At 23.3% G+C, this 57,671-nt stretch carries 84 protein-coding genes, 1 other RNA gene and 3 pseudogenes (2 of these 88 only partly in view); 49 read left to right on the forward strand and 39 right to left on the reverse strand.

Going from position 1 to position 57,671, the window contains the following annotated elements:
- The 6 genes from ACQH26_RS03435 to ACQH26_RS03460 all read right to left on the reverse strand — a co-directional run.
- A protein-coding gene (locus ACQH26_RS03435; RefSeq protein ID WP_425382855.1) for a hypothetical protein crosses the window boundary here: on the reverse strand, positions 1-116 show its beginning. 1,246 nt of this gene lie to the left of the window's left edge; only the first 116 of its 1,362 coding nucleotides appear in the window; it begins with the start codon at positions 114-116; the stop codon falls past the left edge of the window.
- An 11-nt stretch (positions 117-127) separates the two neighbouring features.
- A complete protein-coding gene (locus tag ACQH26_RS03440; protein WP_425382856.1) occupies positions 128-1,030 on the reverse strand; it encodes a hypothetical protein in 903 nt (300 codons plus the stop codon).
- A 49-nt stretch (positions 1,031-1,079) separates the two neighbouring features.
- Positions 1,080-1,589, reverse strand: a complete 510-nt coding sequence (locus tag ACQH26_RS03445) for a hypothetical protein (protein ID WP_425382857.1) — start codon at positions 1,587-1,589, stop codon at positions 1,080-1,082.
- A 4-nt stretch (positions 1,590-1,593) separates the two neighbouring features.
- On the reverse strand, positions 1,594-2,058 hold the full coding sequence (locus ACQH26_RS03450) for a hypothetical protein (protein WP_425382858.1): 465 nt from the start codon (positions 2,056-2,058) through the stop codon (positions 1,594-1,596).
- Positions 2,021-2,509, reverse strand: a complete 489-nt coding sequence (locus ACQH26_RS03455; RefSeq protein WP_425381862.1) for an IS630 family transposase — start codon at positions 2,507-2,509, stop codon at positions 2,021-2,023. Before ACQH26_RS03455 ends, ACQH26_RS03450 begins: the two co-directional genes overlap by 38 nt.
- Positions 2,510-2,694: 185 nt before the next feature.
- A complete protein-coding gene (locus ACQH26_RS03460; protein ID WP_425382859.1) occupies positions 2,695-3,309 on the reverse strand; it encodes a hypothetical protein in 615 nt (204 codons plus the stop codon).
- A 330-nt stretch (positions 3,310-3,639) separates the two neighbouring features.
- On the opposite strand from ACQH26_RS03460, the gene ACQH26_RS03465 reads away from it, so the two are divergent.
- From ACQH26_RS03465 to ACQH26_RS03480, 4 genes are all read left to right on the forward strand, one after another.
- Positions 3,640-3,849, forward strand: a complete 210-nt coding sequence (locus tag ACQH26_RS03465; RefSeq protein ID WP_425381870.1) for a hypothetical protein — start codon at positions 3,640-3,642, stop codon at positions 3,847-3,849.
- A gap of 113 nt (positions 3,850-3,962) precedes the next feature.
- On the forward strand, positions 3,963-4,322 hold the full coding sequence (locus tag ACQH26_RS03470; protein WP_425381863.1) for a helix-turn-helix domain-containing protein: 360 nt from the start codon (positions 3,963-3,965) through the stop codon (positions 4,320-4,322).
- Between the two features lie 40 nt (positions 4,323-4,362).
- The gene (locus tag ACQH26_RS03475) at positions 4,363-4,851 is read left to right on the forward strand and encodes an IS630 family transposase (protein WP_425382860.1); all 489 of its coding nucleotides are present in this window, start codon (positions 4,363-4,365) and stop codon (positions 4,849-4,851) included.
- Positions 4,852-5,005: 154 nt separating this feature from the next.
- The gene (locus ACQH26_RS03480; protein WP_425381872.1) at positions 5,006-5,500 is read left to right on the forward strand and encodes a transposase family protein; all 495 of its coding nucleotides are present in this window, start codon (positions 5,006-5,008) and stop codon (positions 5,498-5,500) included.
- Between the two features lie 99 nt (positions 5,501-5,599).
- Here ACQH26_RS03480 and ACQH26_RS03485 read toward each other — a convergent pair whose 3' ends face one another.
- The 7 genes from ACQH26_RS03485 to ACQH26_RS03515 form a co-directional block, all read right to left on the reverse strand.
- Positions 5,600-5,950, reverse strand: a complete 351-nt coding sequence (locus ACQH26_RS03485) for a hypothetical protein (protein WP_425381913.1) — start codon at positions 5,948-5,950, stop codon at positions 5,600-5,602.
- 2 nt (positions 5,951-5,952) lie between these two features.
- Positions 5,953-6,435 (reverse strand): hypothetical protein, encoded by a 483-nt coding sequence (locus tag ACQH26_RS03490; protein WP_425381914.1) that lies wholly within the window; start codon positions 6,433-6,435, stop codon positions 5,953-5,955.
- Between the two features lie 8 nt (positions 6,436-6,443).
- On the reverse strand, positions 6,444-7,169 hold the full coding sequence (locus tag ACQH26_RS03495) for a hypothetical protein (RefSeq protein ID WP_425382861.1): 726 nt from the start codon (positions 7,167-7,169) through the stop codon (positions 6,444-6,446).
- Positions 7,138-7,626: an IS630 family transposase gene (locus ACQH26_RS03500; RefSeq protein ID WP_425382862.1), complete on the reverse strand. Its 489-nt coding sequence runs from the start codon at positions 7,624-7,626 to the stop codon at positions 7,138-7,140. The genes ACQH26_RS03495 and ACQH26_RS03500 overlap by 32 nt, the downstream gene beginning before the upstream one ends.
- Positions 7,627-7,666: 40 nt before the next feature.
- A complete protein-coding gene (locus ACQH26_RS03505; protein WP_425381863.1) occupies positions 7,667-8,026 on the reverse strand; it encodes a helix-turn-helix domain-containing protein in 360 nt (119 codons plus the stop codon).
- Positions 8,027-8,135: 109 nt separating this feature from the next.
- Entirely contained in the window at positions 8,136-8,369 is a 234-nt protein-coding gene (locus ACQH26_RS03510; protein WP_425382863.1) for a hypothetical protein, read from the reverse strand.
- Positions 8,369-8,689 carry a hypothetical protein gene (locus tag ACQH26_RS03515; protein ID WP_425381916.1) on the reverse strand — a complete coding sequence of 107 codons (321 nt, stop codon included), beginning with the start codon at positions 8,687-8,689 and terminating at the stop codon, positions 8,369-8,371. The genes ACQH26_RS03510 and ACQH26_RS03515 overlap by 1 nt, the downstream gene beginning before the upstream one ends.
- A gap of 216 nt (positions 8,690-8,905) precedes the next feature.
- Here ACQH26_RS03515 and ACQH26_RS03520 point away from each other — a divergent pair, with 216 nt between their 5' ends.
- From ACQH26_RS03520 to ACQH26_RS03535, 4 genes are all read left to right on the forward strand, one after another.
- Complete coding sequence (locus ACQH26_RS03520; protein ID WP_425382087.1) at positions 8,906-9,265, forward strand: helix-turn-helix domain-containing protein; 360 nt, start codon at positions 8,906-8,908, stop codon at positions 9,263-9,265.
- A gap of 40 nt (positions 9,266-9,305) precedes the next feature.
- Complete coding sequence (locus ACQH26_RS03525) at positions 9,306-9,794, forward strand: IS630 family transposase (protein WP_425381862.1); 489 nt, start codon at positions 9,306-9,308, stop codon at positions 9,792-9,794.
- An 84-nt stretch (positions 9,795-9,878) separates the two neighbouring features.
- A complete protein-coding gene (locus ACQH26_RS03530) occupies positions 9,879-10,157 on the forward strand; it encodes a transposase (protein ID WP_425382864.1) in 279 nt (92 codons plus the stop codon).
- Between the two features lie 99 nt (positions 10,158-10,256).
- Positions 10,257-11,477: an IS256 family transposase gene (locus ACQH26_RS03535; protein WP_425383071.1), complete on the forward strand. Its 1,221-nt coding sequence runs from the start codon at positions 10,257-10,259 to the stop codon at positions 11,475-11,477.
- A gap of 42 nt (positions 11,478-11,519) precedes the next feature.
- Here ACQH26_RS03535 and ACQH26_RS03540 read toward each other — a convergent pair.
- The 10 genes and pseudogenes from ACQH26_RS03540 to ACQH26_RS03585 form a co-directional block, all read right to left on the reverse strand.
- A pseudogene (locus ACQH26_RS03540) lies at positions 11,520-11,852 on the reverse strand (transposase); the annotation flags it as partial.
- 363 nt (positions 11,853-12,215) lie between these two features.
- Positions 12,216-12,710: a transposase family protein gene (locus ACQH26_RS03545; protein WP_425381872.1), complete on the reverse strand. Its 495-nt coding sequence runs from the start codon at positions 12,708-12,710 to the stop codon at positions 12,216-12,218.
- Positions 12,711-12,714: 4 nt separating this feature from the next.
- The gene (locus ACQH26_RS03550) at positions 12,715-13,062 is read right to left on the reverse strand and encodes a transposase family protein (protein ID WP_425381897.1); all 348 of its coding nucleotides are present in this window, start codon (positions 13,060-13,062) and stop codon (positions 12,715-12,717) included.
- Between the two features lie 60 nt (positions 13,063-13,122).
- On the reverse strand, positions 13,123-13,380 hold the full coding sequence (locus ACQH26_RS03555) for a hypothetical protein (RefSeq protein ID WP_425382865.1): 258 nt from the start codon (positions 13,378-13,380) through the stop codon (positions 13,123-13,125).
- Positions 13,381-13,406: 26 nt separating this feature from the next.
- Positions 13,407-13,538: a hypothetical protein gene (locus ACQH26_RS03560; protein WP_425382866.1), complete on the reverse strand. Its 132-nt coding sequence runs from the start codon at positions 13,536-13,538 to the stop codon at positions 13,407-13,409.
- Between the two features lies 1 nt (position 13,539).
- Positions 13,540-13,911 (reverse strand): hypothetical protein, encoded by a 372-nt coding sequence (locus tag ACQH26_RS03565; protein WP_425382867.1) that lies wholly within the window; start codon positions 13,909-13,911, stop codon positions 13,540-13,542.
- 15 nt (positions 13,912-13,926) lie between these two features.
- Complete coding sequence (locus ACQH26_RS03570; protein WP_425382868.1) at positions 13,927-14,172, reverse strand: S1 RNA-binding domain-containing protein; 246 nt, start codon at positions 14,170-14,172, stop codon at positions 13,927-13,929.
- A 5-nt stretch (positions 14,173-14,177) separates the two neighbouring features.
- Entirely contained in the window at positions 14,178-14,459 is a 282-nt protein-coding gene (gene rpoE, locus ACQH26_RS03575; RefSeq protein WP_425382869.1) for a DNA-directed RNA polymerase subunit delta, read from the reverse strand.
- Between the two features lie 685 nt (positions 14,460-15,144).
- Complete coding sequence (locus ACQH26_RS03580; RefSeq protein ID WP_425383072.1) at positions 15,145-15,597, reverse strand: IS630 family transposase; 453 nt, start codon at positions 15,595-15,597, stop codon at positions 15,145-15,147.
- Positions 15,598-15,735: 138 nt separating this feature from the next.
- A complete protein-coding gene (locus tag ACQH26_RS03585; RefSeq protein WP_425383073.1) occupies positions 15,736-16,215 on the reverse strand; it encodes an IS630 family transposase in 480 nt (159 codons plus the stop codon).
- Positions 16,216-16,328: 113 nt separating this feature from the next.
- Between ACQH26_RS03585 and ACQH26_RS03590 the strand changes: the two genes are divergently transcribed.
- Both ACQH26_RS03590 and ACQH26_RS03595 read left to right on the forward strand, forming a co-directional pair.
- Complete coding sequence (locus ACQH26_RS03590; RefSeq protein ID WP_425382870.1) at positions 16,329-16,607, forward strand: IS630 transposase-related protein; 279 nt, start codon at positions 16,329-16,331, stop codon at positions 16,605-16,607.
- Between the two features lie 343 nt (positions 16,608-16,950).
- Positions 16,951-17,439, forward strand: a complete 489-nt coding sequence (locus tag ACQH26_RS03595) for an IS630 family transposase (RefSeq protein WP_425381862.1) — start codon at positions 16,951-16,953, stop codon at positions 17,437-17,439.
- A gap of 185 nt (positions 17,440-17,624) precedes the next feature.
- On the opposite strand, the gene ACQH26_RS03600 is transcribed toward ACQH26_RS03595, so the two are convergent.
- The 3 genes from ACQH26_RS03600 to ACQH26_RS03610 form a co-directional block, all read right to left on the reverse strand.
- Entirely contained in the window at positions 17,625-17,861 is a 237-nt protein-coding gene (locus ACQH26_RS03600; RefSeq protein WP_425382715.1) for an IS630 transposase-related protein, read from the reverse strand.
- Positions 17,862-18,212: 351 nt separating this feature from the next.
- The gene (locus ACQH26_RS03605) at positions 18,213-18,572 is read right to left on the reverse strand and encodes a helix-turn-helix domain-containing protein (RefSeq protein ID WP_425381863.1); all 360 of its coding nucleotides are present in this window, start codon (positions 18,570-18,572) and stop codon (positions 18,213-18,215) included.
- Positions 18,573-18,923: 351 nt separating this feature from the next.
- The gene (locus tag ACQH26_RS03610; RefSeq protein WP_425383052.1) at positions 18,924-19,298 is read right to left on the reverse strand and encodes a helix-turn-helix domain-containing protein; all 375 of its coding nucleotides are present in this window, start codon (positions 19,296-19,298) and stop codon (positions 18,924-18,926) included.
- A 717-nt stretch (positions 19,299-20,015) separates the two neighbouring features.
- Here ACQH26_RS03610 and ACQH26_RS03615 point away from each other — a divergent pair.
- From ACQH26_RS03615 to ACQH26_RS03625, 3 genes are all read left to right on the forward strand, one after another.
- Positions 20,016-20,267 carry a hypothetical protein gene (locus ACQH26_RS03615; protein ID WP_342265833.1) on the forward strand — a complete coding sequence of 84 codons (252 nt, stop codon included), beginning with the start codon at positions 20,016-20,018 and terminating at the stop codon, positions 20,265-20,267.
- 2 nt (positions 20,268-20,269) lie between these two features.
- Positions 20,270-20,710 carry a hypothetical protein gene (locus ACQH26_RS03620; RefSeq protein WP_425382871.1) on the forward strand — a complete coding sequence of 147 codons (441 nt, stop codon included), beginning with the start codon at positions 20,270-20,272 and terminating at the stop codon, positions 20,708-20,710.
- A 150-nt stretch (positions 20,711-20,860) separates the two neighbouring features.
- The gene (locus ACQH26_RS03625; RefSeq protein ID WP_425383069.1) at positions 20,861-22,099 is read left to right on the forward strand and encodes an IS256 family transposase; all 1,239 of its coding nucleotides are present in this window, start codon (positions 20,861-20,863) and stop codon (positions 22,097-22,099) included.
- Here ACQH26_RS03625 and ACQH26_RS03630 read toward each other — a convergent pair.
- The 4 genes from ACQH26_RS03630 to ACQH26_RS03645 all read right to left on the reverse strand — a co-directional run bounded on the left by ACQH26_RS03630 (position 22,096) and on the right by ACQH26_RS03645 (position 23,863).
- Positions 22,096-22,449, reverse strand: a complete 354-nt coding sequence (locus ACQH26_RS03630; RefSeq protein WP_425382872.1) for a transposase — start codon at positions 22,447-22,449, stop codon at positions 22,096-22,098. The two genes, ACQH26_RS03625 and ACQH26_RS03630, sit on opposite strands and share 4 nt — an antisense overlap.
- A gap of 79 nt (positions 22,450-22,528) precedes the next feature.
- Positions 22,529-23,017, reverse strand: coding sequence for an IS630 family transposase (locus tag ACQH26_RS03635; RefSeq protein ID WP_425381862.1), 489 nt, complete (start codon positions 23,015-23,017; stop codon positions 22,529-22,531).
- Positions 23,018-23,057: 40 nt separating this feature from the next.
- A complete protein-coding gene (locus tag ACQH26_RS03640; RefSeq protein WP_425381863.1) occupies positions 23,058-23,417 on the reverse strand; it encodes a helix-turn-helix domain-containing protein in 360 nt (119 codons plus the stop codon).
- Positions 23,418-23,530: 113 nt separating this feature from the next.
- The gene (locus ACQH26_RS03645) at positions 23,531-23,863 is read right to left on the reverse strand and encodes a helix-turn-helix domain-containing protein (RefSeq protein ID WP_425382873.1); all 333 of its coding nucleotides are present in this window, start codon (positions 23,861-23,863) and stop codon (positions 23,531-23,533) included.
- A 427-nt stretch (positions 23,864-24,290) separates the two neighbouring features.
- On the opposite strand from ACQH26_RS03645, the gene ACQH26_RS03650 reads away from it, so the two are divergent.
- From ACQH26_RS03650 to ACQH26_RS03690, 9 genes are all read left to right on the forward strand, one after another.
- Positions 24,291-24,584, forward strand: a complete 294-nt coding sequence (locus ACQH26_RS03650; protein ID WP_425382874.1) for a hypothetical protein — start codon at positions 24,291-24,293, stop codon at positions 24,582-24,584.
- A gap of 3 nt (positions 24,585-24,587) precedes the next feature.
- Positions 24,588-24,869 carry a hypothetical protein gene (locus ACQH26_RS03655; RefSeq protein WP_425382875.1) on the forward strand — a complete coding sequence of 94 codons (282 nt, stop codon included), beginning with the start codon at positions 24,588-24,590 and terminating at the stop codon, positions 24,867-24,869.
- Between the two features lie 101 nt (positions 24,870-24,970).
- On the forward strand, positions 24,971-25,225 hold the full coding sequence (locus tag ACQH26_RS03660) for a hypothetical protein (RefSeq protein ID WP_425382876.1): 255 nt from the start codon (positions 24,971-24,973) through the stop codon (positions 25,223-25,225).
- Positions 25,225-25,470, forward strand: a complete 246-nt coding sequence (locus tag ACQH26_RS03665; protein ID WP_338987609.1) for a hypothetical protein — start codon at positions 25,225-25,227, stop codon at positions 25,468-25,470. The genes ACQH26_RS03660 and ACQH26_RS03665 overlap by 1 nt, the downstream gene beginning before the upstream one ends.
- A 2-nt stretch (positions 25,471-25,472) precedes the next feature.
- Positions 25,473-25,670, forward strand: coding sequence for a hypothetical protein (locus tag ACQH26_RS03670; RefSeq protein WP_425382877.1), 198 nt, complete (start codon positions 25,473-25,475; stop codon positions 25,668-25,670).
- Between the two features lie 119 nt (positions 25,671-25,789).
- Positions 25,790-26,233, forward strand: a complete 444-nt coding sequence (locus ACQH26_RS03675) for a hypothetical protein (RefSeq protein WP_425382878.1) — start codon at positions 25,790-25,792, stop codon at positions 26,231-26,233.
- Positions 26,234-26,342: 109 nt separating this feature from the next.
- The gene (locus ACQH26_RS03680; protein ID WP_425381863.1) at positions 26,343-26,702 is read left to right on the forward strand and encodes a helix-turn-helix domain-containing protein; all 360 of its coding nucleotides are present in this window, start codon (positions 26,343-26,345) and stop codon (positions 26,700-26,702) included.
- Positions 26,703-26,742: 40 nt separating this feature from the next.
- On the forward strand, positions 26,743-27,231 hold the full coding sequence (locus ACQH26_RS03685; protein ID WP_425381862.1) for an IS630 family transposase: 489 nt from the start codon (positions 26,743-26,745) through the stop codon (positions 27,229-27,231).
- Between the two features lie 75 nt (positions 27,232-27,306).
- Positions 27,307-28,096, forward strand: a protein-coding gene (locus ACQH26_RS03690; protein WP_425382012.1) for an IS5 family transposase whose coding sequence is annotated in 2 segments (ribosomal slippage) — positions 27,307-27,567 and positions 27,569-28,096 — 789 coding nt in all. Because the reading frame shifts where the segments join, the coding sequence is not laid out codon by codon here.
- Between the two features lie 7 nt (positions 28,097-28,103).
- Here the strand turns inward: ACQH26_RS03690 and ACQH26_RS03695 are convergent.
- A pseudogene (locus tag ACQH26_RS03695) lies at positions 28,104-29,194 on the reverse strand (trans-sulfuration enzyme family protein).
- Positions 29,195-30,026: 832 nt separating this feature from the next.
- Positions 30,027-30,407 carry a RidA family protein gene (locus tag ACQH26_RS03700; RefSeq protein ID WP_174480051.1) on the reverse strand — a complete coding sequence of 127 codons (381 nt, stop codon included), beginning with the start codon at positions 30,405-30,407 and terminating at the stop codon, positions 30,027-30,029.
- A gap of 474 nt (positions 30,408-30,881) precedes the next feature.
- On the opposite strand from ACQH26_RS03700, the gene ACQH26_RS03705 reads away from it, so the two are divergent.
- Complete coding sequence (locus tag ACQH26_RS03705; RefSeq protein ID WP_252320859.1) at positions 30,882-31,196, forward strand: HU family DNA-binding protein; 315 nt, start codon at positions 30,882-30,884, stop codon at positions 31,194-31,196.
- On the opposite strand, the gene ACQH26_RS03710 is transcribed toward ACQH26_RS03705, so the two are convergent.
- A complete protein-coding gene (locus ACQH26_RS03710; RefSeq protein WP_342217747.1) occupies positions 31,193-31,654 on the reverse strand; it encodes a Holliday junction resolvase RecU in 462 nt (153 codons plus the stop codon). The two genes, ACQH26_RS03705 and ACQH26_RS03710, sit on opposite strands and share 4 nt — an antisense overlap.
- Before the next feature lie 76 nt (positions 31,655-31,730).
- Between ACQH26_RS03710 and ACQH26_RS03715 the strand changes: the two genes are divergently transcribed.
- The 15 genes from ACQH26_RS03715 to ACQH26_RS03785 all read left to right on the forward strand — a co-directional run bounded on the left by ACQH26_RS03715 (position 31,731) and on the right by ACQH26_RS03785 (position 46,570).
- The gene (locus tag ACQH26_RS03715) at positions 31,731-32,048 is read left to right on the forward strand and encodes a DivIVA domain-containing protein (protein WP_281749393.1); all 318 of its coding nucleotides are present in this window, start codon (positions 31,731-31,733) and stop codon (positions 32,046-32,048) included.
- A gap of 28 nt (positions 32,049-32,076) precedes the next feature.
- An RNA gene (rnpB, locus tag ACQH26_RS03720) (RNase P RNA component class B) lies at positions 32,077-32,426 on the forward strand.
- 48 nt (positions 32,427-32,474) lie between these two features.
- Positions 32,475-32,936, forward strand: a complete 462-nt coding sequence (locus ACQH26_RS03725) for a CinA family protein (protein ID WP_338959371.1) — start codon at positions 32,475-32,477, stop codon at positions 32,934-32,936.
- Positions 32,937-33,211: 275 nt separating this feature from the next.
- Positions 33,212-33,433 (forward strand): hypothetical protein, encoded by a 222-nt coding sequence (locus ACQH26_RS03730; RefSeq protein WP_425382879.1) that lies wholly within the window; start codon positions 33,212-33,214, stop codon positions 33,431-33,433.
- Positions 33,411-33,578 carry a hypothetical protein gene (locus ACQH26_RS03735; RefSeq protein ID WP_425382880.1) on the forward strand — a complete coding sequence of 56 codons (168 nt, stop codon included), beginning with the start codon at positions 33,411-33,413 and terminating at the stop codon, positions 33,576-33,578. The genes ACQH26_RS03730 and ACQH26_RS03735 overlap by 23 nt, the downstream gene beginning before the upstream one ends.
- Before the next feature lie 203 nt (positions 33,579-33,781).
- Complete coding sequence (locus ACQH26_RS03740) at positions 33,782-34,237, forward strand: hypothetical protein (RefSeq protein WP_425383074.1); 456 nt, start codon at positions 33,782-33,784, stop codon at positions 34,235-34,237.
- Between the two features lie 163 nt (positions 34,238-34,400).
- The gene (gene rny, locus ACQH26_RS03745; protein ID WP_425382881.1) at positions 34,401-35,993 is read left to right on the forward strand and encodes a ribonuclease Y; all 1,593 of its coding nucleotides are present in this window, start codon (positions 34,401-34,403) and stop codon (positions 35,991-35,993) included.
- A 129-nt stretch (positions 35,994-36,122) separates the two neighbouring features.
- Positions 36,123-37,478: a signal recognition particle protein gene (ffh, locus tag ACQH26_RS03750; protein ID WP_425382882.1), complete on the forward strand. Its 1,356-nt coding sequence runs from the start codon at positions 36,123-36,125 to the stop codon at positions 37,476-37,478.
- Positions 37,479-37,809: 331 nt separating this feature from the next.
- On the forward strand, positions 37,810-38,061 hold the full coding sequence (locus ACQH26_RS03755) for a hypothetical protein (protein ID WP_174480064.1): 252 nt from the start codon (positions 37,810-37,812) through the stop codon (positions 38,059-38,061).
- A complete protein-coding gene (locus ACQH26_RS03760; protein WP_425382883.1) occupies positions 38,042-40,729 on the forward strand; it encodes an Mbov_0397 family ICE element conjugal transfer ATPase in 2,688 nt (895 codons plus the stop codon). The genes ACQH26_RS03755 and ACQH26_RS03760 overlap by 20 nt, the downstream gene beginning before the upstream one ends.
- Positions 40,730-41,096: 367 nt before the next feature.
- Entirely contained in the window at positions 41,097-41,426 is a 330-nt protein-coding gene (locus ACQH26_RS03765; protein WP_425382884.1) for a hypothetical protein, read from the forward strand.
- A gap of 26 nt (positions 41,427-41,452) precedes the next feature.
- Positions 41,453-42,796, forward strand: coding sequence for an Mbov_0396 family ICE element transmembrane protein (locus tag ACQH26_RS03770; protein WP_425382885.1), 1,344 nt, complete (start codon positions 41,453-41,455; stop codon positions 42,794-42,796).
- A 208-nt stretch (positions 42,797-43,004) separates the two neighbouring features.
- Positions 43,005-44,888 carry a VirD4-like conjugal transfer protein, CD1115 family gene (locus ACQH26_RS03775; RefSeq protein WP_425382886.1) on the forward strand — a complete coding sequence of 628 codons (1,884 nt, stop codon included), beginning with the start codon at positions 43,005-43,007 and terminating at the stop codon, positions 44,886-44,888.
- Between the two features lie 210 nt (positions 44,889-45,098).
- The gene (pgsA, locus tag ACQH26_RS03780) at positions 45,099-45,740 is read left to right on the forward strand and encodes a CDP-diacylglycerol--glycerol-3-phosphate 3-phosphatidyltransferase (RefSeq protein WP_425382887.1); all 642 of its coding nucleotides are present in this window, start codon (positions 45,099-45,101) and stop codon (positions 45,738-45,740) included.
- Between the two features lie 23 nt (positions 45,741-45,763).
- Positions 45,764-46,570 (forward strand): SDR family NAD(P)-dependent oxidoreductase, encoded by an 807-nt coding sequence (locus tag ACQH26_RS03785; RefSeq protein WP_425382888.1) that lies wholly within the window; start codon positions 45,764-45,766, stop codon positions 46,568-46,570.
- 145 nt (positions 46,571-46,715) lie between these two features.
- Here the strand turns inward: ACQH26_RS03785 and ACQH26_RS03790 are convergent, their stop codons facing one another.
- Positions 46,716-46,883: a hypothetical protein gene (locus ACQH26_RS03790; RefSeq protein ID WP_425382889.1), complete on the reverse strand. Its 168-nt coding sequence runs from the start codon at positions 46,881-46,883 to the stop codon at positions 46,716-46,718.
- Positions 46,884-47,030: 147 nt separating this feature from the next.
- On the opposite strand from ACQH26_RS03790, the gene ACQH26_RS03795 reads away from it, so the two are divergent.
- A complete protein-coding gene (locus ACQH26_RS03795) occupies positions 47,031-47,198 on the forward strand; it encodes a hypothetical protein (RefSeq protein ID WP_425382890.1) in 168 nt (55 codons plus the stop codon).
- A 586-nt stretch (positions 47,199-47,784) separates the two neighbouring features.
- Positions 47,785-48,315 (forward strand): hypothetical protein, encoded by a 531-nt coding sequence (locus ACQH26_RS03800; RefSeq protein WP_425382891.1) that lies wholly within the window; start codon positions 47,785-47,787, stop codon positions 48,313-48,315.
- Positions 48,316-48,711: 396 nt separating this feature from the next.
- Here the strand turns inward: ACQH26_RS03800 and ACQH26_RS03805 are convergent, their stop codons facing one another.
- Both ACQH26_RS03805 and ACQH26_RS03810 read right to left on the reverse strand, forming a co-directional pair.
- A complete protein-coding gene (locus ACQH26_RS03805) occupies positions 48,712-48,894 on the reverse strand; it encodes an SDR family NAD(P)-dependent oxidoreductase (protein WP_425383075.1) in 183 nt (60 codons plus the stop codon).
- Positions 48,890-49,195 (reverse strand): SDR family NAD(P)-dependent oxidoreductase, encoded by a 306-nt coding sequence (locus tag ACQH26_RS03810; RefSeq protein ID WP_425382892.1) that lies wholly within the window; start codon positions 49,193-49,195, stop codon positions 48,890-48,892. Before ACQH26_RS03810 ends, ACQH26_RS03805 begins: the two co-directional genes overlap by 5 nt.
- A 205-nt stretch (positions 49,196-49,400) precedes the next feature.
- Here ACQH26_RS03810 and ACQH26_RS03815 point away from each other — a divergent pair, with 205 nt between their 5' ends.
- Entirely contained in the window at positions 49,401-49,742 is a 342-nt protein-coding gene (locus ACQH26_RS03815) for a hypothetical protein (protein WP_425382893.1), read from the forward strand.
- A gap of 71 nt (positions 49,743-49,813) precedes the next feature.
- On the opposite strand, the gene ACQH26_RS03820 is transcribed toward ACQH26_RS03815, so the two are convergent.
- On the reverse strand, positions 49,814-50,443 hold the full coding sequence (locus ACQH26_RS03820; protein ID WP_425382894.1) for a hypothetical protein: 630 nt from the start codon (positions 50,441-50,443) through the stop codon (positions 49,814-49,816).
- Positions 50,444-50,933: 490 nt separating this feature from the next.
- On the opposite strand from ACQH26_RS03820, the gene ACQH26_RS03825 reads away from it, so the two are divergent.
- Together ACQH26_RS03825 and ACQH26_RS03830 are read left to right on the forward strand one after the other, a co-directional pair.
- Positions 50,934-51,293, forward strand: coding sequence for a helix-turn-helix domain-containing protein (locus ACQH26_RS03825; RefSeq protein WP_425381863.1), 360 nt, complete (start codon positions 50,934-50,936; stop codon positions 51,291-51,293).
- A gap of 40 nt (positions 51,294-51,333) precedes the next feature.
- Positions 51,334-51,822 (forward strand): IS630 family transposase, encoded by a 489-nt coding sequence (locus tag ACQH26_RS03830; protein WP_425381862.1) that lies wholly within the window; start codon positions 51,334-51,336, stop codon positions 51,820-51,822.
- A gap of 164 nt (positions 51,823-51,986) precedes the next feature.
- Here ACQH26_RS03830 and ACQH26_RS03835 read toward each other — a convergent pair whose 3' ends face one another.
- Complete coding sequence (locus tag ACQH26_RS03835; protein ID WP_425382895.1) at positions 51,987-52,136, reverse strand: hypothetical protein; 150 nt, start codon at positions 52,134-52,136, stop codon at positions 51,987-51,989.
- Between the two features lie 448 nt (positions 52,137-52,584).
- Here ACQH26_RS03835 and ACQH26_RS03840 point away from each other — a divergent pair, with 448 nt between their 5' ends.
- The 6 genes and pseudogenes from ACQH26_RS03840 (at position 52,585) to ACQH26_RS03865 (ending at position 57,231) form a co-directional block, all read left to right on the forward strand.
- Positions 52,585-53,232, forward strand: a complete 648-nt coding sequence (locus ACQH26_RS03840) for a hypothetical protein (protein WP_425382896.1) — start codon at positions 52,585-52,587, stop codon at positions 53,230-53,232.
- Positions 53,233-53,248: 16 nt separating this feature from the next.
- Positions 53,249-53,920 carry a (d)CMP kinase gene (gene cmk / locus ACQH26_RS03845; protein WP_342274531.1) on the forward strand — a complete coding sequence of 224 codons (672 nt, stop codon included), beginning with the start codon at positions 53,249-53,251 and terminating at the stop codon, positions 53,918-53,920.
- A gap of 27 nt (positions 53,921-53,947) precedes the next feature.
- Complete coding sequence (gene der, locus ACQH26_RS03850; RefSeq protein WP_281749413.1) at positions 53,948-55,279, forward strand: ribosome biogenesis GTPase Der; 1,332 nt, start codon at positions 53,948-53,950, stop codon at positions 55,277-55,279.
- A 438-nt stretch (positions 55,280-55,717) separates the two neighbouring features.
- The gene (locus tag ACQH26_RS03855; protein WP_425382897.1) at positions 55,718-56,665 is read left to right on the forward strand and encodes a PTS transporter subunit EIIC; all 948 of its coding nucleotides are present in this window, start codon (positions 55,718-55,720) and stop codon (positions 56,663-56,665) included.
- Between the two features lie 158 nt (positions 56,666-56,823).
- Positions 56,824-56,922, forward strand: a pseudogene (locus ACQH26_RS03860) (PTS transporter subunit EIIC); the annotation flags it as partial.
- A 36-nt stretch (positions 56,923-56,958) separates the two neighbouring features.
- Positions 56,959-57,231, forward strand: a complete 273-nt coding sequence (locus ACQH26_RS03865; RefSeq protein WP_425382898.1) for a hypothetical protein — start codon at positions 56,959-56,961, stop codon at positions 57,229-57,231.
- On the opposite strand, the gene ACQH26_RS03870 is transcribed toward ACQH26_RS03865, so the two are convergent.
- Positions 57,228-57,671 carry the end of an IS256 family transposase gene (locus ACQH26_RS03870; RefSeq protein ID WP_425383069.1) on the reverse strand. 795 nt of this gene lie beyond the right edge of the window, so only the last 444 of its 1,239 coding nucleotides appear in the window; its start codon lies beyond the right edge, outside the window; it ends in the stop codon at positions 57,228-57,230. The two genes, ACQH26_RS03865 and ACQH26_RS03870, sit on opposite strands and share 4 nt — an antisense overlap.

Here is a 57,671-nt window from a genome sequence, read left to right on the forward strand (position 1 = left end):
TCAAATAATAAACCTTTACCTAATCATAATTTAGTTGATTTTTGAGCAATTCTCATAGGAATATCACTATATCATTCTCTTTTATTACAAGAAAGATATTCTAATGGATTATTCATTTTTATCACTCCTAAAATTTATTTTTATTAATTAATAATTCATTATCAATATTATTAATTAATCATTTCATTTTATGCATTGAAGCATACATTCTTGCGTCTCAACAATTATCATATAAATCAAGCATTTGTGGTTCATTATTTGAATTTTCTAATTTAGATTTTGATAATCATTGCATTTTTGATAATTCTTCATGTGTATTAGGACATTTTTTTCAATTAATACTTAATATACCTTTAATCATACAAATAGTATCTCAATCAATTCTATCTCTTAAATACATTGTAGTTTTATCTACTGGAGTAAAATTTAATCAATTTATTTTTCTTTTTTCTACTTCTTTTTTTAAAATATCAATAACTGCTAATCCACAACTACCATAATCAACATAACAAGTAAAACCAAATTTCATTGCTTGAAATTTAATACTTTCATCTAAATAATAATCAATAATATTATTTGCTAATTCATAAGTATCTTTAAATTTCATTATTGCATTACTATGATAAAATTCACTTTCTTGATGTATTCTTCTAGTTTTTTCATTTTCACCAATAAAACATAAAACAGCAACAGTAGGATGTGCTTGTGAACTTGTAGCAAAACCTAAATCTAAACCACCAACTATTTCATTAACATTAAAATCTAATTCAGTTTTAAGTTTATCTAAATATCTAGCAAATATAGAACCAGTTAAAACACTTGGTACACCATAATATCAACTTTGTGCTTTAATAGGGTCAAGTATTTTTAATTCTTCTAAATCATTAATTTTATCTTGTTTTAAATTATGTTGATTTAATTTTCAATTTGAATAATGAAATAATTTAAAAATATTATTATCAAATACTGATTTAATTTGTTCATTATTTTCTTTCATTAAATCTAAATTAAAAGGTACAATTTTATTCATATATTCAATAAAATATTGATAAATATTATCTGGATTACAACTTCTAATTTTAATAGTTTTTTTTAGCATTACCTAATGCAAATGTTATTGCTTGAAATTCTTGTTGACTAAATTCATTTGCTTCTTCACATCATTCAATTGCTAAATCAAATCCTTTTATTTCACTACGAGAAAGTCCTTTAAGTGGCATTCTATCATTTGAATTACTATATACACCCATAATTCTAATAAATGATTTACTACTCTTAAAACGAAAATCTGCTTGTTTATTTGGATATTTTAAAGTAAAATCTTTATAATCAAAACCAATATTAATTAATGCTTCATCAATTTCTTTTGTTAATTCATTAATATCTTTATTTAATTTTCTAAAGCAATATATAGCAATAGATTTATTAACTTTAATTGAAATTGCTATTAATATTGCTAATTCTTCTGCAATACTATATGTTTTACTTGAATATCTACTTCCACTTAAATTATATTCACTATGAGTAAAATCACTTTTATTTAATAATCAATAACTAATTTCATGCAAATAAGTAAATTCTTTATTCATAATATTATTCCTGTAATTCTTCTAATTTTAAAAGTTGACCATATCTTGTAGGGTCACTAACAACAGCAATGGTATCATTTTGCATTTGTAAAGAAATTATTATTCTCTCATTAACTTTATCTCAATATAATGTTTGAACATCAGTATTCAACTCACCGTATAAAAATTCTTTAGACATAAAAGCAAATTTCTTATTACTTGATTGACTTTCAAAATTATAATAAATTTTATATTTAGTATTTGATTTAAAATTATATTTAATATGATTTATATTAACTTTTGTTCCTACTTCTTTTCATTGTGGAATATTTGGAATTGGTTGTGGTTGTTTTTTAAATATTTCATTAATAGCACCAGCAATAGTTTTATTAGTAGTTTCTAAAGTAGGGATTTCAGTACCAATAGTATTGATAGCAAAAGCATATTTATAGCTAACTAAAGTAATGTTTACTCATATCTTGAAAAACAAAATCAATCGCTTTTTTAATATTTGGTCAATAATTTGGTAATATTTTTCTTATATTATGTTTTATAGCAAATCAAAAATGTTCAATTGGATTTAAATTAGGAGAATATGGCGGAAGAAATAATAGTTTGCATCCAGCATTTTCAATTAATTGTTGTGTTAATTTAGATTTATGAAACGTTGCATTATCTAAAACTATAATTTGTCCACGCTTTAATACTGGAATTAGTTTATTTTTAACATATGATTCAAAAATTTTACTATTGCAATGTCCTTCAAATGCTCATAAGGCTTTTAATTTACCTTTATTTAGTGAACCAATTATACTCATTCTCTTTATTTTATATGCGGGTTTATTATCAAATAATCTTTTACCTTTTTCAGATCAACCATATTTATAAAATTCATTATCATCAATTCCAGATTCATCAATATATACTAAATCTTCATTCATTATTTTAGCTATTTCTTTTAAAAAATCTTCTTGTTTATTTTTATCTTCGTAAGTCTTCACTGTATGGTTTTGGCATAATTTAATCTTCCTAATCTATTTTAATTATTGCTGAATTGTACTTTTAAATTCAAAAACTGTTTAAATTACATATTATTATTTTACATTATTTATGAGTAAATATTACTTTAGTTAGCTATAAATTGGTCTTTATCCATTTTATTGTCTAATTTTTTATCTACTTCTTCTTTTTTATAATAATCAGTTAAATCAGTAGAACCACCAGTAGCACTAATTTTATTATTTTCATCAATCTTAATATTTTCACCAGCAATTAATTTATCTTGTTTTTTATCAACATATTCTTTATTAGTTGCATCACTTAAAAATGTAGGTGTACCAACATCAATAATTCTTTTACCATTAACATCAATTCCTTTATCATCTTTTGGTTTAATAAAATTAGGATTTTCCTTATTCACTTCTCATAATGAATGACTATCACTTGATTTAATACCAGTAGTATCAATTCATACTTCAGTTCCAATTAAATTTTTAGGATGTTTAAGATATATTTTTACTCTTGTATCATTTGTTTTAAAATTTATTAATTCTAAATATCTTGTAAAAGGACTATCTTCACCACAATTACTATAAAAATTACTAAAAAAATCATTTCTTTTAGGTAAAACATCTAAATTAAAACCAGTAATATTTGGATATTCTTTAATTTTTCTTAAACAATTAAATACTTCTGGAACAATAAAATAAGGGTCAGTAGGATTAGTTTCACTATAAGTCATACCACCTTGACTAATACTTGATTGACCACGAATATAATTACTATCTTTTGTTAATAAAAATCTAACATAATGTGCAGTTGCAGTTTGTATTTCATCAGTAAATTCTGTTAATGTAGTTTCTGGTCATTTTTTTGAAATAGAATGTCCACTTAAATAATCAATATTATTACTTGCAACTGAAATAGCAAATCAAATTTCATTATCTGGTGTTGTAGTATCATCAAATTCTAATTTATTAAAACCTTTTCAATAGACTTACTGCATAACTAGTTAACTTTTCATTTTTTTGTTATTATTAAAATAAAATTTGAATAGTTAAGGATAAATTTTATGACATATTTTGAATTAAAAGATAAACCGGATCAATATTTTCGTAAAATAGTTGGTATTAATAAACTAGTTTTTAATGAAATTTTAAATATTTTATTAGATCATCAAAATCTAAAAAATACCACTGGTGGAAGGCCATATAAAATGTCAATAGAAGATAGACTAGTAATGACTTTAAGATATTTATATGAAAATCGTACATATAGCTAACTAAAGTAATATTTACTCATAAATAATGTAAAATAATAATATGTAATTTAAACAGTTTTTGAATTTAAAAGTACAATTCAGCAATAATTAAAATAGATTAGGAAGATTAAATTATGCCAAAACCATACAGTGAAGACTTACGAAGAAAAGTAATAGAAGCTTATGAAAGTAAAAATATGAAAATTAAAGAAATTTGTAAAGTGTTCAATATCACTAGAAAGACTTTATTTTTATGAAGAAAAAGAAAAAAAGAAACTGGGCATATAAAACCAATTTTGAATTATCAAAAAGGACATAGCCACAAAATAAAGGATTTAGATGAATTAAAAAATTATTTAGCAGAAAATAAAGATGTTACAGTTCAAAAAGTAATTGATAAATTTGGAAATATGACTAAAGAAACAGTTTATAACTATTTTAAAAAACTAAATTATACATATAAAAAAAACTTTTCTATATGAACAAAGAGATAAAAATAAACAAGAAGATTTTTTAAAAGAAATAGCTAAAATAATGAATGAAGATTTAGTATATATTGATGAATCTGGAATTGATGATAATGAATTTTATAAATATGGTTGATCTGAAAAAGGTAAAAGATTATTTGATAATAAACCCGCATATAAAATAAAGAGAATGAGTATAATTGGTTCACTAAATAAAGGTAAATTAAAAGCCTTATGAGCATTTAAAGGACATTGCAATAGTAAAATTTTTGAATCATATGTTAAAAATAAACTAATTCCAGTATTAAAGCGTGGACAAATTATAGTTTTAGATAATGCAACGTTTCATAAATCTAAATTAACACAACAATTAATTGAAAATGCTGGATGCAAACTATTATTTCTTCCGCCATATTCTCCTAATTTAAATCCAATTGAACATTTTTGATTTGCTATAAAACATAATATAAGAAAAATATTACCAAATTATTGACCAAATATTAAAAAAGCGATTGATTTTGTTTTTCAAGATATGAGTAAACATTACTTTAGTTAGCTATATCATAGTATTGGTGCTGAGTATGATATGGTTGATACTACTGCTTTACGAAATATTCGTTCAATTGAAGACATTTTAATAAATAATAATAAGTTTAATAATTTAACAAATAAAAATATTTTTTTAAAAAGAAGAATTCAAAAATAAAATTTTGATAATTGATGTAACAGAAGTAGAAACAGAACGACCAAAATATAATCAAAAAGATTGATTTTCTGGCAAAAAATGAATGCATACTGTTAAGTTTCAAACCATAATTAATGCACATACTAATGAAATTTTAAATATTTTTCCTGATACTGGTAAAAATCATGATTTTAAAACTTTTAAAAATTCAAAGTTAGAATTTTTGTCAGAAACTGTAATTCTTGCAGATAAAGGTTATCAAGGTTTACAAAAAATTCATAGTAATACATTTTTACCCATTAAAACTAGTAAAAATAATCCTAAAACAAGTAAAATTAAAATTTTTAATAAGATTATTAATAAAACTCGCAGAAAAATTGAACATGTTTTTGCATTTTTAAAATGTTTTAAAATTATTGGTTATAAATTTAGAAAAGGTAGAAAACGAATATTTTTAAGATTTAATTTAATTGCAGGATTTTATAATTTATCATTAAAACTTAAAAACGTTATGCAGTAAGTCTAATTTTTAAATTCTTCAATTGTAATAAACATTAATGGGTCTTTAATAGCCATAATAATTTACTCCTTAATGTAAAATAAAGGGTATTTAAACCCTTTAAATTTCAACTTTAGTTGCTTTTTTCTTATCTTTTTCTGATAATTCTTTACGTTTTGCTCTTTTACTAATAATAGTATTTTTAAATACTTCATCTTTTTCATTATCATTATTAAAACTATCAAGTAATTTTGCAACTGATGTAGTTTCTAATTGTAATTGTGAATTTATTTGTTTAATATTTTCAATAATAAATTGAATTTCTTTATCTCTTTTTAATTCTTTTGAAATTTTATTTTGTTTTGATTTTTTAATAAATTTAGATAAGAAAAGTAAAACAATAGTAACTATAATTCCAGTAGTTATTGCTCCACTTAATACTGCTGTTATTAATTCTTTTGATAAATTCATGTTTATTCCACCTTTTCTATTTTTTTTATTTTTCTTATTTCTTTTTCTATTTTTGGTAAATATCAAATAATAATTAATATTATTATTGGTATTATTTTAATTATTAAATTTAATATAAATTTAATTCTTGGGGGTGCTTTATTTGGTATATGATGTAATCCAAATCCACCAATACTAGGTATAATCGTTAATCAAATAGCATTACCTCAATTATATTTTCAATCTACATTTTCCATACCTAATTTAGTAAATTCTAAATATTTAGGTAATATTATTGTTTGTGGTAATGTACTTCATAAAGTAATAATTAAAGATATTAATATAAATGATAATAAATTAATTGAATCTAATTGTTTTTTTCTTAATTTTTGAATATCATTTAATAAACTAAAATCATATATTTTTCTATCTTTAATATAATCTCTTCTACCACGAGTAAAAGGAATTAAATAACTAGTTTTTCACTCTGGTTTTTGAATTTCCATTCAATCACCTACTTTCATGTTTTATAAAAATTAGAATTTCTTTTAATTTTTATATATTTTCTTGTATGTAAAGAATTTTTTAATAATTGTTTTCTTTCATATCTTCATTGATTACTTCCTATTTCATTTTTAGATAAAGTTTTATATTCTTTTAATTTAAAAAAACCTTTTTCTAATCTATTAATAAAATGCATAGTTTTTTGTACATTAATATTATTTGGATAAATTACACTTGTATCTTTTGAACCATAATATTTACCTTTTTTTGCTAATTCACTTTTAACATATTTTCTTAATTGACTTGGTAATCATTTTCTATTTCAAAATTTTCAAAATATAGTTCCAGCATCAGAACCATTTTTACCTTTTGCTTGTGTCATTAATATTCATATTTCTTGTGGAAATGTTGGATAAGTATATGGACCATATCATATTTGTCTTTTATCATTATCACTTTGAAATAATGTTGTTAATGTTCCAATTTTTAAATTTTTATTATCAACAATAAATCTTCCTTTTTTAAATCATGAACTTGATAATACTTCTCATGCATTATTTGGTATTTCTTCTTCATTTTCTTTAAATAAATTATCAAATTTATTTACATAATTTTTAACTGTTCTAATTTCTGTTGGCATAATAGATTTTTTAAAACTATTTATTGGATTTTTAAATTTATTAATTTCATTTTGTAATATATAGCTAACTAAAGTAATCTTTACTCATATCTTCAAAAACAAAATCAATCGCTTTTTTAATATTTGGTCAATAATTTGGTAATATTTTTCTTATATTATGTTTTATAGCAAATCAAAAATGTTCAATTGGATTTAAATTAGGAGAATATGGCGGAAGAAATAATAGTTTGCATCCAGCATTTTCAATTAATTGTTGTGTTAATTTAGATTTATGAAACGTTGCATTATCTAAAACTATAATTTGTCCACGCTTTAATACTGGAATTAGTTTATTTTTAACATATGATTCAAAAATTTTACTATTGCAATGTCCTTCAAATGCTCATAAGGCTTTTAATTTACCTTTATTTAGTGAACCAATTATACTCATTCTCTTTATTTTATATGCGGGTTTATTATCAAATAATCTTTTACCTTTTTCAGATCAACCATATTTATAAAATTCATTATCATCAATTCCAGATTCATCAATATATACTAAATCTTCATTCATTATTTTAGCTATTTCTTTTAAAAAATCTTCTTGTTTATTTTTATCTCTTTGTTCATATAGAAAAGTTTTTTTTATATGTATAATTTAGTTTTTTAAAATAGTTATAAACTGTTTCTTTAGTCATATTTCCAAATTTATCAATTACTTTTTGAACTGTAACATCTTTATTTTCTGCTAAATAATTTTTTAATTCATCTAAATCCTTTATTTTGTGGCTATGTCCTTTTTGATAATTCAAAATTGGTTTTATATGCCCAGTTTCTTTTTTTCTTTTTCTTCATAAAAATAAAGTCTTTCTAGTGATATTGAACACTTTACAAATTTCTTTAATTTTCATATTTTTACTTTCATAAGCTTCTATTACTTTTCTTCGTAAGTCTTCACTGTATGGTTTTGGCATAATTTAATCTTCCTAATCTATTTTAATTATTGCTGAATTGTACTTTTAAATTCAAAAACTGTTTAAATTACATATTATTATTTTACATTATTTATGAGTAAATATTACTTTAGTTAGCTATAGATAATTCACTTGGTTTTAATATACTTGTTAATTTTTTAAGTATATTTGGATTAAAAACACTATATGGTTGATGTATTTCTTTTTCATTAATATTTTCACTATCAAATACTGCTTTTAATGATTGATTTTTATAATAAGTTTTTAAAGCATTTATTAATGCTAATTTAATATCATTACTTGCTAATGCATAATATATTCATTCAATAATTAAAGGTAACATTATAAACTCATGTGATTATAATCTCAATTTAATGAAGCATTATCATGATTTAATGGTACTTCGCTCATATTATCACTACCATATTGACTAATTGTTTCACTATTAATAGTAAATCTATTATCATTAATTAATCTTGCAGTTTCATTTGTAAATGAAGTTTCTTCCATTTCTTGATTATGATGTGTAGTTTCTAATGGTAGTAAATTATGAATTATTTCACTTGCACCAGCAATTATGGTAGGTACTGCATAAGCATTATTAAAATCATTATTAATACCCATAGCAACACCACTTGATATTAAACATCCACCAGTTGCCATATTACAAATCTTTCTTATTGTTTCAAATCTATTAGGTATTAACTCAGTTAAACCACTAATAAGATTTGAAATACCATAAGCATTTAAACTAATATATAGCTAACTAAAGTAATATTTACTCATAAATAATGTAAAATAATAATATGTAATTTAAACAGTTTTTGAATTTAAAAGTACAATTCAGCAATAATTAAAATAGATTAGGAAGATTAAATTATGCCAAAACCATACAGTGAAGACTTACGAAGAAAAGTAATAAAAGCTTATGAAAGTAAAAATATGAAAATTAAAGAAATTTGTAAAGTGTTCAATATCACTAGAAAGACTTTATTTTTATGAAGAAAAAGAAAAAAAGAAACTGGGCATATAAAACCAATTTTGAATTATCAAAAAGGACATAGCCACAAAATAAAGGATTTAGATGAATTAAAAAATTATTTAGCAGAAAATAAAGATGTTACAGTTCAAAAAGTAATTGATAAATTTGGAAATATGACTAAAGAAACAGTTTATAACTATTTTAAAAAACTAAATTATACATATAAAAAAAACTTTTCTATATGAACAAAGAGATAAAAATAAACAAGAAGATTTTTTAAAAGAAATAGCTAAAATAATGAATGAAGATTTAGTATATATTGATGAATCTGGAATTGATGATAATGAATTTTATAAATATGGTTGATCTGAAAAAGGTAAAAGATTATTTGATAATAAACCCGCATATAAAATAAAGAGAATGAGTATAATTGGTTCACTAAATAAAGGTAAATTAAAAGCCTTATGAGCATTTGAAGGACATTGCAATAGTAAAATTTTTGAATCATATGTTAAAAATAAACTAATTCCAGTATTAAAGCGTGGACAAATTATAGTTTTAGATAATGCAACGTTTCATAAATCTAAATTAACACAACAATTAATTGAAAATGCTGGATGCAAACTATTATTTCTTCCGCCATATTCTCCTAATTTAAATCCAATTGAACATTTTTGATTTGCTATAAAACATAATATAAGAAAAATATTACCAAATTATTGACCAAATATTAAAAAAGCGATTGATTTTGTTTTTCAAGATATGAGTAAACATTACTTTAGTTAGCTATACATATAAAAAAAAACTTTTCTATATGAACAAAGAGATAAAAATAAACAAGAAGATTTTTTAAAAGAAATAGCTAAAATAATGAATGAAGATTTAGTATATATTGATGAATCTGGAATTGATGATAATGAATTTTATAAATATGGTTGATCTGAAAAAGGTAAAAGATTATTTGATAATAAACCCGCATATAAAATAAAGAGAATGAGTATAATTGGTTCACTAAATAAAGGTAAATTAAAAGCCTTATGAGCATTTGAAGGACATTGCAATAGTAAAATTTTTGAATCATATGTTAAAAATAAACTAATTCCAGTATTAAAGCGTGGACAAATTATAGTTTTTAGAGGTAATGTTTAGTAATCTGTGTAACTTACAAAAATAACTATGTTTAATTAATTCTAGTAAATATAATTAAATGACTAGAAAGAGTGAGTTACAGATGGCTAAAAACAAAGTATTAATAATAATGATCCAATATCAAAAGCAGTAGATTTATTACTAGAAAATACTGAAGATTTAACAACAGTATTTAAAGAAGGAGGATTATATAAAGAATTAACAAAAAGATTAGTAGAAAAGATGTTAAATTCTGAAATGCAAAATTATTTAGGGTATGAAAAAAATCAACATAGTAATAGTGAAAATGCTCGTAATGGTATAAGTTCAAAAAAATTAATAACTCAACAAGGTAAAATTGAAATTAATGTACCAAGAGATCGTAATAGTGATTTTACTCCTGTAATAGTTGCAAAAAGACAGAGAAGATTTGATGGCTTTGATCAACAAGTTCTTTCACTATATGCCAAAGGAATGACTTTATCAGATATTAGAATGCAGTTGCAAGAGTTATATCATGGTGCAGATATTAGTGAAAGTGTTATTAGTCAAATTACTGATGATGTGATAGATGATGTCAAGGCGTGGCAAAATCGACCATTAGAAAGTATTTATTCTATTGTTTATTTTGATTGTATAGTAGTTAAAGTACGGCAAGATAAACGCATTATTAACAAATCAGTTTATATAGCATTAGGAGTGGATTTAGAAGGCAAAAAAGATGTTTTAGGTTTATGAATTAGTGAAAATGAAGGTTCTAAATTTTGACTAGCTAATTTTACAGAAATGAAAAATCGAGGCTTAAATGATATTTTGATTGCTTGTAGTGATAATTTAACAGGCATGTCAGAAGCAATACAAGCAGTTTATCCTAAAACTGAACATCAATTATGCATAGTTCATCAAATTAGAAATAGTTTAAAATATGTTTCATACAAACATCGAAAAACCTTAGTTGCAGATTTAAAACCAATTTATAGTGCATGTAGTGAAGAACAAGCAATGCAAGCTTTAGAATCATTTGAAAGTAAATGAAATAAACAATATCCGCAAATTACTAAATCTTGATATAAAAATTGAGATAATTTAATGGTTTTTATTAGTTATCCACCAGAAATTAAAAGAGTGATTTATACTACAAATGCTATTGAATCTGTTAATAGTCAATTACGAAAAGTTATCAGAAATAAAAAAGTTTTTCCTAATGATATGGCAGTTTTCAAAATATTTTACTTAGCAATTGAAAATATAACAAAAAAATGAACAATGCCCATTCAAAATTGAAATACAGCAATTGCTCATTTTATGATAAAATTTGAAGATAGAATTAATCTGAACTAGTAACTTTGTAAAACAAAGATACACAGATTACATAAAAGCCTCATCAAATCTTCTCTGTCTTTTTGCAACTATTACAGGAGTAAAATCACTATTACGATCTCTTGGTACATTAATTTCAATTTTACCTTGTTGAGTTATTAATTTTTTTGAACTTATACCATTACGAGCATTTTCACTATTACTATGTTGATTTTTTTCATACCCTAAATAATTTTGCATTTCAGAATTTAACATCTTTTCTACTAATCTTTTTGTTAATTCTTTATATAATCCTCCTTCTTTAAATACTGTTGTTAAATCTTCAGTATTTTCTAGTAATAAATCTACTGCTTTTGATATTGGATCATTATTATTAATACTTTGTTTTTTAGCCATCTGTAACTCACTCTTTCTAGTCATTTAATTATATTTACTAGAATTAATTAAACATAGTTATTTTTGTAAGTTACACAGATTACTAAACATTACCTTCAGAAAACTCTAAACGATGGTGCACATTCATCACATTTAAACAATTCTGCTATTTGGTCTGCTTCTTCTTTTGTCATAAACACTCACTCCTTTTTTGGTATGTGCCTTTATTTGGCTCATATTTGCTGTTTTTAGTGATGTTTTAATTTTAATTACTATCAATATTGTCTAAAAGCATTTGTGTTTGTTTATCGTTTAAAGAATTGATTTTATTAGTATTCTCTTTGCTATAATTATCAGTATGTGTTTTTAATTTTTTAATTAGACTTACTGCATAACGTTTTTAAGTTTTAATGATAAATTATAAAATCCTGCAATTAAATTAAATCTTAAAAATATTCGTTTTCTACCTTTTCTAAATTTATAACCAATAATTTTAAAACATTTTAAAAATGCAAAAACATGTTCAATTTTTCTGCGAGTTTTATTAATAATCTTATTAAAAATTTTAATTTTACTTGTTTTAGGATTATTTTTACTAGTTTTAATGGGTAAAAATGTATTACTATGAATTTTTTGTAAACCTTGATAACCTTTATCTGCAAGAATTACAGTTTCTGACAAAAATTCTAACTTTGAATTTTTAAAAGTTTTAAAATCATGATTTTTACCAGTATCAGGAAAAATATTTAAAATTTCATTAGTATGTGCATTAATTATGGTTTGAAACTTAACAGTATGCATTCATTTTTTGCCAGAAAATCAATCTTTTTGATTATATTTTGGTCGTTCTGTTTCTACTTCTGTTACATCAATTATCAAAATTTTATTTTTGAATTCTTCTTTTTAAAAAAATATTTTTATTTGTTAAATTATTAAACTTATTATTATTTATTAAAATGTCTTCAATTGAACGAATATTTCGTAAAGCAGTAGTATCAACCATATCATACTCAGCACCAATACTATGATATGTACGATTTTCATATAAATATCTTAAAGTCATTACTAGTCTATCTTCTATTGACATTTTATATGGCCTTCCACCAGTGGTATTTTTTAGATTTTGATGATCTAATAAAATATTTAAAATTTCATTAAAAACTAGTTTATTAATACCAACTATTTTACGAAAATATTGATCCGGTTTATCTTTTAATTCAAAATATGTCATAAAATTTATCCTTAACTATTCAAATTTTATTTTAATAATAACAAAAAAATGAAAAGTTAACTAGTTATGCAGTAAGTCTATTCAAGTAAATTCATAATTTTGAACTTTATTCCCTTTTTTATTTTTTTTATAAATAACATTAATATTTGTTATTTCATTTATTGCTTTTTCAATCGTATATTTTTCAAATAGTTTTCTATGAAATTTGCCATTATAGACATAATCATCAATAGACAAATTAAATAATTCTTTTAATTCTTTGGTTGTTATATATCTTTGATTGATTTTTTTATTTTCATCAGTTCAAGAACAAAACATTTTATATAAAGTTAAACTTGGATGGGTTACACTTTATTGTTTAATTGATTTGATTTAAAACCATGATTTACAACATTACTAATAAATACTGGTTTTAAATTACTTGCACTTGTACCTACTAATACACTAAGAGTTATTGTAGTTAGTAATTTTTTCATATTATTTGTTCTCCTTTTGTTGTAATGATGATTCTGTTTTAGAAGAAATATTAATATTTTTTGATTCAGAAATTTCATTTTTAATATTTTGTTTTTTTACCATTGCAGTTTTTTTATTATTAATTTTTATTATCATTTTATTGGTTTGTAATATTTTTTCTTTAAATAATTCTATTATAGAATTATTATATTTTATTTTGTTTTCAATTTTTCTATTTCAATCATAAAACCCAAAACTTATTATTTTAAAAAAAATATTTTTAAATTTTCCATTTTTTTGTTTTTTTAAATCTAATATATCCTGATTACATTTTTCTATAACTTCATTAAATTCTTTTATATTTTTTTTAAGTTTATTTTCTTTTTTAGTCATTGTTTTATTTACTCCTTATTTTTTGTCTACATTCAAATTTTTAGTACTTAATGAAAGTTTTTTATTATCATTATCAATGCTAATAATTTCAACTTTGATGACTTCACCAATTGAAAAATAATCTTCTACATTATTTACAAAACTGTTACTTATATTAGAAATATGTATTAGTCCTGTGTAATTATTTGGACATTTACAAAAAACACCAAAACCTACAATATTATTAATTGTTACTTCAATAATATCTCCAATTTTAAACATTTCCATTATTCTTCCTCCCTATTACTTGAAATTTCAATTCTTGTCAGTTGTTCTTTAATTTCTTCTAATGAAACTTCACTACGTTTATATCAAAATTTATCATTTTTCAAGAAAAAATTAGCATTTAAAATAATTCCAGTATAAAGTTCACCAGCAAATTTTTCTTCATTTTCTTTAGAAATATTACATTGTTTCTTAACATGTGTTCATATTTCATTAAAACTACTTTTCTCTTTTTTGCATAAAAAACTATATGCTATTTCTACTAATGTTTGTTCACTTTGCATTACTATCACCTTCTTTTTTTTTTAATAAAAAATAATAAATATTTATATGTTAATTATACCATTTTTCTATATTTAATATATAAAAAAACCTATATATTAACTGTTTTTTGACTATTATTTTTAATTGACATTTCATGATTTATTATACTTTTTTTCTATCATTTCTAAATGCTTATCACACATTTTAAAATCACCAGTGGAATGGTTCTTTAACATCTTTAATTTTCAAAGTTTTAGAACACTCTTTACAACGTAATAATCACGCTATATCTTTACCATCTACTTTTTGCACAAAAACCACCACCTAAATTGATATGCCTTTATTTGAATCATATTTGCTGTTTTTAGCGAGATTTGAGTTTATGAATATCCAAACATATCATAAACTCTTTACAACGCTTTATATTTGTTTAAACACGATATTATTATACATTGTTACATATTGTTTACAAATTTGATTTTTCTTTAAAAGTTTTTAAAATAAAATCTTTTTCAATTTTTAAAATTTCTTCTAGTAAAAAAGTTTTATTAAATTTCTCACCTAAATTTTTAATATAAAATTGTCATTTTTCATTATTAATTTTTATTCAAATGGTTTCACTTATAAATTTTTCTAGTTCTCACACTTGAAATACCAACATCGAAGTTTTAGAAATAAAATATGAATTACATTTATCATTTATAGCTAACTAAAGTAATGTTTACTCATATCTTGAAAAACAAAATCAATAGCTTTTTTAATATTTGGTCAATAATTTGGTAATATTTTTCTTATATTATGTTTTATAGCAAATCAAAAATGTTCAATTGGATTTAAATTAGGAGAATATGGCGGAAGAAATAATAGTTTGCATCCAGCATTTTCAATTAATTGTTGTGTTAATTTAGATTTATGAAACGTTGCATTATCTAAAACTATAATTTGTCCACGCTTTAATACTGGAATTAGTTTATTTTTAACATATGATTCAAAAATTTTACTATTGCAATGTCCTTCAAATGCTCATAAGGCTTTTAATTTACCTTTATTTAGTGAACCAATTATACTCATTCTCTTTATTTTATATGCGGGTTTATTATCAAATAATCTTTTACCTTTTTCAGATCAACCATATTTATAAAATTCATTATCATCAATTCCAGATTACATAAAAGCCTCGTACATTCATATTACTATTTTTTAAAAAATATTTCAACTAAAATACTTAATTTTAAAAATTACTAAAATAAATTTAATATTTATACACAATAAAAATACTTAACTTATTAAGTATAGCTAACTAAAGTAATGTTTACTCATATCTTGAAAAACAAAATCAATAGCTTTTTTAATATTTGGTCAATAATTTGGTAATATTTTTCTTATATTATGTTTTATAGCAAATCAAAAATGTTCAATTGGATTTAAATTAGGAGAATATGGCGGAAGAAATAATAGTTTGCATCCAGCATTTTCAATTAATTGTTGTGTTAATTTAGATTTATGAAACGTTGCATTATCTAAAACTATAATTTGTCCACGCTTTAATACTGGAATTAGTTTATTTTTAACATATGATTCAAAAATTTTACTATTGCAATGTCCTTCAAATGCTCATAAGGCTTTTAATTTACCTTTATTTAGTGAACCAATTATACTCATTCTCTTTATTTTATATGCGGGTTTATTATCAAATAATCTTTTACCTTTTTCAGATCAACCATATTTATAAAATTCATTATCATCAATTCCAGATTCATCAATATATATAGCTAACTAAAGTAATATTTACTCATAAATAATGTAAAATAATAATATGTAATTTAAACAGTTTTTGAATTTAAAAGTACAATTCAGCAATAATTAAAATAGATTAGGAAGATTAAATTATGCCAAAACCATACAGTGAAGACTTACGAAGAAAAGTAATAGAAGCTTATGAAAGTAAAAATATGAAAATTAAAGAAATTTGTAAAGTGTTCAATATCACTAGAAAGACTTTATTTTTATGAAGAAAAAGAAAAAAAGAAACTGGGCATATAAAACCAATTTTGAATTATCAAAAAGGACATAGCCACAAAATAAAGGATTTAGATGAATTAAAAAATTATTTAGCAGAAAATAAAGATGTTAGAACCTGTTTAGGATCTTTTTTGATTAATTTTTAATAAAATTTATATTATAATGGTTATTTTATAATAAAAAATAGATTTTTAGTCGATAAGTTTTCAAATGATAAAATCTTTTTAACAAAAAAATGAAAAAGAAAATAAATTATTGGTTAAGTACCTATTTATAAATGATTATTTCTTGTTTTAGTTAAATTCTATTAAAAAGATCCTAAACAGGTTCTTACAGTTCAAAAAGTAATTGATAAATTTGGAAATATGACTAAAGAAACAGTTTATAACTATTTTAAAAAACTAAATTATACATATAAAAAAAACTTTTCTATATGAACAAAGAGATAAAAATAAACAAGAAGATTTTTTAAAAGAAATAGCTAAAATAATGAATGAAGATTTAGTATATATTGATGAATCTGGAATTGATGATAATGAATTTTATAAATATGGTTGATCTGAAAAAGGTAAAAGATTATTTGATAATAAACCCGCATATAAAATAAAGAGAATGAGTATAATTGGTTCACTAAATAAAGGTAAATTAAAAGCCTTATGAGCATTTGAAGGACATTGCAATAGTAAAATTTTTGAATCATATGTTAAAAATAAACTAATTCCAGTATTAAAGCGTGGACAAATTATAGTTTTAGATAATGCAACGTTTCATAAATCTAAATTAACACAACAATTAATTGAAAATGCTGGATGCAAACTATTATTTCTTCCGCCATATTCTCCTAATTTAAATCCAATTGAACATTTTTGATTTGCTATAAAACATAATATAAGAAAAATATTACCAAATTATTGACCAAATATTAAAAAAGCTATTGATTTTGTTTTTCAAGATATGAGTAAACATTACTTTAGTTAGCTATACTAAATCTTCATTCATTATTTTAGCTATTTCTTTTAAAAAATCTTCTTGTTTATTTTTATCTCTTTGTTCATATAGAAAAGTTTTTTTTATATGTATAATTTAGTTTTTTAAAATAGTTATAAACTGTTTCTTTAGTCATATTTCCAAATTTATCAATTACTTTTTGAACTGTAACATCTTTATTTTCTGCTAAATAATTTTTTTAATTCATCTAAATCCTTTATTTTGTGGCTATGTCCTTTTTGATAATTCAAAATTGGTTTTATATGCCCAGTTTCTTTTTTTCTTTTTCTTCATAAAAATAAAGTCTTTCTAGTGATATTGAACACTTTACAAATTTCTTTAATTTTCATATTTTTACTTTCATAAGCTTCTATTACTTTTCTTCGTAAGTCTTCACTGTATGGTTTTGGCATAATTTAATCTTCCTAATCTATTTTAATTATTGCTGAATTGTACTTTTAAATTCAAAAACTGTTTAAATTACATATTATTATTTTACATTATTTATGAGTAAATATTACTTTAGTTAGCTATATATGTAAAGTACTTATTTTTTATTAAAATATTTTTAATTAGAAATTTTTATATAAAATTATGTTTCTAAATTTATCTTATTACATTTAAAAATAACCATTTTAATATAAATTGAAATATTATATGTTCTATTACCAAGCATTTCTTTTAAAACATGTCAAATATTAGTTTCTGTAAAACAACCAATATTTCACTTTGCACCTTGATTTTCAATACCTTCTTTATTATTTTTATCTCTTTGTTCATATAGAAAAGTTTTTTTTATATGTATAATTTAGTTTTTTAAAATAGTTATAAACTGTTTCTTTAGTCATATTTCCAAATTTATCAATTACTTTTTGAACTGTAACATCTTTATTTTCTGCTAAATAATTTTTTAATTCATCTAAATCCTTTATTTTGTGGCTATGTCCTTTTTGATAATTCAAAATTGGTTTTATATGCCCAGTTTCTTTTTTTCTTTTTCTTCATAAAAATAAAGTCTTTCTAGTGATATTGAACACTTTACAAATTTCTTTAATTTTCATATTTTTACTTTCATAAGCTTCTATTACTTTTCTTCGTAAGTCTTCACTGTATGGTTTTGGCATAATTTAATCTTCCTAATCTATTTTAATTATTGCTGAATTGTACTTTTAAATTCAAAAACTGTTTAAATTACATATTATTATTTTACATTATTTATGAGTAAATATTACTTTAGTTAGCTATATATGTAAAGTACTTATTTTTTATTAAAATATTTTTAATTAGAAATTTTTATATAAAATTATGTTTCTAAATTTATCTTATTACATTTAAAAATAACCATTTTAATATAAATTGAAATATTATATGTTCTATTACCAAGCATTTCTTTTAAAACATGTCAAATATTAGTTTCTGTAAAACAACCAATATTTCACTTTGCACCTTGATTTTCAATACCTTCTTTATTATTTTTATCTCTTTGTTCATATAGAAAAGTTTTTTTTATATGTATAATTTAGTTTTTTAAAATAGTTATAAACTGTTTCTTTAGTCATATTTCCAAATTTATCAATTACTTTTTGAACTGTAACATCTTTATTTTCTGCTAAATAATTTTTTAATTCATCTAAATCCTTTATTTTGTGGCTATGTCCTTTTTGATAATTCAAAATTGGTTTTATATGCCCAGTTTCTTTTTTTCTTTTTCTTCATAAAAATAAAGTCTTTCTAGTGATATTGAACACTTTACAAATTTCTTTAATTTTCATATTTTTACTTTCATAAGCTTCTATTACTTTTCTTCGTAAGTCTTCACTGTAGGTTTTGGCATAATTTAATCTTCCTAATCTATTTTAATTATTGCTGAATTGTACTTTTAAATTCAAAAACTGTTTAAAGGACGGTTGTCAAAGTTACGAAATAATTAATTATTATATTAGTAACTTATTTCCAAAAATGAATTATTTGAAAAATAATGAAAATTAGACAAAATTACTCTCTTTAACCCTTAAATTTAAATTTATATTCGACGTATTTAAAAAAATATACATTTAAAAAAAATAAAAATTATTCTCAAAGTTATTAAGGAAAAAGGCAAGAAATAATCTTGTCTTTTTTTTGTAATTGTAAAATTTTAAAATTTTTAATAACTTTCTTTAATACTATTATCAACACGTGTTAAGGAATTAAAAAAGTGAACCATAACACAGTTGTTCAAAATAGTGGCTAGCATGTGGACTTGCATGGATAAATAATAAGTGGAGTGATACCTAATAAAATATACTAACCATTTAATGGTAATTCTTGGGGTGGGAGCGAATTGGAAACTAGTATATATAGACCTGTTGTAGGGACCTATTATATTAATTCTATTCTTTATTTAACCAACCTTGCCACTCTCCAGTGAGCAAGTGTTGGTTTTATTTTTTATTTTTTTTAAAAAAATTTTTGAGCCCAGAATTGATGGAATGAATAAAACTAATAATAGTAGTATTAATAATCTAAAAAACAAAATATATGTTCTTTATGCTAGAAGCAACAGAACATATTAGGAAAGGATTATTATGGCAATAGAAATTCTTGATTATGAAGCACTAAGAAAGATTGATAAAAAAATTAAAAAAAGAAGAAAAAGATGTGTTGAATGTAATGAATTATATGAAGATGACAAAATCCAAATGCTTTATCGCTTTAAAACAGAATTAGAAGCAGAACAACATGATATTAGAAAATTTGAAGATGATTATGATATTGATGAACATTTGGATTATACAAAACCATTTGGATATGTTTGTGATTGATGTAGAAGTGATTAATTATGCAAATAGAATTTAAAAAAGAACAAATTGTAAAAGATAAACCACAATCTATTCTTATTGATTATGTTGAATATAAATTATCGCTTCCAAAATGAATGATTAAAAATAATTCTTTTATTGTTGATAACAGTTATACATATTGAGTTTTTAATTTAGAAAATATTAAAAGAGAATTAAGTGGTAATGAATTAATAAAATTATTAGAACCATATATTTCTGAACAAAAAATAACTGTTAATAAACCAACTGCTCCAAAAGAATACTATCTTAATGATATAAAACTTGAACCACTAACATTTTATGAACAGCATAATAGTTGATTTATGGGTGAAATAACTGATAACAAAACAAACATTACTAATCCTTGTTTTAAATATAACATTACGTGAGAAGAAAACAGAAAAGGCTTTAAAATAAATAATCCATGTATATCTAACTAAAGTAATGTTTACTCATATCTTGAAAAACAAAATCAATCGCTTTTTTAATATTTGGTGAGGCTTTTATGTAATCTGTGTAACTTACAAAAATAACTATGTTTAATTAATTCTAGTAAATATAATTAAATGACTAGAAAGAGTGAGTTACAGATGGCTAAAAAACAAAGTATTAATAATAATGATCCAATATCAAAAGCAGTAGATTTATTACTAGAAAATACTGAAGATTTAACAACAGTATTTAAAGAAGGAGGATTATATAAAGAATTAACAAAAAGATTAGTAGAAAAGATGTTAAATTCTGAAATGCAAAATTATTTAGGGTATGAAAAAAATCAACATAGTAATAGTGAAAATGCTCGTAATGGTATAAGTTCAAAAAAATTAATAACTCAACAAGGTAAAATTGAAATTAATGTACCAAGAGATCGTAATAGTGATTTTACTCCTGTAATAGTTGCAAAAAGACAGAGAAGATTTGATGGCTTTGATCAACAAGTTCTTTCACTATATGCCAAAGGAATGACTTTATCAGATATTAGAATGCAGTTGCAAGAGTTATATCATGGTGCAGATATTAGTGAAAGTGTTATTAGTCAAATTACTGATGATGTGATAGATGATGTCAAGGCGTGGCAAAATCGACCATTAGAAAGTATTTATTCTATTGTTTATTTTGATTGTATAGTAGTTAAAGTACGGCAAGATAAACGCATTATTAACAAATCAGTTTATATAGCATTAGGAGTGGATTTAGAAGGCAAAAAAGATGTTTTAGGTTTATGAATTAGTGAAAATGAAGGTTCTAAATTTTGACTAGCTAATTTTACAGAAATGAAAAATCGAGGCTTAAATGATATTTTGATTGCTTGTAGTGATAATTTAACAGGCATGTCAGAAGCAATACAAGCAGTTTATCCTAAAACTGAACATCAATTATGCATAGTTCATCAAATTAGAAATAGTTTAAAATATGTTTCATACAAACATCGAAAAACCTTAGTTGCAGATTTAAAACCAATTTATAGTGCATGTAGTGAAGAACAAGCAATGCAAGCTTTAGAATCATTTGAAAGTAAATGAAATAAACAATATCCGCAAATTACTAAATCTTGATATAAAAATTGAGATAATTTAATGGTTTTTATTAGTTATCCACCAGAAATTAAAAGAGTGATTTATACTACAAATGCTATTGAATCTGTTAATAGTCAATTACGAAAAGTTATCAGAAATAAAAAAGTTTTTCCTAATGATATGGCAGTTTTCAAAATATTTTACTTAGCAATTGAAAATATAACAAAAAAATGAACAATGCCCATTCAAAATTGAAATACAGCAATTGCTCATTTTATGATAAAATTTGAAGATAGAATTAATCTGAACTAGTAACTTTGTAAAACAAAGATACACAGATTACATAAAAGCCTCATTAATTGTTGTGTTAATTTAGATTTATGAAACGTTGCATTATCTAAAACTATAATTTGTCCACGCTTTAATACTGGAATTAGTTTATTTTTAACATATGATTCAAAAATTTTACTATTGCAATGTCCTTCAAATGCTCATAAGGCTTTTAATTTACCTTTATTTAGTGAACCAATTATACTCATTCTCTTTATTTTATATGCGGGTTTATTATCAAATAATCTTTTACCTTTTTCAGATCAACCATATTTATAAAATTCATTATCATCAATTCCAGATTCATCAATATATACTAAATCTTCATTCATTATTTTAGCTATTTCTTTTAAAAAATCTTCTTGTTTATTTTTATCTCTTTGTTCATATAGAAAAGTTTTTTTTATATAGCTAACTAAAGTAATGTTTACTCATATCTTGAAAAACAAAATCAATCGCTTTTTTAATATTTGGTCAATAATTTGGTAATATTTTTCTTATATTATGTTTTATAGCAAATCAAAAATGTTCAATTGGATTTAAATTAGGAGAATATGGCGGAAGAAATAATAGTTTGCATCCAGCATTTTCAATTAATTGTTGTGTTAATTTAGATTTATGAAACGTTGCATTATCTAAAACTATAATTTGTCCACGCTTTAATACTGGAATTAGTTTATTTTTAACATATGATTCAAAAATTTTACTATTGCAATGTCCTTCAAATGCTCATAAGGCTTTTAATTTACCTTTATTTAGTGAACCAATTATACTCATTCTCTTTATTTTATATGCGGGTTTATTATCAAATAATCTTTTACCTTTTTCAGATCAACCATATTTATAAAATTCATTATCATCAATTCCAGATTCATCAATATATACTAAATCTTCATTCATTATTTTAGCTATTTCTTTTAAAAAATCTTCTTGTTTATTTTTATCTCTTTGTTCATATAGAAAAGTTTTTTTTATATGTATAATTTAGTTTTTTAAAATAGTTATAAACTGTTTCTTTAGTCATATTTCCAAATTTATCAATTACTTTTTGAACTGTAACATCTTTATTTTCTGCTAAATAATTTTTTAATTCATCTAAATCCTTTATTTTGTGGCTATGTCCTTTTTGATAATTCAAAATTGGTTTTATATGCCCAGTTTCTTTTTTTCTTTTTCTTCATAAAAATAAAGTCTTTCTAGTGATATTGAACACTTTACAAATTTCTTTAATTTTCATATTTTTACTTTCATAAGCTTCTATTACTTTTCTTCGTAAGTCTTCACTGTATGGTTTTGGCATAATTTAATCTTCCTAATCTATTTTAATTATTGCTGAATTGTACTTTTAAATTCAAAAACTGTTTAAATTACATATTATTATTTTACATTATTTATGAGTAAATATTACTTTAGTTAGCTATATGTATAATTTAGTTTTTTAAAATAGTTATAAACTGTTTCTTTAGTCATATTTCCAAATTTATCAATTACTTTTTGAACTGTAACATCTTTATTTTCTGCTAAATAATTTTTTAATTCATCTAAATCCTTTATTTTGTGGCTATGTCCTTTTTGATAATTCAAAATTGGTTTTATATGCCCAGTTTCTTTTTTTCTTTTTCTTCATAAAAATAAAGTCTTTCTAGTGATATTGAACACTTTACAAATTTCTTTAATTTTCATATTTTTACTTTCATAAGCTTCTATTACTTTTCTTCGTAAGTCTTCACTGTATGGTTTTGGCATAATTTAATCTTCCTAATCTATTTTAATTATTGCTGAATTGTACTTTTAAATTCAAAAACTGTTTAAATTACATATTATTATTTTACATTATTTATGAGTAAATATTACTTTAGTTAGCTATAATAAGAATGACTTAGCAATTAATTATATAGTTACTTCTTATAAGGAAATTTCAACTCATAATGAAAAAGTATTAGTAAGTGTAGAAAATTTTTATTTAAACCCAAAACAATTATTAACCAATCCCTTAGCAACACCTAAAATTATTGGTGCATTAATGGTATTAGTACAAGATATTATGAATTGAGATTATCAAGAAAACCATCCAAAAAATAAAACAAAAATACCAAATTATAAAGAAAATATAAAATTAACAAAACATGAACAAGATGCGTATAAGCAAACCCAATTATAAGGAATTATAAAAATGAAAAATAAAGCAAATTATGTTAGATTAACAGTAAAAATGAGTAACACTATTGAAGCAAAATATCATGAAAAAGGTAATAAAGAATTATATTATAGTGTTCGTGGTCAATGAAATGGATTAAACTATGTTACTTTAATTTTTAATAACCCAAAATTTTATAAACGATGTATTTTATTAAACAAAAACGATGAAATTATAGTAACTGGTCAAATCTTTAATACTTTAAATATTCCAAAAAATCGTGCATTTTGTTCAATTAATGTTAAATGATTTAAAAAATGAAAGGAATAAATAATGACTAGATGTGATTATGTAGATAATACAGGAAAAAGATGTAAAGTTTTAACTAATAAAAAACCAAACCCAAATAATAACATGCGTTTATATTGTTATTTTTGTCAAGATATAGTAGATGCTATTAATGAAAAAAGAAAAGAAAATTATATTAATGAATATAAAGAAAAAATAATTAATTATATTAAAAAACAACAAAAATTCTATAATGGTACAGAAATAGATTTAGTACTTGATATTTTATTACAAAAAATAATTAATGGTGAATTTAATAATGAATAAATGTAAAAAATGTAATAAAAGAATCTGATTAAGTAAAAATTGATGTATGAAATGTTTAGAAATAATAGTTAATAATTTAACTAAAAATAAGGAGAAATAGAGTGAATAAAGACCAAGAAATTATTAATGAATATAATAAAAAACGTAATAAAGAAATAACAGAAGAACATTTATATAATATAGAAAAATTAAGAGAAGAGTTTAAACAAAAAGTAATTAATAAATATAATGAAAAATTAATTATCTGATTGAATAAGCAAATTAGTATTTGTTTATGTGATTCATTAAAAGAAGCAGGTAAACTTACTGCTTATTATAAAGTAATTGAGTTTATAGAAAATGGAGAATTTAATTAATGATTATATTGCCTACTTTATTTGAAAATAAAGATGAAATTGAAATATTATCACCATTTCCAAAAGCAATTCATACAAGTAATGATATTAGAGCAATTATTTTAAGACAATACCCAAATGTTAAATCAAAACACATAATTGTTTCTGACCCAGAAAGTAATGTTGCATTAATAGTTGGTGATAATGATGTTTATCAAGGTTGAATTAAAGTAACAATTAAAAAATTAGAAATAGAAAGAGAATAACCATGATTAAACGCGAATTTTTAATTAAATGAAATGTAGATGAAAAATTATTTTTTATTGATAATGTTGAATTTTGTACAAGTGACACATGTGTAATGTTTAATTGAAATGATAATTATTTAATGATTGATTATTATTCAGAATACATGAATAAATTTATAGAACTATTAAATGATTTAAAACAAATTAAAGGAGAATAAACAAATGAAAAAGGAAAAAATTAAAATTAGAAATTATGAATTTGAATTAAATTCTTATGTAGTAGATTCTTTACTAGATGTTATAAGAGAACTAATAAAAACAAATAAAGGAGATTAAAATGCCAAACGAAAATACACAATCAAATTATACTTTAACTAAATTAATTAGAACTGGTATAAGCCCAATTTGTGCAATGATTGGTACAAGTGCTTATTATGGTCAAGTAATTGTAAATCCAGTATTAGGTTCAATTAATAGTTTATTATTTGGTAAAAAATTAGGTTTAGATATTTGAAATTTAAATCAAAGACCAAATACTAAAACTAAATTAATTAATAGTTCTAAAAAAATATTATTAGGTTTAGGAACAATTGGATTAGCAAATTATAGTAAATGAACAAAGAATAATATTACTCCAATTATTCCAACAACACCAATGCCAATAACTACTACAACTACAACTGAGGGTCTTCCATGATTACTATTAAATAAACAAGAAAATCAGTCATTAATGGATTGAGATACATATATTAGTTTAAATGCTTATGGTATAGCTAACTAAAGTAATATTTACTCATAAATAATGTAAAATAATAATATGTAATTTAAACAGTTTTTGAATTTAAAAGTACAATTCAGCAATAATTAAAATAGATTAGGAAGATTAAATTATGCCAAAACCATACAGTGAAGACTTACGAAGAAAAGTAATAGAAGCTTATGAAAGTAAAAATATGAAAATTAAAGAAATTTGTAAAGTGTTCAATATCACTAGAAAGACTTTATTTTTATGAAGAAAAAGAAAAAAAGAAACTGGGCATATAAAACCAATTTTGAATTATCAAAAAGGACATAGCCACAAAATAAAGGATTTAGATGAATTAAAAAATTATTTAGCAGAAAATAAAGATGTTACAGTTCAAAAAGTAATTGATAAATTTGGAAATATGACTAAAGAAACAGTTTATAACTATTTTAAAAAACTAAATTATACATATAAAAAAAACTTTTCTATATGAACAAAGAGATAAAAATAAACAAGAAGATTTTTTAAAAGAAATAGCTAAAATAATGAATGAAGATTTAGTATATATTGATGAATCTGGAATTGATGATAATGAATTTTATAAATATGGTTGATCTGAAAAAGGTAAAAGATTATTTGATAATAAACCCGCATATAAAATAAAGAGAATGAGTATAATTGGTTCACTAAATAAAGGTAAATTAAAAGCCTTATGAGCATTTGAAGGACATTGCAATAGTAAAATTTTTGAATCATATGTTAAAAATAAACTAATTCCAGTATTAAAGCGTGGACAAATTATAGTTTTAGATAATGCAACGTTTCATAAATCTAAATTAACACAACAATTAATTGAAAATGCTGGATGCAAACTATTATTTCTTCCGCCATATTCTCCTAATTTAAATCCAATTGAACATTTTTGATTTGCTATAAAACATAATATAAGAAAAATATTACCAAATTATTGACCAAATATTAAAAAAGCGATTGATTTTGTTTTTCAAGATATGAGTAAACATTACTTTAGTTAGCTATAAGAACCTGTTTAGAATCTTTTCGAAAATAATGTAAAATGATTATATATTTTAAAATCAGAGGTATATATTATGCATAAAAATTATCCAAGTCATGTCACCAAAGAACAATTTGAGAACATAAAATCAATTTTAGAAAATAGCAAAAAGAAAACAAAACCAAGAAGTTTAGATTTATATGAAGTATTTTGTGCAATTTTATATGTATTAAAAAGTGGTTGTCAATGAAGAATGCTACCAAAAAATTTTCCAAAATGACAAACTGTATATTATTATTTTCAAATTTGAAGTAAAAATAACGGTAAAGAAGCTAGTGTATGGCAATTAATTTTAAAAAAAATTGGTTAAAAAAGTTCGTATCAACAATAATCGCAAAGAACAAACTAGTTTTTGTATAATTGATTCGCAAAGTGTTAAAAATACAGATACTACTGAAAATAAAGGTTATGATGCTGGTAAAAAGATTTCAGGAATAAAGCGTCATATTATTGTTGATTCTCAAGGTTTACCACATGCAATTTACATAACCACAGCAGAAAAAACAGATCGTAATAGCGCTATAATAATGATTGAAAATGAAAAAGAAAATCTTTCTGCAGTTCAAAAAATAATAGTAGATGCTGGTTATACTGGTGAAAAATTTGCTTCTGAAATCAAAACAATCATAAATGCAAATGTTGAAATTATAAAACGGAATGAACTACATACTTTTGTAGTATTACCAAAAAGATGAATTGTAGAACGAAGCTTTGCTTGATTAGAAAAATACAGAAGATTATGAAAAAATTGTGAAAGAAAACTAAATACTAGTTTACAAATGGTTGTTCTTTCCTTTATTTCAGTTTTATTAAAAAGATTCTAAACAGGTTCTAAGTAGAATGTGTCATTGAAGCAGGATGTTCAATCAATGACTCAACTCCACCTAAAGAAACTGCCAAAATTATTAATTTTAAATTATTTAATAGTTTGATTCCTCCATCATATCCACATTTTAATTCGAAACTAATCATTGCTCCCGGTAATTTCATTTGTTGTTCATAAAGTACTTGTTCTGTTGCTGAATTAGTTAGTCCAGGATAAAATACTTTTTTAATCTTAGGATGTTCTTTTAATCTTGCTGCAATTATTCTTGCATTTTTGCAAGCTCTTCATAATCGTAATTCTAAAGTTGATAGTCCTCTTAAAACAAGAAAGGCATCATGAGGTGATAATACAGCTCCTGTTAAATCTTTTAATCCTTCAAAACGAATTTTATTTATTAAAGTACTTTTACCACAAACAATTCCGGCCATAACATCAGAATGACCATTAATATACTTTGTTGCTGAATGGATAACAATATCAGCACCAAAAATTAAAGGTTTAGTAATGATTGGTGTTGAAAAAGTATTATCAACAATTACTTGAATTTGTGGATTATATTGATGGACAATATCACTAATTGCTTTAATATCTAAAATTTCTAAAGTAGGATTAGCTGGTGTTTCGAAAAAAACAACTTTAGTATTTGGTTTTAATTTTTTTTAATTTCATCAAGTTTAGTAAAATCAGCAAAATCAACTTCAATTTGAAAGCGTGATATTCCTTTTTCAATAAGTGAATGAGTACCATCATAAATTGTTTTTGATGATAATAAATGGTCAGTAGCATTCAATAATGTTCAAAAAGTAGATGCAATGGCACCCATACCCGATGAGAAAGCAATTGCTTTTTCTGATCCTTCTAAATGTGCCATTCGTTTTTCTAAAACAGTTGTTGTTGGATTACCAATTCTTGTATAAACATATCCTTCTTCTTGTAAATTAAATATCCTACCACCTTGTTCGGCACTATCAAAAGCAAAAGTTGTTGATAGATAAATAGGAGGTAGAGCGGCTCCAAATTTATCATTATAATTACCACAATGAACTAATTTAGTTGCAATGTGGTAATTATTTTTATTTTTTTTAATTTTTGTCATAATTATCTCCTTATAGATATAAATTTATTTTATTTTTATGTTATTTCCATTTAATTTGTATTTTAAAACTACCTTTTATATAAAATAAAGGTAGCAAGTTTTATTAAAGTATATAAATATCTTAGAACCTGTTTAGGATCTTTTTTGATTAATTTTTAATAAAATTTATATTATAATGGTTATTTTATAATAAAAAATAGATTTTTAGTCGATAAGTTTTCAAATGATAAAATCTTTTTAACAAAAAAATGAAAAAGAAAATAAATTATTGGTTAAGTACCTATTTATAAATGATTATTTCTTGTTTTAGTTAAATTCTATTAAAAAGATCCTAAACAGGTTCTTAGAGTAATGTTAACAATCTTGTTTTAAAAAAGTAGTTATAATCTAATATTCAATTTTTATATGAAAATACTATAATATCTTTTTGTTATTTTATAGTAAATGTTTTTTTAATAAAAAAGGTTACTTTTTACTAGTAATCTTTAAATTCATATTTTAAATTCAATACTTATTATAGTTTTTATTAATTAATATAATTTTAGTTTATTATTGATATTTTATATAGATTAAGATTTATTTAGAATGTATTTTATTATTGTTTTAAGTATAAAATATTTAGAATTTTGAGAAAAGTGTGAAATTGTAGTAAGAATATTAAATTGGAAACTGTAGTAATGTATCATTAAAAATGATATTAATTTATTTTACAATATCATTATTATGTGAATAAAACTTTTTAAATTTTAAAGTACTTTTTCTAAATAAATCTTGATTTAATTTTATAGTTAAAAATTTATATATGCAATAAAAAAAAATAAAATTAGAAAAATTATTTTAAATAAGCAATTGCTTCAATTTCAATTAATGCATCTTTGGGAATTCTAGCAACTTGAACTGCTGCTCTTGCTGGAGCGTGTGCACCAAATATTTCTCCATAAACTTTATTCATTTCAACAAAGTGATTTAAGTCTTTTAAGAAAATATTAACTTTTACAATATTATTTAAAGTAATATTAGCAGCTTCACAAATTGCTTTAATATTTAATAAACTTTGCTTAGTTTGTGAAGAAATGTCAGTGCCAATAAATTCACCTGTTTTACTATTAATTGGTAATTGCCCAGAAATATATAAAAAGTCACCTGCAATTATTGCTTGGCTATATGGCCCAATGGCAGCAGGAGCATTAGGAGTATGAATAATATTTTTCATAGTTTATCACTCTTTCTAAAATTATTATGTTTTGTATCATTGAATATATTAGTAAAATGTAGCGTTATTTTTAAGTTATTTAGGTGCTATTAAATAATTAATAGTAATATAAAATTAGCATCATTAATTATTAAAACTTGAACAACTATAAATATATTTTACATGATTTTCTTTTTTTTAATTAATTATTTTTCACTTTAATAATTTTTTTCATTTTAATTTTAATTAAAATTGAAAATTAAATTTTATTTTTATTTTTTAACCTTTATAAGTGTAAAAAAAATATTATTAAATTAATTTTATCATTTTTTTAGAAAAAAAATACATTTTATGGTTCACTTTATAAAATGTTACTATATAATTTGATTACAGACCAGTAACATTTTTAAATTGGTTTGAAGATAACGTAGTTATAATAATATCTATAATAGACATTATAATTATAATTCTTAAAACATTAGGAGGAAATCTTTTATGGCAAAAAGTAATTCTAAAACAAAGACAGAAATTATTAAGATAGTGGCGCAAAAGTCTGACGTCACAATTGCCTTAGCGACTAATATTATTGATTTATTTTTTGAAGAGATAAAAGTTGAAGTTGCAAATGGTGGTAAAATTAATATACCAAAATTTGGAATATTTGAAACTATTATTCGTGAAGCAAGAACAGGTCGTAATCCCCAAACTGGTGAATCTATTGTAATTAGTGCTTCTAAAGCACCTAAATTTAAAGCTAGTTCTGAATTTAAAAAACATACTAATCAACAAACAGAAACTTTAGCTTCTTAAATTAAAAATTTTAAAAAATCAAGATAAAATGGATATATAATTTCTAATTTATATCCATTTTGTTCTATTTTTTTATATGTCAGTGCTTTTTTTTGAACTTTTAAAAATTTTAATTTTTCTCAAAAAACTAAGAAAAAGGCATTATGTTGTGAAAAATAAATAATAACAAAACTAATAGCATTAAGATAAAAAGCATTTTCTAAGTATTCAAGTTGATGTTTTTTAAAATTATTTCATGGTAATGTTAAAGACTTAGTACTTTTTGCTTCAAAACACAAATATTTACCATGATAAACTCCATGATAATCAACATTACTTTTTTCTTTAAAAATTTTATTGTTTTGATATAAAATTGGTGGATTTTGTTTAAAAATTAGTGCTTGTTTTTCATTATTTATAATTTCAATAGTATAATTAATTATAGTTTCAAGAAACATTCCACGGTTAGCATAAAACATTTTTTTAATTCCCCCTTACATATAGAATATTACTAACTTTGGAATAGTTTTCCTTTTAATTAAAGGAGGTATAAATATGAATATTTGTAAAAAGGATATTATAGATAAAGAATTTACTGTTGATTATAAAGGTTATGATTCTAAAGAAGTAGATTTATTTCTTGATTTAGTAGCTACTAATTATGAAATACTAGAAGAATTTGTAAATAAACTAAAAAAGCAAAATGCAATTTTAGAAAATAATAATTACAAGTTACTTAAAGAAATTGATATTTTAAAAACACAAATTTTAGTTTTAAAACAAGAAAAACAAAAATTAGAAGAAAAAGGTGTAGAAAATGTTGATATTATTACGAGATTAAGCAAATTAGAAAGTATTGTACATGAAGAATAAATATGTTATAATTTTTTCTAAAAGAATAAAAAATGAGCTAATCGCTGCATTAGTATGTAGAGGAAAGTCCACGCTCGCACTTTCTGTGATGAAAGTAATGTTTGTGTTAGAGAAAACAATAACTCTAAGCAGTAATTCTGACGGCTGACAAAAACCTAAGTTTTTTATTAAATAAGGTTCTAGTCTATAAAAGTGTCATAGAGACGAGTTTTAAGGAAACTTAAAAGATGGAACGAGATAAACCCCACAAGCGAGAAACCCAAATTTAGGTAGGGGCATTGGTTTATTAGAAATGAATAATAAACCGAACTATTGTTTACAATAGTAGATAAATGGTTAGCACTTGCAAGAGGCAAGAACAGAACGTGGCTTATGATTTTTTTATTCTTTTTTTGTATTGTAAATTATTTGATTGAAGGTTTAAAAATGACTGAACTTTTAGTTTTATTAGATAAATTTAATTTTAGAATTAGTTGTTGTGAAAGTATTACTGGTGGACTTTTTGCTCAAGAGATTACTAGTATTGCTGGTGCTTCTAAATATTTTAGTGGTGGTTTTATAACGTATACTAATGAATCAAAAATCAATATTGTTAAAATTAAAAAAACAACCATTGAAAAATATGGTGTAATAAGTAAACAATGTGCTATAGAAATGGCTTTAAATACACAAAAAATTTTAAAAACAAATATTGCTATTAGTTTTACTGGAAATGCAGGACCTAATGCTCTAGAAAATAAACCGGTTGGTTTAGTATATGTAGGTATTGTTATCAATGATAATGTTTGATGTGAAGTGTTAAATATTTCAGGTAATAGAAACGAAATTAGATCAACTATAGTAGCAAAAGCAGTAGTTATTTTAAAAAAAATTTTATTAAGTTTTTAAAATTTAAAAAGGAATTATCTTAGAACCTGTTTAGGATCTTTTTAATAGAATTTAACTAAAACAAGAAATAATCATTTATAAATAGGTACTTAACCAATAATTTATTTTCTTTTTCATTTTTTTGTTAAAAAAATTTTATCATTTGAAAACTTATCGACTAAAAATCTATTTTTTATTATAAAATAACCATTATAATATAAATTTTATTAAAAATTAATCAAAAAAGATCCTAAACAGGTTCTTACAGAGTTATTAATATTTTGTAGGGTGATTTTATGGAAATAAACATTAAAGAAAAAGAGCAATTATTAGAAAAGGCCATTAAGCAAATTGAAAAAGAATTTGGCAAAGGTGCTATTATGTTACTAAGTGATAGTGGTATTGGCGATATTGAAGTTATTAGTTCAGGAAGTATATTATTAGATGATATTTTAGGTGTTAAAGGTTTTCCAAAAGGTCGTATTATTGAAGTTTATGAACCAGAAATCTGCAGGTAAAACTACATTAGTATTAATGGCTTTAGCAGAAGTTCAAAAACAAAATGGTAGAATAGCATTATTTATAGATGCTGAACATGCATTAGATCGTCAATATAGTCAAAAATTAGGTGTTGATATTAGAACCTGTTTAGAATCTTTTTAATAGAATTTAACTAAAACAAGAAATAATCATTTATAAATAGGTACTTAACCAATAATTTATTTTCTTTTTCATTTTTTTGTTAAAAAGATTTTATCATTTGAAAACTTATCGACTAAAAATCTATTTTTTATTATAAAATAACCATTATAATATAAATTTTATTAAAAATTAATCAAAAAAGATTCTAAACAGGTTCTAAGGCATTACGAAAAATTAGTGGAAATATCGCAAAAACTAATTGTATTGTTTTATTTATTAATCAAATTCGAGAAAAAGTTGGTATTATATATGGTAATCCTGAAATAACACCCGGAGGAAAAGCATTACGTTTTTATAGTACAATTAGACTAGAAGTACGTAAAGGTGAACAATTAATCAAAAGTAATCAAATAATTGGTCATAAAATAAAAATAAAAGTTGTAAAAAATAAAGTAGCACCACCATTTAAAACAGCAAGTCTTGATTTTTGTTTTGAAGAAGGATTTTCAAAAATTAGTGAAATCATTACAATTGCTGTTGAGAAAGAAGTTATTAATAAATCTGGTGGCTGATACACTTATGAAGATGTAAAATTAGGACAAGGAAAAATAAAAGCAAAAGAAAGTTTAGAAGCAAATACTTTTCTTTTAGAACAAATTAAGGAACGAATCAAGTTTTAAAAATTAATATTTAAAACATGCTAAAATTAATGTAGGATTATTATCCTACTTATTTGTGTGTAGATATTAAAGAAGAAAAATATAAAATTTTAATTTTATTTAAGTTTTTGAGTATAAGGATTCTTTTTCTTGTAGGTGTTTTACAGCAAGGAGAGAAATATAAATGGAAAAAAATATGTTAGCTATATTATCAAATATAAGTAGTCAACAGTTTGGAACGTGAGTAGGTATATCAATTTTTCTAGCAATGATAGTAGGGATAATTGCTGGATTTCTAATTAGAAAAATGTATTTAAAAATTAAAGAACAACAAAGTTTTACTAATATTTTAAAGAGAGAAAAAGAATCTCAAAAATTAATTCAATCCTCAAGAGCCGATGCAAAAATTGAAATAAGTAAAATGAAAAAAGATTTGTATTTAGAGATTGAATATCGTAAAGAACAAAATTTAGAATATGAGAAACTTTTAAATAAAAGAGAACGCAAATTAAGTGAACGTGAAGAAATAATTGAAACACAAACACAAAATCTTTATCATCAACGTGAAATTGTAAAAAATATTAAATTAGAATATCATCAAAAAATTGATCAAATTATTATGGAATTAGAAAAAATTTCTGGTATGAGTCGAAATGAAGCAAAAGATGAATTGTTTAGTAAATTAAAAGAAAAATTATCATTAGAATTTAATAAAATTATTAAAAATCATGAATATAATATTAAACTTCTAACTAAAGAGTTAGCCAATAATATTGTTAGTGAAGCAATAGAACGTTATGCAAGTAATTTTATTGTTGATAAGTCAGTATCATATGTTAAGTTGCCTAATGAAGAAATGAAAGGCAGAATTATTGGTAAAGAGGGTAGAAATATTAAATCTTTTGAGTTAACAGCAGGTGTAGATATTATCATTGATGATACGCCAGAAACAATTCAAATTTCTTCATTTAATCCGATCAGAAGAGAAATTGCAACTAGAGCTTTAGAAGATTTAGTTAAAGATGGAAGAATTCATCCAATTAGAATTGAAGAAATCTTGAGATTTCATGAGCAGGAATTAAATGAAGGTTTTAAAGTTGATGGTAAAAAAATTATTGATGAGTTAAAATTAACTGGTTTTGAACCAGAGTTAGTATCTTATATTGGAAGATTAAAATATCGTACAAGTTATGGTCAAAATGTTTTATTGCATTCCTTTGAAGTTGCCAAACTTGCAGGAGCAATGGCAGCTGAATTGGGTTTAGATGTTAATATTGCAAAACGTGCTGGTTTATTACATGATATTGGTAAAGCCGCTGATTATGAATTAGAAGGTTCACATGTTTATAATGGTGTGATTTTAGCAAAAAAATATGGTGAAAGTGATATTATTATTAATGCTATTCATTCTCATCATGGTGATGTTGCAAAAGATAATGTTTATTCTTCTTTAGTTTCAGCTGCTGATACATTATCAGCAGCTAGACCTGGTTCAAGAAATAATTCATTAGAAGAATTTATAACTAGAATTAAAGAAATTGAAGATTTGTGTAAATCTGTTAAAGGCGTAGAAAAAGCATATGCTGTTCAGGCCGGAAGACAAATTAGAGTTATTGTTGATCCTAAAGTTATTAATGATTTTGATGCTCATATATTAGCAAGAAACTTAAAACAAAAATTAGAACAAATGATTACAATACCAGGCGATATTCATATTACTGTTATTCGTGAAGTAAGAGCAACAGAATTAATTAATTGTTTTTTAGAGAACCCTTAGGTTCTCTTTTAACTTTATAAAATATATAATTTGTTAATTCAAGTATTTATTTTTTATGTTTAATTTATTTTTTCATTATTATTTTAGTGTTAAAATAATATAGTCTTAAAAATAGAGGAGAATATAAATATGAGTTTTGCTGACATTATGTCAAAAAAAGTACAAAAAACATTAGAAAAAAATTTAAGTAAAAAAACTTTAACCATGGAAAATATGGAAGCAACAATTAAAGAATTCAGATTAATTTTGTTAGAGGCTGACGTTAATTTTAGGGTGGTTAAAACTTTAACTAATGAAATTATTAATAAAGCAAAAGGTGAATTTATTAAAGAAGGCTTAGATCAAAAAGAAATGTTAATTAAAATTATTCATGATGAATTAACAAAGATTATGGGTACTAAGAATGTTGAATTAGATTTATCTACTAATCCTACTGTTATTATGATAGTTGGTTTACAAGGTTCTGGTAAAACAACAACAATATCTAAACTAGCAAAGTTGTTAACAGATAAATATCAAAAAAAATGTTTATTAGTTGCAGCAGATATTTATCGTCCAGCTGCTGTTGAACAATTAAAAGTTTTAGGAAAACAATTGAATATTGAAGTTTTTTCCCAAAAAAATGAAACTCCTACTAATATTGTTAAAAATGCTCAAATATATGCTAATAAAAATAAGTTTGATGTAATATTAATTGATACAGCTGGAAGATTACACATTGATGAAAAATTAATGCAAGAACTAGCAGAAATAAGAAAAATTACTTCACCAAAAGAAGTTTTACTTGTTTGTGATGGTATGGCAGGACAAGATATAATTAATGTTGCTATTGAGTTTAATAATACTATTCCTATTACTGGAAGCATAATCACTAAATTAGATGGTACTGCTAAGGGTGGTTCAGCTCTTTCAATTTCTTATTTAACAAAGATTCCTGTTAAGTTCTTAGGAATGGGTGAAAAGGTAACTGATTTAGAGGTTTTTTATCCAGAAAGAATGGCAGAACGTATTTTAGGAATGGGTGATCTTACTACATTAATGGAGAAGGCCGAAAGTATAGTTTCAACTCGTGATGTTGAAGAAACTATGAATAGAATGATGTTAGGTCAATTTGATTTGAATGACCTTGTTAATCAAATGAAGCAAATTCAAAAAATGGGTAAATTGGGCTCACTTGTAAAAATGATTCCTGGTATGTCTGCTAAAATTAGTGATGCTAAAATTAGTGATGCTGAAACTGATTTAAAAATAGCAGAATATATTATTGCTTCAACAACTGCTCAAGAACGTGAAAAGCCACAAATTTTACGTTATCCGACTAGAAAAGCAAGAGTATTAAAAGGCTCAGGTCGTTCACAAAAAGAATTAAATAAAGTGTTAAACCAATTTGAAAAAACTAAAAAAGTTATGGATCAAATTGCTGGTCAGATTAAAAAAGGAGAAATGCCAAATATTCCAGGATTAGATAAGTTAATAAAAAGTTAGAAAAATAAAAAAAATTTGTTATTTTTTGTTAATTTGTTAAAATTTATTTAACTCAAGAAATGTATAAAACTTTGATTTCTTGAGTTTTTATAGATATTATTTTATTAAAATTTTTTTAAATTTTCTTCTTTGTTTTTAAAAATTTAATTTATTTTTTAAAGTAAAACTAGATTTTAAAAAGAAAATAGTGTTTAAATAGTGGGTTATTTTAAATTAAAAATATAACAAAAATTTATTTTTTCTTTTTCAGTTGCTTAATAATATTTAGGGAACAAGATAACTTTGAATTGTGTTTAGTAAACAAATTAAATTCAGTTAGGAGACAATGATTATGAAAGATACGTATACATCTGTTCGATTAGCTCAAAAGCCACAAAATTCTTTTGCTTGCTATCGATGTGGTAGAGTAATTTTGATAGCTGATTACTTAGAAGGAATAAATATTCAAGTTAATTGCAGTCGTTGTGGCTTTAAGAAGCGTGTTAATAGTATAAAGATAGAGAAAATAAACAGTAAACCAAATTCAGCGCTAAATTCTAATGAAATTTCAAAAGAAAAGATAAATGAAATTTTTAATTCCTAAAACTATTAAATTTGTAAAATTACAAATTTGGAGAAGTGTTGGTTTAATTGATTTATTAATTATTTTAATGGTAGTTGGATTTGCTTCAATTATTATTTTATTGTTGCAAATTGATATTATTTTTAAAATATTAGCTGTTATTTTAGTTGGTTGTGCTACTATTCCGCTTACTTTTTATTGACAGCCAAGAAAAAAAGGATGAGAAATTATTTTATTATGATTTAAATTTCATAGTAAAAATCGTTATTATAAATCTGAAAAAAATTCACAAATATTAGTACCATTTAAAAAAATTATTAGTAAGAATGTAATGCAATTAAATGTGAAAAATACAAATTATACTAGAGCTTTATTATTGGAGGGTTTTAATATTACATTATTATCTAATGAAGAAGCCTCAAATAAAATTAAAGATTTAGCTGCAGCTTTTAAAATTATTAATATTTCTATGTCTTTAATAAAGATTGATATGCCTTTAGATATAACTGCACAAACTAATTTTTATAAAGAACAACTCGAAAAAATTGATTTAGAAAATATTAGTGAAAAAGCAAAATTAGCAAGAAAATTTCAAATGATATCAGCAATTAATGCTAATAATGAAATTCAAAATCAAAATGAAATGACGCAACCATTTTTTTACTTATTTTTTTATTCATCAAATCAAGAAAAATTAAAAGAAGAAGTAAATGCTTTTAAAAATTATATCAGTCGTAGTGGTGTTAAAGCTAGTGATATTAATTGTTTTGAAATGATGGTTGTTTATAGTAAATTAATAAATTCTAATGAAAATGCTTCCTTAGAAGAAATGTTTACTACAAAAAAAGAAGAAACTGTTAAAAGTAAAGATTTAACTAATGATTTGGCGATTAAAGAATTATTAGTTCATAAGAATAATTTAGAATTTGCTAATTGTTTTCAAACTGTTTATAACATATATGATTATCCATTTGAAGTTTCAGCAGTCTGATTAGCAAATTTAGTAAATATTCCTAATACTAGTTTAATCTTTACTTTTAATAGTATCAGTGAAGAAAGTGCTAAAAAACAATTGAATAAAGCTATGCAAAATTTAGCAACTTTAAATTTTATGACAAAATCATTATCAGAACGAAGAGATTATGATTATCATTATCAATCATTAAATGAATTATTAGATCAAATTGCTGGTGGTGGTGAAAAAATATTTAATACTAATATGTATGTGTTAATTAATGGTGCTGATTGTAAGCAACTTAAACAAAATATTAGTACTGCCGAATACGAAATAAAAAACAATAATATGAAGTTTGATAAATTATATTATCGTCAATTAGAAGCTTTTTTATCAGTAATGCCAGATAGTGCTGATTGATTTAAAGAAACAGGTCACGAAATGCCATGTTTAACAATAGGCGCTAGTTTTCCTTTTTTAAATCAAGAATTAAATGATAAACAAGGACTGTTTCTTGGATTTAATGAAAGTGGTAATAAAGTATTTTTTGATCAAAGAACTAAAAGTAGTACTCGTAAAAATCATAATCAACTAATTATTGGTACTAGTGGTTCAGGAAAATCTTATACTTCTAAAAAGGAAGTAAATTATCAAATTATGCTTGGTCATAAAGTAATTGTTATTGATCCTGAACGTGAATATCGCGATTTATGTAATTATCATGATGGAAGTTGAATTGATGTTGGTGACGGTTCTTCTGGCAATATTAATCCATTTCAAATTACATTGGCACTGAGTGATGATAATACTAATGATAATAATACTCGTGATATTTTAGCACCACATATGCAATTCTTAGAACAATTTTTAAACGTTGCTACTGGTGGATTAACGAGAAATGAATCAAGTTTATTAATGATTTATGTAAATTTAATGTATGAAAAATTTGGTATTACTTCTCGAACAAAAATTCATTTATTAAAACCAAATCAATTTCCAATTTTTCAAGATTTATATGATATTATTGAATCTGATATGGTTAAAGAAGAAGAGATTAGAAGTAAAAATGAATTAAAAAATTTACTAATTATATTATCAAGATTTGCAACTGGTGGTACTGATGCTAATTTATGAAATGCTCATACTAATATTAATAGCAGTAGTTTATTACAAGTTTATGATTTATATACTTTAATGCAATCAGGGAATAAACGTTTAGTTAACGCTCAAATGTTTTTAATTTTGAAATATATTGAAAATGAAGTACGAAAGAATAAAAATGATAATGAAATTAATAATAAACAACAATGAATTTCAATTACTATTGATGAAGCCCATTTACTTATTGATAAAGAATTTCCAGCAGCATTATTATTTATGTATCAAATTGTTAAGAGAATTCGTAAGTATACAGGTATGATAAATATTATTACACAAAATATTAATGATTTTCTTGGTTCTGAAGAAATTAAAAAATATACTACTGCTATTATTAACTCAAGTCAATATTTAAAAGTATTAAACTTACAACCTCATGATTTAGCAGCATTAAATGAATTGTATTCTTCATATGATGGCATTTCTGCTAATGAAACTGATTTTATTGCTCGTGCTAAAGTCGGTGAATGTCTTTTTGCTATTTCTAGTTTATATCGTATGTGTTTAAATATTAATGTTAGTGATGCTGAAACACAAGCAATTAAAAATATAAAAAATAAAGAAATTGAAAATTAGTATATTTTTTATACATTATCGATTTCATCAATAATTATTAATTTATTTTTAAACTAAATAAAGATACTTTCATATTAATAAAACTTATAAGTTTTATTAATATGATTTTATTTAAATAATAAATTTTATAAAATAATAAAAAATAAGTTGATAAAATTGAAAATTTTTATTTACTTTATTTTAAAACCAACTATAATTAATGTGTATCAACATTATTTATAACATATGAATTTGACTGTAAGTCGTAATTTATCTCTTTAAGGAGTAAAATAGAGGGCTTATTATATTATTAGATAAATTCATGCTTTATAAACAATTTTGATTAGTAAATAATTTTATTTTTTTATTATTTAAGGAGGAAAAACTTATGATTTTTAATTATCTATCAGATGGACCTGATATAAATAAAATCATTGATGTAGCAAAACCTTATGTTTCGGCAGTTGCAGGATTGCTAATTGCTGTTTTAATTGCATTTAGTGTTTTTAAAATAATTATATTGGCAAAAGATTTAGCGGCTGCTGGTGATGATCCACAACATAGAAGTGAGATTAAAAAAGCGTTTATGTATACATTAATTGCACCAATTATTGGTATTACTGCATCAGCAATAATAATTGCTCTTGTGCAGGCCTTTGGTGGTAATCCAAATATTCTCCTACTAACTAAAGAAAGTTATATATTAACTTGATATTAAGTTATGAAGAGAAAAGAGATGAAAATATGGATTGACTAACAGATATTATACTAGGAGCTTTATTATTTATACCTTGACTTATTTTTATTCAAGGACCATTATATTTAATTGCTGTTTTATTAAGACCACATGGTATATTTGATTATTTAACAACTGATGCAATAACTAATTTAATTTTTGGAAAATTTAATGAAGATCCACTTAATAGTAAAAACTTACCAATATTTTTTTCAGTATTAGCTGTTGTTTCAATTGGTGTAATACTTATTATGTTTATTATGCAATTAATTATTATCCAATTTACTGAAACACATACAATTAGAGAAAAACTAGGTAAAGCTATAAAAAATACATTTTTAGCTTTTTTAGTAATTGTTTTCATTCCATTTTTTATGAGTGCTATAAATTATCTAATGACAGGATTATTGGCAGTTTTACAAATTACATCTTTAGGAAAAAATGCTAGTTTAGCTGATTTATTATGAGGTATTGGTGCTCCTGATTATGATAGTTCTTTGCATCCTAATGGTGTTTTTTCAATGCCTGATGTTTCGTATTTAAAACATTGAAACTTTATTCTTGAAATTATTGCGGTGTGATTTACTTTATATGTATTATTTGTTGCATCAATGACATTGGTTGAAAGAATTATTGATTTATTACTTTTATTTTCAATATCACCAATTGTTGCCGGTATAATGCCTGTTGATCAAGGAAAAAGATTGGGTGTTTGAAAAGAAATGGTAATAGGTAAGTTTATTATTGGTCCAGGAACGATGTTACCTATTTATATATTCCTTGAAATATTACCAAAAGCAATACTAGATATTACTAAAAATGCTAATTTTAGTTGACTTGAAAAACAAGTTCTATATACATTATTTTGTACAGCCGGTGCTATTAGTTGTTTAAGAACTCAAAAAATTATTAATCACTTAGTAACACAAAACTTAGGTGTACAAAGCGCTATTGATTCTAATGGAGCAGCTATTGCCGGAAATATTATGGGTAAAGCTCGTAGTTTTGCTAGCCTTGCAGCCGGTGGTGCTGGTGCATTAAAACTTGGAAAACAAATTACATTTGGTGGTGCTAAAGATGGAAGAAATCCTGATGGTAGCGAAAAGAAAGCAAATGGACTATTAAAAAATGGTATCACGGGTTATTTAAGCAAAGGTACTAAAGGAGTTGCTAAAGGAATTGGTAAATTTCAAAATTCTAATGATCATGGTACTAAATGACAAGATACAAAAAATAATTTAAAAAATCCTTTTGTTGGATTAAAAAATATGGCTAATGCTGCTTTTAAAGAACCTGTTGTAAATTTAAATAATATTAGAAAGAATGCAAGAAGAGGAGATTCTGATGAATAAAAAAGTAAAATATTAAAATCTTGGAGAAATAATCATGAAATTTAAAAAAACAAAAAATGAATTTAAAAAGAAAAAAAGTTATCGTTGAAGACGAAATGTAAGTATTGGTATTTTATTATTAATAATATCAGGTATTGCTGGTGTTATTTCCCAATATGGGTAAAATATAAATTATTATAAAATATATAAAAAATAAAGGAACATAAAAATGAAATTTATTCGTCAAAAAAAATGAGTACTACCAGCAGTAATTATAATTGTTATACCCTTTTTAGTATTAATAAATACTTTATTAGTTTATGCTTTAGTCTTTGTTCGTAACATATTTTCTCATAGTGGAGATAATCAACAACCATTTACACTTAAATTTTTAATACAGGATGTTATTAATTATTGATTATTATTTTTAATTCTATTTCTTATTGAATTTTCAGTTTTATTATCTTACTTTATGATTCACAAATATAAAATTTATCGTGAAACTCATAATAAAAGTCGCTTTTTACGTGATTCAAAAAATAAAGTGTATGGATCTGCTGCTTGATTAACACCCACTGAAATTGCTAATACCTTTCCTTTATCAAAAACTGTTGAAAATGATTACGGTATTGTTGTTCAAACAACAAAGACTAAAATTGGTGGTGTCCAATTTAATATTAAGTCTGATGCTCATAATATTGTAATTGGGGGAACAGGAAGTGGTAAAACTCAAAAATTAGTTATTCCAACTATATATTTAAATGCCCAATCAAAAATTAAACCATCAATGGTTATTACTGACCCAAAAGGAGAATTATTTCAAAATCATTCTAAAATATTAAAAGATAATGGTTACGATGTTTATGTTATTAATTTACGTGATACATCAGTATCTAATTCATGAAATCCTTTTGTTAAAGTATATGATTTTTATGTAGAATCAATGCGTTTAAAAAAAGAAAATAATCCTTTAAATGAATCAATTACTTATGAATCAATGGCATTATCATGAATTAATGATATTGTCGAAGCCTTATTTCCTGAATCAGATCCAAAACAAAAATTTTGAAATCAATCAGCGATGCAAGTTGTTAAATCAATTATGTTATTTATGCTAGAACAACTTGAAGATCAACCTGATGTTCCTTTAAAATACTTTAGTATGTCAAATGCTGCTATTGTTGCTACTAATCGTCAACGATATGTTGAAATTCTAAAAAAAATGCCAACTCATAGTTTAGCTCGTCAAATTGGTTTAGGTGCATTAGAAGGTGCTGAAGAAACTGCGGGATCAATTAGTCAAATGGTTGCTAATGGATTACGTTTATTTACTGATCCAGTGACACGAAATATTAGCTGTAGTAATGATATAAATTTAGATGAAATTGTAAAAAAACCAAGTGCTGTTTTCTTAGTTGTTCCTGATGAAAGTAATGAACGTAATGCTTTTGTATCAATGTTTATTGCACAGTTATATAAAAATACAATTCGTTATGCAAGTACTTTGCCTGATATTAAATTACCACGTCCTTTATACTTTTTATTTGATGAGTTTGGTAATATACCAACGATTGCTAGTATGGCACAAATGATTACTGTTGCACGAAGTCGTAATATTTTTTTCATGATGATTATGCAAGATTTACAACAATTAACACAAAAATATGGTAAAGAAACAGCAGAAACTATTTTTAATAACTGTATTTTGCATACTTTTTTGCAAACTATGGATTTACAAACTGCTAATAAATATTCAGATATGTTTGGTGAAAAAACAATTATTAATTATAGCCATTCTGGTAATAAAGATAAAAAAGCTGATAATATTAATTCATCATTACAAGGTAAAAAATTAATTACAGGTAGTGAGTTAATGAAATTAGATTTTGATACTGCTGTTATTTTTTTAGCAAAACATAATCCAGCAAAAACACGTTTAATTCCGTTTTATGAATGAGGAAGTAAACCGGCAGGACAAGCAACTGTTACAAATGCTTCACGTTTAATTGATTTTAATAAAGATTATTATTTAAGTTATATTGGTTTATTCTATTATATTGAGAAAAGAAAAAATCCACAAGCTGCTGCCGAAAGAGAAAAATCAGAAAAATAAAAAACAAACAATAGTTAAGAAATTGTATATAAAAGAATATTTATTTTAATATATAAATGTATATTATTGATAGATATAGAAAATAACGATATACTTATTTCATGAATAGATCAAAAATATAAGTTTTACTTTTTATAAATTATGCTAAAAAAGGTAAGTACATAATAATGTTAAATATTATAAATAAACTTATATGAAAGGATTTTAAATATGAATGTTCCCAATATTATTTCTTTAATAAGATTAATATTAGTTCCAATTATTGTTAGTTTAATGATTATCGGTCCAATAGATAATGATAATTTTTATCATCTTTGAATAACAAGTATTAATATTAATAGTTATAGTTTACCAATTAGTTGGTTAATAGCAGCAATTTTATTTATTATTGCTGCCATTAGTGATTTTATTGATGGATGATGAGCAAGAAAATTTAATCAGGTAACAACTTTTGGTAAATTTTTTGATTCAATTGCAGATAAAATTTTAACTAATGGTGTTTTAATTGTAATGGCATGTGCTACTATAATTCCGGTTTGAATGGTAGTTATTTTGGTATTACGTGATTTTATTATTGATGTAGTTCGTCAAATTTTGGCTACTAAAGGCACAGTAATGGCTGCTGATAAATATGGTAGAATAAAGGCAGCAGTACAAATGTTAGGAATTACAATTTTATTTTTTATTAATTGACGATTTTTAAATGGTAGTGTTAATGGTCATAGTAATAATGATCAATATGGTTTAATTAATCAATTAGTAATGATACCAATGTACGTTGCTACAATATTAAGTATTTTTAGCGCTTATAATTATATTAGTTCAAATAGTAAAAAAATGTTTAATATCTAAAAATAAAAGGAGTATTAATATAAATGATAAATAAAGTAATTGTTTTGAATCAGTGAGCAGTAGTTACAGGAGCGTCTAAAGGATTGGGATATTATTACTGTCAAGCATTATTAGCACAAGGTTATTATGTATTAGGGGTATCACGTGATAGTAAAAAAATATTAGAATTAGCAGATAAGTATCCACACTTACAAGTTAAAAATTATGATTTAGATTTATCTGATTTAAAAAATATTTATAAATTATTTGAGTTATCAAAAGAATTAAATGTAACAGTAGTTATTAATAATGCTGGTTATGGTGTTTGAGGAACATTTGCAGATAGCATGTTAGAACAAGAATTAAATATGATTAATTTAAATATTTCTTGTTTACATATTTTAACAAAGTTATTTGTTCAACGTTTTAGTAAAAATAATTATGGTCGTGTTATTAATATTGGAAGTATGGCAGCTTTTAGTCCGGGGCCTGTTTTTGCTAGTTATTATGCTTCTAAATCATATGTTTGAAGTTTAGGTGTTGCAGTTAATTATGAATTAAAAAGAGCAAAAAGTAAAGTAAGAGTAATTACAATTTGCCCAGGTCCATTAAAAACTGAATTTTGAAATCGTAGTAGTAATGGTAAAGGAAATAAAGAACATTATAGTTCATTATTACCAGTTTTAGATACTGAAACTTATGCTAAAAAGTCTTTACAAACAGCCTTAAAAACAAAAAGAAAAACTTTTATTATTACAGGAATTTCTAATAAAATTACAAGAACTATTATTAGAATATTACCTTTAAAAACAGTACTTAAGCTAGTATATAATTATCAAAAAAATCGATAATAATGAATTTCATTTTTTATTTTAATCGTAAAAATTATTAAAAAACATTTATTTATTATAAATGTTTTTTATTGTTTTCTTTAAAATAAAGGTTTATGATGTATCCAACTTCTTAAGATTTTAAGAAGTTATTAAAAAAGAGGTGTTATTTATGAAAAAAAAATTTATCAATGTTAACAACAATAGCATTATCAGCAGCATCAATATTTTCAACTTCTTCGATATTAAATTCATATGTAAAAAATTCCAATTTAATAAATGTTGATAATTTACATGATATAATACAACCAATTGATATTGTTGAATACCCCATTTTTGCTGATAATGGAGAAACTACAGTTAAAACTTTTGAAAAAAATCTTATGGAAAAGATTATTATTATAATGATCAAAGTAAGAATTCAGTTATTGTATCTAGTGATACAAAGTTTATTGATAATAGTATTTCACATGAAGGAAATATGAATAAAATTCAACAAACAGTTAGTTACGATTATGATTGAAATCAAAAAGCATTTATTTTTAAATTTGTTAGTGTTGAAACAGTTACAGCAAATAATGAAAAAGATACTCAGTTTGTGAGAGGTTATTTTACTACTAGTTTAAAGTTAAATTTGCATGAATTTTAATTTATAGTTTAAAATATTATTTTTTTAACTTAATTAGAGAAATTATATTATAAAAGTAGTACTTAAGTATTACTTTTATTTATTTTTTTGTTTTTTAAAATAAAATAAATAATATTTAGAATATAAAATTAATTAAAAGTATTAATAATAAATTTGTAGTGGTAATTAATCAAAATATATTATATACAGTATGAAATTCTATTGTAATTTGGTTTAAATTTGTTATTATTATATTTGTCCTAAAACTTTAGGACAAAACATCAGTTTAATTAATTTAAAATTGTAAATTTGGCTTTATGCCCTTATATGAGTAACTTTCATGTAAGGGTTTTGTATTTTAATTTATTGATATGAGTCTTTAATTTAGTTTAAAAACTCAATTTAATATCTATTCCAATTTCATAAATTAATATTCCCACTTACCCTTAAACCAAAATTTATACAGACTAATAATTAAAAACATTTTAAAATTTATATCATTATAATTTAAAAGTATTAAGTTTAAGGTCAAATTTACTCTTTTATGGTAATTAAGTTTGTTTATAGTAAAAGTATTATTAAAACTTTAGAAAATGAGGTTTATTAAATGCAGAATATTATAAATTGTGGCATTTATTTTGCCAATGTGCCATTAACAAAAACAACTAACGAAACTAGATGTGAAAATATAAATTGTAATTATCAATATTGTAATGGTTGCAAACTTGAAACAGTTATCATTTGAACACAAAGTCCTGATCAAAAATGTTTAATAATTCCTATTATTAGAAATTCAATTGAGCAACATGAGCAAAGCCTAGGCTTATTAGGTGATAACTTATCTATTATTAAATTGAAAAAATCTAATAATAATTCTATTTTAAGTTTTCGCGAGGAAGATATTAGTTATGCTGATCTTAATCGTGCAACTTGAATTAAAAACTTTAGAATTGGTGATGAATACTTAATCAATGGAGAACTTCGTGTGTTAAATGAAACTGAAATTCATGATTTATCTTTTAGAGTAAAAACATTACCAATATCAAGTCTTAATACAATTGCCAATATTGGTATTAATAAAAATTTAAATTTAAATAATAAAATTGTAAGTTATAGTGACAATACTTTGAAAGAATAATTTCTTAAAACAATTAAAAATATAAAAATTCTTAATATTAAATTTCTCTCTCTTTTAAAATTAAAAAATAATAAAGAATTGTCTAAAGTATTTTAAAATTCAAAAATTAGATAAATATTCTTTATTTTTTTATTTTTACATTATTTCATTGGTTGTTCTAATAATAATTTCATTTCAAGTAGCATCAGCAGGTAATTCAATTGCTTGTTTTATTGTTACTGCTATTCGTTCGGCAGATATGCTATAAGTTTTATAATATTCTTTAAATTCAGAACTAAATCTTTATCAGTTACTCTATTCAATAATTCAGTATTGATTGCTCCAGGTGAAATTACTGTAATTCTAATATTAGTTTTATCCTTTGCTACTTCTTCTCTTAATGATTCACTAATTGCTCTAACCGCTCATTTTGTTGCTGAGTAAACTGCTCTTCACCAGCATGAGCAAAAAATGACCAGCAATTGATGAAATATTAATGATATGACCTGAATTTTGTTGATACATTAATGGTAATGATGCACCAATACCATAAAGTGTTCCTTTAATATTGACATCAATTGTTTCATCTCAGTCTTTAATGTTTTTTTTGTTTTAAAGATGTTAGTATCATAATTCCTACATTATTAATTCAAACATCAATTTTATTAAATGTTTTAATTGCAAATTGTGCTAGTTTTTCTACCTCATGATGTTTGGTGACATCAGTTACTAAATAATTTGCTTCACCATTTTTATTTTTAATATTAGTAACTAATGCCTTAAGTTTTTCTTCTCTTCTTGCAGCTAAAATTAATTTATGATCGGCGCTTGCTAATAACTTAGTTGTTTCCATACCAATATCACTAGAAGCCCCTGTGATTACGATAACTTTTGATTTCATGTGTATTCACCTCTAAACTATTTATCAACAATGATCATTTTTTTATTTTTAATAATTAATGCAATTAAAATTGTTTTTAACAGAAATGTTTAATAAATGTATGTATAATTAATGAATATTAAATTAAAGAAAAAATAATGATTTACAAAACTAAGTAATTGTAAATTCTCTGCTTAAGAAAATAAAGAAGAAACGGGGGTAAAAAATGGTAAATTATAAAAAAATTAATTGATTTATTTTAGCAATTATTATTCTTGGGTTTTTATTTATGATAATTGGATTAAGTTTACTTACTAGCAAAGTGTTAATAGGAGGTCATACAGAATTAGTCACTAATGGTTTTGGATTAATCGCAGGAAAATATAAAGAGTATTCTCATTTAAATGGAATTTTAGATGTATTTAATAATAATTTAAATGATTGATTTAATATTTCAAATGTAAGATGTGGTGTTGTTTTTACAATATTTTTAACTCCTATATTTTTATCTATAAGTATAATTTGTTTTTTATATAATTATTATATTTTTAAATTTTCTAAAAAGTAAAATAACAATAACATTATTTTTGATAAATATTTATTAGAATTTATGTATTTTTATTTAGTTAATTAATGAATCTAATCATTATTATTAAAATCAGCAATTTTGACAGTATATTCAAAAGTTTCACTTGAAGTTACATCAACAACTTTGCCTTCAATCATTACCTTTATTGTTATTGGATAATTCATTTTGTAGTTTAAAAATTGATCACCTACTGAAATTGCTTCTATTCTGCATTTTTCTAAATGTTCTTTAAATGAATTTGTTAAATTTGGAATAGTAACATTGTTTAAATCATTAATGAATCATTCTCAGGTTTTATTAATACTGGCTTGGTTATAAGCTGCTTGAAACAAATTACGCATATAATCTAATGTTACTTGTTCAGCGATAATGTTATATTTTTTTTCTGTTGTTGTTTTTTTATCCCTTACTGCAAACATTCCACTTGGATAGTCATTATTTTTTAATAAGAATATTCTAGTGAGTGGTGATAAGTCTAAAAGTTGAGTAATATAAATAGTCATACTATTTAAGTTTTCTTTAATTTGATTAACATCATTAAAATCAAAAACAGGTACTTTATATCTTACCGTTTCATAATTATTATTAGTGTTATTTTTATTTTCATTTTTTTCTTCGTTATTGGTTATTTTTGTTTTCATTATAATTTTAATTTTTTCATTGATATTTTTATTGTTCATTAGTACTTCTCCTTTTATTTAATAATATAACCTAGGTTATTTAGTAATACTAAATTGACCTAGGTACTAAGAAAATATAAAAAATATTATATTTTATGAATTACTAAAATTATTTAATTATGCTTTTTTAACTGCTTTAACAGTAAAGTGGAATTTATTTGATGAACTAGCAGTTACTTGTGGTGCATTAGGTACGGTTGCTACAACTTTATAAATGAAATCCATTTTATAATCTAGTGCATCTCCTGAAGCTATATATGCATTTAAACATTTTTTTGTATGTTCTTCAAATTGATTTTCTAAATCGTTAATAGAAACATCTGTTTGATTAGCAATTGTTCATCCTCATTGTTGACCTTGTGCTAATATATAGCTAACTAAAGTAATATTTACTCATAAATAATGTAAAATAATAATATGTAATTTAAACAGTTTTTGAATTTAAAAGTACAATTCAGCAATAATTAAAATAGATTAGGAAGATTAAATTATGCCAAAACCATACAGTGAAGACTTACGAAGAAAAGTAATAGAAGCTTATGAAAGTAAAAATATGAAAATTAAAGAAATTTGTAAAGTGTTCAATATCACTAGAAAGACTTTATTTTTATGAAGAAAAAGAAAAAAAGAAACTGGGCATATAAAACCAATTTTGAATTATCAAAAAGGACATAGCCACAAAATAAAGGATTTAGATGAATTAAAAAATTATTTAGCAGAAAATAAAGATGTTACAGTTCAAAAAGTAATTGATAAATTTGGAAATATGACTAAAGAAACAGTTTATAACTATTTTAAAAAACTAAATTATACATATAAAAAAAACTTTTCTATATGAACAAAGAGATAAAAATAAACAAGAAGATTTTTTAAAAGAAATAGCTAAAATAATGAATGAAGATTTAGTATATATTGATGAATCTGGAATTGATGATAATGAATTTTATAAATATGGTTGATCTGAAAAAGGTAAAAGATTATTTGATAATAAACCCGCATATAAAATAAAGAGAATGAGTATAATTGGTTCACTAAATAAAGGTAAATTAAAAGCCTTATGAGCATTTGAAGGACATTGCAATAGTAAAATTTTTGAATCATATGTTAAAAATAAACTAATTCCAGTATTAAAGCGTGGACAAATTATAGTTTTAGATAATGCAACGTTTCATAAATCTAAATTAACACAACAATTAATTGAAAATGCTGGATGCAAACTATTATTTCTTCCGCCATATTCTCCTAATTTAAATCCAATTGAACATTTTTGATTTGCTATAAAACATAATATAAGAAAAATATTACCAAATTATTGACCAAATATTAAAAAAGCGATTGATTTTGTTTTTCAAGATATGAGTAAACATTACTTTAGTTAGCTATATATGCTTTTGGAGCTGTTTCTTGAAGTCTAGTAAGTAAATATTGTGGTACAATTGGTGTTATACCAGCACTTGTTACTAATACGAATGTTCCGTTTGGATATTGTTCATCTTTTAAAAACGCAACTTTTTCTGTAGCTGGTAAAGCTTCTAATATTTGATTAATATATGGGAATCATACTGTTTAAGTTAGTTTGCACACTAATAGGATCAACGTTATCTAGTACATTAATCTTATTACTATCAGTATTTCCGGTAGTAGTTGTATGTTCAATTTTTAAATCCCCTAAAATTAATGTAGTTTTTTGCATATTTTATTCTCCTTTGTTACTAAAATAAATTATTATTTTTAGTTTTAGTTAATTTTAAGATTAAGATTTACCTAATGTAATATTTTTTTATTTTTAATATCGATAATAGTAAGATATTTATAATAATGTGAAAGTGATATTAGATAAAAATATTTTTTGTAAATCTTAATTTAAGTCTATAATTGAAAAAATGAATATACAATAAAAAAAATAATGCCTGCATAAAAATATAAATTTTTCTAATATTTTATTTTTAATAATGTTTAAAACAAAACTAAGCAAAAACAATTATTTTTTAAAATATTATCAATATTATCAATAGTTAAATTTGTATATTATAATGATTTTATATATTTATGTTATAATCAAGAAAATTATTATTACTATTAAAAATAAATCAGTATTGGAATTTTTTAAATATTAATTTGTGGGTGCTTTAATGACAAGAATGGAAAAGTATAAAAGTTTACGTGAACAAATTGCTAAAGAAATTAAAGAAAATAGTAAGCTTTGAGAACAAGAACAAAAAATAGAAAATTATTATCAGCAACTAATAAAAATTGATCAATCATATTTTGAGCCAATTTTTCAAAAATTAAATTCTGATTTAAATTTAGTTAATTTTGAAAATTATTTTATTAAAAATAATGAACAACATTTAGATGATAATGATAAATTAATATTGGAAAATATGTTAGAAAATATTAATAATATTTTAAAAAAATATAGTGAAAATATTGATTTTGAAATAGTTGATGTGCCATTAATAAGTACTAACTTGGAATATCAAATGTTAATTAATAGTATGCATAATAAAATAAATGAATTTCAAAAAGACTTAGAAAGTAAAATTCATGATGTCAAAAATTTTGTTAAAAATTTAGAATTTAAATATAAAAAGTATAAAATAAATAATAGTGATCTTAATAAAGGACTAAAAGAAATTAATCAAGAACATAATAATTTTCAAGATGAATTACAAAAAATTAAAATTAAGCATAATTATAAATGAAGTTTAACAGTATTTAGTATTATCATTATTTGTTTAATTTTAATAGTCGTGTTAGTATTATCATTAATATTATTTATTAAGTAGAGAATGGAGAAAAACAATGTACCCAAAGATTAATATTGCAATAGATGGTCCAGCAGCTAGTGGTAAATCAGCGGCAGCATATTTGCTTTCTAAAAAAATTGATTATCAATTTATGGATACAGGAATTATGTATCGTAGTTTTACTAATCATTGTTTAAAAAATAAAATTGCTTTTGAAAGTGAAGATTTAATACTTGCAGCACTACAACTTTTTGATATAAGATGAGTTAATGGTCATTTTTTATTTAATGATCAACCACCAACAGAAGAAATTTATGATAAAAATGTTACTAGTAAAGTACCAATAATTGCTTCGTTATCTGAAGTTAGAAAAGTTATGGTTGCTAGAATTCAAGAAATGGTTAGAAGTCAAGGCTTTATTGTCGTTGGCAGAGATATTAGTAGTGTTGTTTTACCTGATGCTCAATTAAAGATTTTTTTAACTTCTAGTTTACACGCTCGTAGTGAAAGAAGATATAAACAGTATATTAAAGAGGGTATTAATATTACGCAAGAACAAGTATATAACGATATGGTAATTCGTGATAATGTTGATAAAACTCGTAGCACTGGGCAACTAGTAATTGTTGAAGATGCAGTTATTTTAGATAATAGTGATTATAATTTACAAACGACCGTTGATAAATTAAAAATTTTATATGATAATTACTTTAGTCATAAAAAATAATATTTTAAATATAAGGATTTGAATAAAATGAATAAGTTACCAAAAGTAGTAATTGTAGGACGCCCTAATGTTGGTAAATCTTCAATTTTTAATCGTATATTACAAAAAAAAGTAGCAATAATTGAAGATATGCCCGGAGCAACTAGAGATCGAATTTATGGCATTGGTGAATGATTAACACAAAATTTTGTGATTATTGATACGGGTGGTATTACTAAAACGATTACTAATTTTACTCAACAAATCAATCAACAAGTTAATATTGCTTTAGCTGAGGCTGATATTGTTTTATTTGTTTGTTCTTATCAAGAAGGTCTAACTCACGAAGATGAAGATATTGCCAAATTATTATACAGAACTAAGAAACCAGTTATTATTATTGCAAATAAATATGATAATGTTCAAAAAGATAATGATAAAATTTATGATTATTTAAAAGTTGGCTTTGGCGAACCAATTTTAGTATCTGCTAGTCATGGTGTTGGTTTTGGTGATTTATTAGATATGATAATTACTAAGTTACCAAAAGAGGTTCATACAGAAAAAAAAGAAAATATTAATTTAGCAATTATTGGTCGTCCCAATGTTGGTAAATCAAGTTTAGTTAATACTATTCTTCAAGAGAATAGAGTTATTGTTTCACCAATAGCAGGAACAACAACTGATGCTATTGATAGTAATTTTGTTTATAATAAAAAACAATATTGTGTTATTGATACTGCAGGAATTCGTAGAAAAGGAAAAATTACTGAAGATTTAGAAAAATATAGTTTAATTAGAACTACTAATGCCATTGAACGTAGTGATATTGTTTTGTTTTTATTAGATGGTAGTGTTGAAATTCAAGAACAAGATTTAACAATAGCAGGAATGGCAAAAAATTTAGATAAGCCAGTTATTATTATTGTTAATAAATGAGATTTAGTTAAAAAAAATGAAAAAACAATGCAAGAGTTTACTAAAAAAATAAAAGAAAAATTTAAATATCTTGAGTATTCTTTTGTTGTATATTTATCTGCTTTAGAAAATACTAGAATTCATACTTTATTTGCTACTATTAATGAAGTATTAGTTAATATGAATTTAAGAATTAAAACAAGTATTCTTAATGAAATAATTAATAAAGCTCAATTAATTAATGAGCCGCCTTACTTTAAAGGTGGTAGATTAAAGATATATTACACAACACAGGTTGAAAAAAATCCGCCTACTTTTATTTTAATGGTAAATGATCCACAACGATGTCATTTTTCTTATGAACGTTTTTTAATTAATCAAATTCGTGAACGATTTGGTTTTCAGGGTGTACCAATTAAATTAAGATTTAGAATGCGTAAGTCATTGTATAATAAACAATAAAAAAGTGTAAAATTTTGTGATTATATTTATTTTAAAGAAAATTATTGTATAATAATATTTATTAAGATAAAAAACTAATGATTAGAAAGTGTAAATGATTATGCTAAATTTTTTAACATTAGAGTCGCACAATAAAAGTTTATCAACATCGGCAATGTGAATAATGTTTATCATTGGTTTGATTTGTATTTGTATTATTTTTCTTGTGCTTTTTTTATTTAAAAGAAAATTACGTAAAGAAAGGAGCCTGATTAACGAGCAATTTTTATTTAAACCAAAAAAAGTTACATATCAAGTTTTTCATTTTTGAAATAAAGCTCTTTATATATTTTTAATGTTTTGTGCAACAGTTGGTGCCATTGTGCTATTATCAGTTTCAATAAGTTCAATGTTTTAATTTTGAAAAATTAAGAAAAAGTTTTAGGAAGGGGTTAAAATATGGGTTTAGTTTTCTGAAAAAAACATAAAGAAAAAAATCAAACAAAAAATAGTAATATTGAATTAAAAACCTCAAAAGAAAAAAGTCCTTGAAATAATGTTTTAAAATTTTTACAAGACTTAGGTAAAGCATTACAGTTTCCAATTGCAGTATTATCATTCGCTGCTATTTTAAACAGATTTGGAGCATTAGGACTTACATTTACTACTACAACTGATGCTAGTGTTATGCATGTTACTAATGAAGTGGGTTATTGAATTTCATATATTATTCAACAACCAGGAAAAATAGTATTTGATAATTTACCATTATTATTTGCTTTGGGTTTAGCATTTGGTTTAGCTAAAGATCATCGTGGTGAAGCTGCATTAGTTGGAGCAGTATTTTATTTGGCAATAGCTGCAATGACGTCAATTGAACACTCATTACCAGAAATGTTATATAAAAATGTTTTAACTTTTACATCAAGTAAAGGTGAAAAATTTTCGTCATTATTTTATGTAGAAGAATTTGGAACAGATGGTAAAACTATTATCGGTGGTATTTATGTATTAAACATTGGTGTTTTTGGTGGAATTGTAGCGGGGTGTTTATCTGCAGTTTTATATAATAAATATAAAGAAATCAAACTTCCTCAAGCGTTATCATTCTTTGGTGGTAGAAGATTTGCACCAATGGTGGCTTTAGCAATAACTATTCCCACTGCTTTGGCATTAGTTATTGTTTGACCATGAATTCAATTAGTATTAATGAAATTTGGTCAATTAGTTGCTAATCCAAATAATCCAGCAGTTGCTATTCCAGGAACAGCTGTTTATGGAATATTAAATCGTTTATTATTACCTTTTGGATTACATCAAATCTTAAATACTTTTTTTTGATTTCAATTACCAATTAATGGTCAGATAATATCTCCAATTACAGGTGCTGCATCTGGAACAACGTAATGAGTAAATGGAGACATTAATGCTTTTACTAGAGGTATTGAAGGATCTGGATTTTTTCAATCAGGTTTCTTTCATATTATGATGGGTGGTATTCCCGCTGCTGCCTTAGCTATGATTATGGCAGCTAAAAAAGAAAATAGAAAAATGGTATCAGGATTTTAGGAGGAGTTGCTTTAGTTTCTTTTATTAGTGGAATCACTGAACCCATTGAATTTTCATTTGTATTTATTACCCCATTATTATTGGTAATTCATGCCTTATTAACAGGGATATTTATTGCAATAACGACAGCATTGCATATCAATTTAGGTGGTGGTTTTTGTGCTGGAATTATTGACTATTGCAATTCTTTTGCTCAATCATGAGGATTTGCTAATCATGCTACTGGTGCTTATCATATTACTTCAAATCCGCTATGAGTATTATTATTAATTGTGGCTGCTGGTGGAGTTTATTTTATTGTATTTTATACATTAATTACTAAAATGAATATTGAAACACCAGGAAGAGAAGAAGATTTGAGGCTTTTATGTAATCTGTGTATCTTTGTTTTACAAAGTTACTAGTTCAGATTAATTCTATCTTCAAATTTTATCATAAAATGAGCAATTGCTGTATTTCAATTTTGAATGGGCATTGTTCATTTTTTTGTTATATTTTCAATTGCTAAGTAAAATATTTTGAAAACTGCCATATCATTAGGAAAAACTTTTTTATTTCTGATAACTTTTCGTAATTGACTATTAACAGATTCAATAGCATTTGTAGTATAAATCACTCTTTTAATTTCTGGTGGATAACTAATAAAAACCATTAAATTATCTCAATTTTTATATCAAGATTTAGTAATTTGCGGATATTGTTTATTTCATTTACTTTCAAATGATTCTAAAGCTTGCATTGCTTGTTCTTCACTACATGCACTATAAATTGGTTTTAAATCTGCAACTAAGGTTTTTCGATGTTTGTATGAAACATATTTTAAACTATTTCTAATTTGATGAAC

It is taken from the genome of Spiroplasma endosymbiont of Melieria omissa, from assembly GCF_964031175.1.
Lineage (GTDB): Bacteria > Bacillota_I > Bacilli_A > Mycoplasmatales > VBWQ01 > Spiroplasma_E > Spiroplasma_E ixodetis_A.